This is a genomic window from Ferruginibacter sp. (genome assembly GCF_028288465.1).
In the GTDB taxonomy this organism is placed as follows: Bacteria; Bacteroidota; Bacteroidia; order Chitinophagales; family Chitinophagaceae; genus Ferruginibacter.
Genome location: NZ_JAQBNR010000050.1, coordinates 173,014 through 219,725, shown reverse-complemented (window position 1 = coordinate 219,725; position 46,712 = coordinate 173,014). Strand labels below are relative to the sequence as shown.

38 protein-coding genes and 2 tRNA genes (1 of these 40 running past the window's edge) are annotated in these 46,712 nt (G+C 40.5%); 18 read left to right on the top strand and 22 right to left on the bottom strand.

The window, feature by feature from the left end; all coding sequences use genetic code 11:
* Positions 1-26: 26 nt before the first annotated feature.
* The 4 genes from JWR61_RS19535 to JWR61_RS19520 all read right to left on the bottom strand — a co-directional run bounded on the left by JWR61_RS19535 (position 27) and on the right by JWR61_RS19520 (position 4,038).
* A complete protein-coding gene (locus JWR61_RS19535; RefSeq protein ID WP_301929404.1) occupies positions 27-824 on the bottom strand; it encodes a hypothetical protein in 798 nt (265 codons plus the stop codon).
* Between the two features lie 176 nt (positions 825-1,000).
* Positions 1,001-2,737 (bottom strand): response regulator, encoded by a 1,737-nt coding sequence (locus JWR61_RS19530; RefSeq protein ID WP_301929403.1) that lies wholly within the window; start codon positions 2,735-2,737, stop codon positions 1,001-1,003.
* Between the two features lie 160 nt (positions 2,738-2,897).
* On the bottom strand, positions 2,898-3,500 hold the full coding sequence (locus JWR61_RS19525) for a hypothetical protein (RefSeq protein WP_301929402.1): 603 nt from the start codon (positions 3,498-3,500) through the stop codon (positions 2,898-2,900).
* On the bottom strand, positions 3,451-4,038 hold the full coding sequence (locus JWR61_RS19520) for a hypothetical protein (protein ID WP_290340034.1): 588 nt from the start codon (positions 4,036-4,038) through the stop codon (positions 3,451-3,453). Before JWR61_RS19520 ends, JWR61_RS19525 begins: the two co-directional genes overlap by 50 nt.
* Positions 4,039-4,437: 399 nt before the next feature.
* Here JWR61_RS19520 and JWR61_RS19515 point away from each other — a divergent pair, with 399 nt between their 5' ends.
* Genes JWR61_RS19515 through JWR61_RS19500 form a run of 4 tightly spaced genes read left to right on the top strand, consistent with a single transcriptional unit; the run spans position 4,438 to position 11,935 of the window.
* On the top strand, positions 4,438-5,049 hold the full coding sequence (locus JWR61_RS19515; protein WP_301929401.1) for a redoxin domain-containing protein: 612 nt from the start codon (positions 4,438-4,440) through the stop codon (positions 5,047-5,049).
* A 19-nt stretch (positions 5,050-5,068) separates the two neighbouring features.
* Positions 5,069-7,336 (top strand): response regulator, encoded by a 2,268-nt coding sequence (locus JWR61_RS19510; RefSeq protein ID WP_301929400.1) that lies wholly within the window; start codon positions 5,069-5,071, stop codon positions 7,334-7,336.
* Positions 7,337-7,365: 29 nt separating this feature from the next.
* The gene (locus JWR61_RS19505; protein ID WP_301929399.1) at positions 7,366-7,752 is read left to right on the top strand and encodes an Hpt domain-containing protein; all 387 of its coding nucleotides are present in this window, start codon (positions 7,366-7,368) and stop codon (positions 7,750-7,752) included.
* A 49-nt stretch (positions 7,753-7,801) separates the two neighbouring features.
* Positions 7,802-11,935, top strand: coding sequence for a hybrid sensor histidine kinase/response regulator (locus JWR61_RS19500; RefSeq protein ID WP_301929398.1), 4,134 nt, complete (start codon positions 7,802-7,804; stop codon positions 11,933-11,935).
* An 85-nt stretch (positions 11,936-12,020) separates the two neighbouring features.
* On the opposite strand, the gene JWR61_RS19495 is transcribed toward JWR61_RS19500, so the two are convergent.
* From JWR61_RS19495 to JWR61_RS19475, 5 genes are all read right to left on the bottom strand, one after another.
* Entirely contained in the window at positions 12,021-12,314 is a 294-nt protein-coding gene (locus tag JWR61_RS19495) for a hypothetical protein (RefSeq protein ID WP_301929397.1), read from the bottom strand.
* Positions 12,315-12,508: 194 nt separating this feature from the next.
* The gene (locus JWR61_RS19490; RefSeq protein ID WP_301929396.1) at positions 12,509-13,291 is read right to left on the bottom strand and encodes a YoaK family protein; all 783 of its coding nucleotides are present in this window, start codon (positions 13,289-13,291) and stop codon (positions 12,509-12,511) included.
* Between the two features lie 136 nt (positions 13,292-13,427).
* Positions 13,428-13,616, bottom strand: a complete 189-nt coding sequence (locus tag JWR61_RS19485) for a hypothetical protein (protein ID WP_301929395.1) — start codon at positions 13,614-13,616, stop codon at positions 13,428-13,430.
* 116 nt (positions 13,617-13,732) lie between these two features.
* A complete protein-coding gene (locus JWR61_RS19480; RefSeq protein WP_301929394.1) occupies positions 13,733-14,269 on the bottom strand; it encodes a DinB family protein in 537 nt (178 codons plus the stop codon).
* A gap of 314 nt (positions 14,270-14,583) precedes the next feature.
* Complete coding sequence (locus JWR61_RS19475) at positions 14,584-15,183, bottom strand: methyltransferase domain-containing protein (RefSeq protein ID WP_290340042.1); 600 nt, start codon at positions 15,181-15,183, stop codon at positions 14,584-14,586.
* A 228-nt stretch (positions 15,184-15,411) separates the two neighbouring features.
* Here JWR61_RS19475 and JWR61_RS19470 point away from each other — a divergent pair, with 228 nt between their 5' ends.
* Positions 15,412-16,119, top strand: a complete 708-nt coding sequence (locus JWR61_RS19470; protein ID WP_301929393.1) for a Crp/Fnr family transcriptional regulator — start codon at positions 15,412-15,414, stop codon at positions 16,117-16,119.
* A gap of 333 nt (positions 16,120-16,452) precedes the next feature.
* On the opposite strand, the gene cysS is transcribed toward JWR61_RS19470, so the two are convergent.
* The 5 genes from cysS to rlmD all read right to left on the bottom strand — a co-directional run bounded on the left by cysS (position 16,453) and on the right by rlmD (position 22,649).
* Positions 16,453-17,940, bottom strand: coding sequence for a cysteine--tRNA ligase (gene cysS / locus JWR61_RS19465; RefSeq protein WP_301929392.1), 1,488 nt, complete (start codon positions 17,938-17,940; stop codon positions 16,453-16,455).
* 241 nt (positions 17,941-18,181) lie between these two features.
* Positions 18,182-19,342, bottom strand: a complete 1,161-nt coding sequence (locus JWR61_RS19460; RefSeq protein ID WP_301929391.1) for an endonuclease/exonuclease/phosphatase family protein — start codon at positions 19,340-19,342, stop codon at positions 18,182-18,184.
* Between the two features lie 139 nt (positions 19,343-19,481).
* Positions 19,482-20,420, bottom strand: coding sequence for a rhomboid family intramembrane serine protease (locus JWR61_RS19455; protein WP_301929390.1), 939 nt, complete (start codon positions 20,418-20,420; stop codon positions 19,482-19,484).
* A gap of 53 nt (positions 20,421-20,473) precedes the next feature.
* Positions 20,474-21,175 (bottom strand): rhomboid family intramembrane serine protease, encoded by a 702-nt coding sequence (locus JWR61_RS19450; RefSeq protein WP_290340048.1) that lies wholly within the window; start codon positions 21,173-21,175, stop codon positions 20,474-20,476.
* Positions 21,176-21,191: 16 nt separating this feature from the next.
* Positions 21,192-22,649 (bottom strand): 23S rRNA (uracil(1939)-C(5))-methyltransferase RlmD, encoded by a 1,458-nt coding sequence (gene rlmD / locus JWR61_RS19445; RefSeq protein ID WP_301929389.1) that lies wholly within the window; start codon positions 22,647-22,649, stop codon positions 21,192-21,194.
* 267 nt (positions 22,650-22,916) lie between these two features.
* Here rlmD and JWR61_RS19440 point away from each other — a divergent pair, with 267 nt between their 5' ends.
* From JWR61_RS19440 to JWR61_RS19430, 3 genes are all read left to right on the top strand, one after another.
* A complete protein-coding gene (locus tag JWR61_RS19440; RefSeq protein ID WP_301929388.1) occupies positions 22,917-24,356 on the top strand; it encodes a TlpA family protein disulfide reductase in 1,440 nt (479 codons plus the stop codon).
* A 19-nt stretch (positions 24,357-24,375) separates the two neighbouring features.
* Positions 24,376-26,307 carry a peptidylprolyl isomerase gene (locus JWR61_RS19435; RefSeq protein ID WP_301929387.1) on the top strand — a complete coding sequence of 644 codons (1,932 nt, stop codon included), beginning with the start codon at positions 24,376-24,378 and terminating at the stop codon, positions 26,305-26,307.
* A 125-nt stretch (positions 26,308-26,432) separates the two neighbouring features.
* On the top strand, positions 26,433-27,125 hold the full coding sequence (locus JWR61_RS19430; RefSeq protein ID WP_290340052.1) for a porin family protein: 693 nt from the start codon (positions 26,433-26,435) through the stop codon (positions 27,123-27,125).
* Positions 27,126-27,193: 68 nt separating this feature from the next.
* Here JWR61_RS19430 and JWR61_RS19425 read toward each other — a convergent pair whose 3' ends face one another.
* On the bottom strand, positions 27,194-30,190 hold the full coding sequence (locus tag JWR61_RS19425; protein WP_301929386.1) for a hypothetical protein: 2,997 nt from the start codon (positions 30,188-30,190) through the stop codon (positions 27,194-27,196).
* Positions 30,191-30,401: 211 nt separating this feature from the next.
* Here JWR61_RS19425 and JWR61_RS19420 point away from each other — a divergent pair, with 211 nt between their 5' ends.
* Entirely contained in the window at positions 30,402-31,670 is a 1,269-nt protein-coding gene (locus JWR61_RS19420) for a pyridoxal phosphate-dependent aminotransferase (RefSeq protein ID WP_301929385.1), read from the top strand.
* Positions 31,671-31,678: 8 nt separating this feature from the next.
* Here JWR61_RS19420 and JWR61_RS19415 read toward each other — a convergent pair whose 3' ends face one another.
* Positions 31,679-31,927, bottom strand: coding sequence for a hypothetical protein (locus JWR61_RS19415; RefSeq protein ID WP_301929384.1), 249 nt, complete (start codon positions 31,925-31,927; stop codon positions 31,679-31,681).
* A 237-nt stretch (positions 31,928-32,164) separates the two neighbouring features.
* Between JWR61_RS19415 and JWR61_RS19410 the strand changes: the two genes are divergently transcribed.
* Positions 32,165-33,244, top strand: a complete 1,080-nt coding sequence (locus JWR61_RS19410; protein WP_301929383.1) for a glycosyltransferase — start codon at positions 32,165-32,167, stop codon at positions 33,242-33,244.
* Between the two features lie 33 nt (positions 33,245-33,277).
* On the opposite strand, the gene JWR61_RS19405 is transcribed toward JWR61_RS19410, so the two are convergent.
* The 4 genes from JWR61_RS19405 to JWR61_RS19390 all read right to left on the bottom strand — a co-directional run bounded on the left by JWR61_RS19405 (position 33,278) and on the right by JWR61_RS19390 (position 36,794).
* On the bottom strand, positions 33,278-33,772 hold the full coding sequence (locus tag JWR61_RS19405) for a histidine phosphatase family protein (RefSeq protein ID WP_301929382.1): 495 nt from the start codon (positions 33,770-33,772) through the stop codon (positions 33,278-33,280).
* A gap of 174 nt (positions 33,773-33,946) precedes the next feature.
* Entirely contained in the window at positions 33,947-35,794 is a 1,848-nt protein-coding gene (locus tag JWR61_RS19400) for an amidophosphoribosyltransferase (RefSeq protein WP_301929381.1), read from the bottom strand.
* A 99-nt stretch (positions 35,795-35,893) separates the two neighbouring features.
* Positions 35,894-36,619: an outer membrane beta-barrel protein gene (locus JWR61_RS19395; RefSeq protein ID WP_290340059.1), complete on the bottom strand. Its 726-nt coding sequence runs from the start codon at positions 36,617-36,619 to the stop codon at positions 35,894-35,896.
* Positions 36,620-36,720: 101 nt separating this feature from the next.
* A tRNA-Ile gene (locus tag JWR61_RS19390) sits at positions 36,721-36,794 on the bottom strand.
* A gap of 69 nt (positions 36,795-36,863) precedes the next feature.
* Here JWR61_RS19390 and JWR61_RS19385 point away from each other — a divergent pair.
* Entirely contained in the window at positions 36,864-37,478 is a 615-nt protein-coding gene (locus JWR61_RS19385) for an HAD family phosphatase (protein ID WP_301929380.1), read from the top strand.
* Between the two features lie 32 nt (positions 37,479-37,510).
* Here JWR61_RS19385 and JWR61_RS19380 read toward each other — a convergent pair whose 3' ends face one another.
* Positions 37,511-37,759 (bottom strand): hypothetical protein, encoded by a 249-nt coding sequence (locus JWR61_RS19380; protein WP_301929379.1) that lies wholly within the window; start codon positions 37,757-37,759, stop codon positions 37,511-37,513.
* Between the two features lie 174 nt (positions 37,760-37,933).
* On the opposite strand from JWR61_RS19380, the gene rimP reads away from it, so the two are divergent.
* The 7 genes from rimP to JWR61_RS19345 all read left to right on the top strand — a co-directional run bounded on the left by rimP (position 37,934) and on the right by JWR61_RS19345 (position 46,313).
* Positions 37,934-38,407: a ribosome maturation factor RimP gene (gene rimP, locus JWR61_RS19375; RefSeq protein WP_301929378.1), complete on the top strand. Its 474-nt coding sequence runs from the start codon at positions 37,934-37,936 to the stop codon at positions 38,405-38,407.
* Between the two features lie 54 nt (positions 38,408-38,461).
* Positions 38,462-39,712 carry a transcription termination factor NusA gene (nusA, locus tag JWR61_RS19370; protein WP_290340063.1) on the top strand — a complete coding sequence of 417 codons (1,251 nt, stop codon included), beginning with the start codon at positions 38,462-38,464 and terminating at the stop codon, positions 39,710-39,712.
* Positions 39,713-39,786: 74 nt separating this feature from the next.
* A complete protein-coding gene (gene infB, locus JWR61_RS19365) occupies positions 39,787-42,837 on the top strand; it encodes a translation initiation factor IF-2 (RefSeq protein ID WP_301929377.1) in 3,051 nt (1,016 codons plus the stop codon).
* A 255-nt stretch (positions 42,838-43,092) separates the two neighbouring features.
* On the top strand, positions 43,093-44,478 hold the full coding sequence (locus JWR61_RS19360) for a peptidylprolyl isomerase (protein WP_301929376.1): 1,386 nt from the start codon (positions 43,093-43,095) through the stop codon (positions 44,476-44,478).
* A gap of 123 nt (positions 44,479-44,601) precedes the next feature.
* Complete coding sequence (hflX, locus tag JWR61_RS19355; RefSeq protein ID WP_301929375.1) at positions 44,602-45,795, top strand: GTPase HflX; 1,194 nt, start codon at positions 44,602-44,604, stop codon at positions 45,793-45,795.
* Between the two features lie 15 nt (positions 45,796-45,810).
* Positions 45,811-46,173 (top strand): Rieske 2Fe-2S domain-containing protein, encoded by a 363-nt coding sequence (locus JWR61_RS19350; protein ID WP_301929374.1) that lies wholly within the window; start codon positions 45,811-45,813, stop codon positions 46,171-46,173.
* A gap of 66 nt (positions 46,174-46,239) precedes the next feature.
* Positions 46,240-46,313 (top strand) — tRNA-Asn (locus JWR61_RS19345).
* A 371-nt stretch (positions 46,314-46,684) separates the two neighbouring features.
* Here the strand turns inward: JWR61_RS19345 and cysC are convergent.
* A protein-coding gene (cysC, locus tag JWR61_RS19340) for an adenylyl-sulfate kinase (RefSeq protein ID WP_301929373.1) crosses the window boundary here: on the bottom strand, positions 46,685-46,712 show its end. 497 nt of this gene lie beyond the right edge of the window; the window shows 28 of its 525 coding nt (coding positions 498-525); its start codon lies beyond the right edge, outside the window; its stop codon occupies positions 46,685-46,687.

Below are 46,712 nucleotides of genomic sequence, written 5' to 3'. Positions count from 1 at the left end.
CAGCTAACTGTTGTGTTTGTAAAAGTTCAGGTACACGTATTGGCAGGGTTACGGTCACCCCTTATGAATATAAAATACCCGGTATTGACGGCACTTCCGGTGTTACCGGCAGAAATAGGCACTTTGGTATTTAAGACATTTACTAAAGCCTGCGTACTGTAATTCCAGGTTTTCATTGAAACTGAATTTTGAGCACTTACATCCAACCCATTTCCAGAAGACCCGGTAGGATTTGGTCCTGTTACTAACAGCCCTATACCAGGAATATCGGCGCCACGATCCTGCCATGTATTGTATATCGTATTTGAACTGGTAACAGGAGCGGTCATCAGCCTCCAGGCTCTTTTTCCGGGAATATATCTTTCTACAGTTGCTTTACCTATAATTTGACTTGACGCCGCAACTGGTGCAACTCTTGCGGTAAGGTTGACATCCGATCTTAATGTTAGGTTACTATCGGCATATAGATTGCCCCCACCTACCGCCAGCACATTGCTGACTATGGCTGCAGATTTTAAGGCTGTACCGTAAGCAGATTTATTAATTGTAAGATTATTAAAAGTAGTACTGCTGGTTCCTGATAAATAACTGATAGTGGTATCTGCATCTCCCATAAAAGCAACAGTGCTGCCACCTGCCGAAAAAATGCCGTTGTTTTTAAAAGCGGTGTTATTTACTATTACGTTGATATTGCCATTCAGCACCATGTTGCATCCGGTATACAACTTAACTTCCTGTGCCCTTGCCACACATACACTAAAAATAAGCCAGCTGAACCGGCTAATTTTTTTTACTGTGTTGCTATAGCATAAAAGACGGTACATAAAAAATACCAGGCACTTTTTCTGCAGAAGAATGTGCATCACTTTTCTGCGGATGCCGGGTAATTTAAGAACGGAATAGGTATGATGGTATTGCTAGTAAAACTTCGGTATCATACCGAGTTTTAACTAATAAAAGAGTAGAAGATATTCTAAGGAATTAAGGCGAATTTGCGACGCTATTTTTTTGCCACAGCAGCGTTCTTTTTTTCGTTTATCAGTAGAGCCCACTTTTCAAGCATTCCCATCAACTCGTTTAACTCAACAGGTTTGCTTATATAATCATCCATTCCTGATTGCATACAATCCTGCCGGTCGCCCTGCATTACATTTGCGGTCATCGCAATTATAACCGGCTGCACCTCAAGACAGAGCCTGATCATGCGGGTTGCTTCTAAACCATCCATTTCCGGCATTTGTACATCCATCAAGATTAAGTCATACTGGCTCGTACTAACCAGTTCCAAAACTTCCTTTCCATTATTGGCTAATTCCGTGTTGTATCCAAGTTTTGAAAGTATCTTGGTGGTCCATTTTTGATTCACCGGGTTATCTTCCGCTATCAGGATGTTTAAGGGATACTGTTTGGAAAAATTGATGGACAATTTGTGTACTTTATTTTGCTTGTTTTCCTCCGTTTTATTTTTATTCCGCAACTGGTTGGTGATAGCGTCCAGCAGCAAGCGTGGCTTTACAGGTTTGCTGATTACAGCCCCTAAAATTTCGCCATGTTCCTTATACTGTTCATCGGTTACAGGGTTAAGTAATATCACCGGTAATTGCGGATATTTTGTACGGATGCATTGTGCCAGCTCAAGGCCATTCATTTCCGGCATAGTTAAATCCGTAACAATCAGATCAAAAGAAACTTGGGTTAAAATCTCCAGGGCTTCCTTCCCGCTGGCTGCTGAAGTGGTTTCCATTTGCAGGCTTTCCAGTTGCCCGCACACCAAATCCCTTAACGTAGCATTGTCATCTGCAACCAATATTTTTTTGCCTGCCAGCTCATTTAATTCTGCATGCAGGGCGGAACGGGAAGGCTGCATTCCTGCTTTGCTGTAAATAGAAAAAGTAACAGTCGTTCCTTTTCCTTCAGCGCTTTTAAGTTGCATCTCGCCGCCCATAAGTGCTACCAGTTTTTTGCAAATAATCAGTCCCACTCCCGAAGCCGGCGGTCTGTTATCTGATGTAGCCATTTCACTGAGATATTGCATCAAAAATGTTGTCTGTTCTGATGGCATGCCGGTGCCGGTATCCCGTACCTCAAACTCCAGTTTTATCCGGTTATCCTCTTCACAGGCCAGCAGCTGCACTCCAATAAAAACTTCACCTTTGGAAGTAACTCTCAGGGAATTCTCTATCAGGTTCATCAGGATCTGGCGCAGTCGTCTTACATCTACTATTACCTGTTTTGGTACATTGTTTTTTATTTCGTACAATAAGTCAATGCCTGCTGTTGCTGCCTTTACGGCAAAAACATCCAGTACTTCTTCTATGCAGTTGCTTAAATCAATATCGTTTGCTTCCAGGTCCCTTCCCGATTCTGTTTTAGAATATTCCAAAATATCATTCACCATTATTTCATTAATCACACTCATCAGTTTACCGCCGGACTGTACGATGGTATTTACATATTCCTGCTGTTCAACTGTAAGATCTGTCTCGTTAAGTAGTGTCGCCATTCCCATTACCCCGTTCATAGGCGTCCGCAACTCATGATTGATTCTTGAAAGCAAGGCTCCTTTGTTACGTTCTGCAAACAGTGCTTTTTCGGTAGCCTTTTGTTCATTTTTTGCAGAATATATCAGTAGCTCATTCTTTTCCAACACCTGCCTTTCAAGGTCCAGCCGAAGATTTTTTAATGAATGTATTTTTATGAAATGATATAGTATCGCAGAGACGAACAATATTGACAAGAGCAATAATTTAAACCACCAGCTAAGCCAGAATATTGCAGATAGAACAAGTAAAGTTGATATAAAAAGGTTGTACGGTATATTCATATAGTGACAGATTGATTGCCGGCGTGTTGTTTAAATATTGTTGGACATTCTATGCTGTATTATTATTGGGTCATCATTCCAGGGAGATGTTGAAGCCAAGTACCGCATACCTTTGATTGCCACAGGGATTAAAAATATACAGGGGCAACTCCCACTTGCCAAATGCGCCTTTCAAAAACAAGCCTGCTTCAGATTGTCCACTCACACGATGAAGGTGGGTTTTCTGCAGAGATATACCGGCTGATAGAATACCGGAAATTTCATAACTCAGATCGACCCAGCTATATACGAAATTACAGCGCTTGTTTTCACCGGAAAAAGCGTATTCAGTTTGTAATGAAAACATGCATTTTTTATAATCCGCCGATGCATTGCAACCAACAATGCCGCCATTAAATTCCCCCGCCACAACGCCCGCTATTGGCGTTATTGAGCACGAAAGATCAGATTCGTAATCAAATGTTTTACCTGTCACCACCGAAACTGTTTGTGCTGCCTCATAATTATAACGGCCTTCAATATACCAGCCTGCATCAGCCTGATACCAGGCTTTAGGATTAATAGCAATTGTTTTATTTTTCATAAAATAATATTGTTCAAAACCGGCTTTAAATTGTGCTGTTGCATCATGACACAACACGGAAACTGTCATCAACAGCCATATGATTTTTTTCATTTTCAATAAGTATGTATTCGGCAGTAGCTAATTTATTTAACAGCCCTATTTCTTTTAAAAACTTGTTCCAGCCAAAAACCAGTTCATCAATAGGGTGCCACAATAATACCCATGCGAAAATATCCAGGCTGTTGATGATGCCTACATTAAGGCCATGCTGGGCATCCAAAATAACAGGCAGCAAGCCCTGGAACAATATTACCACGATCGTACTAAGCGCCAGCAACACCCAGTTGCGCCGCTTAAATTTTGAAAACTCTCTTTCCCGGTCTTCTTTTTTAGCCAAAAAATGCCCCCGGATGGCATACATCAGTGGTTCGGCATATTGCTTATCGTTAGAAGTGGTACATTTTAATTTATAAAATATCACAGAATATCTTTTGGCTGCTTTAACAGATTCCATGATATAGGCTTCAAACTGGTGGTTCAACTGCCGCATATAAATAGGTGCAGGATCGTGCGCATTAAAATAATTGTTTGCAACGAGCCGGTCGGAGGTTAAAAAAATGCTGATACTTTTTGCAAGCGGCTTGCTCATAGTACGATTATTGATTTTTTAATTCCTGAATTTTTCCAGGAAAATGGTAGTGCCTTTATGTATGGTAAAAAAGCTGGAAAACCGATCAATGTTTTGAAGTTTGCGATAAAGCCGCGATCTGTTTATAACTTAACACCCATTACCATCCTGACATAACTCTTTACTACATGAAATATTGAGCCCGGCCGGAAATATAGAAATTATACTACACCGGATCAACCTTTTGAAAGACCACCCGAAAGATGCGATTTCCTTAATATGGTTAACTAAAATCAACGCCTGTAGAAAGGCTTCTAAAGAACTATGGCTATCTGACTAACAAGATAAAATCTTGTGTCAGCGTTATACCAGTGATTATCTGATTGCAGAAAGCAGATCAAAAAAACTCAAGAAAAGAAAATGAAAAAATGGTTGGCTTTAAGTGTGCTTGCTCTGGTGTTTACTTTTATTTCCATATTATTTTGGTACAGTGAATGGAGATACAGTTTACCTACGCCCGTACCTGCCTCATATCATATCGTTAACACAGGCGCTCATGTTGATTTGCCCGGTGCCGCATTTTCATTCCCATCAGACAAGCCACTATTCCTGCATTTTTTTAATCCCGATTGTCCCTGCTCTAAATTTAATGTCCCTCATTTTAAATCGCTGGTAAATGCCTACGCTAATAAAATAAACTTTGCTGTGGTTGTTATGACGAACGATAAGAATTATACAACAGCCATGATTCAAAAAAAATATGGGCTTTCAATACCCGTATTAATGGATACAGCTTTAGCAGCGGCTTGCGGTGTGTACTCTACCCCACAGGCCGTTGTATTGGATAACCAGCATAGGTTGTATTATCGCGGCAACTATAACAAAAGCCGCTACTGTACCGATGCTAAAAGTAATTATGCACAAATGGCAATTGATTCCTTACTGGCCTTCCAGGCGCATCCGGTATTCAACCGGCAGGCGCTAACGGCCTATGGCTGTTCTTTGCCAACCTGTAAAATAAATAATAAATAAACAGTCAAAAAGGGATTTAATGCAGTCAGAAGATAATATACATATACACAATCAGCAAACCGCTGCTGTTTATTTACAGGAACTCAATAACAGATCAAACAGGCTGATGAATTATTTTCTGTTATGCTTTTTTATTGCAGGTTTATTACTGGCTCCATTTTACGACACATGGTTTATTGCCATTGGATCGGGCGGAGCCTGCCTTATTGCTTACTACGTTACAAAAAAATTACTTCCAACATCCGACTTGTACCAGTATGTTTTAAGTGTTGTGTTAGGTGTTTTTATGGCCCAGTATATTTTCCAAATGCATGGGTTATTCGAAATGCATTTTTTTGCATTTATCGGGAGCGCCGTTCTAATCACCTATCAAAAGTGGAAACTGCAAATACCATTAATGGTATTTGTACTCCTTCATCATGCCGGGTTGGGCTACCTTCAAAACTCCGGTGTTGAGGGTATTTATTTTACCCAGTTAAACTCCCTGGAACTACAGACATTTATCATTCATATTATACTTGCTGCCGTGATTTTTTTTACTTGTGGGTTATGGGCCTATCAGCTAAAAAAATACAGTAAAATACAACTGGACCAGGTACAGCAATTGGGCGAAATGGAAAAGGAAGCATTGATTCATAAACAGCGGCTTCTAAATGAAGAGGTGTTGAAGAATGCCTATTTAAAAGAACAACAGGCACGTAAGGAAGCCGATGATGCCAATAGAGCAAAAAGTATTTTTCTGGCAACCATGAGCCATGAAATACGGACGCCTATGAATGGCGTTATTGGTATGGCGTCATTATTATCCGAAACGGAGTTAACGGATGAACAGCGGGACTATGCAAAAACAATCAGCAGTTGTGGTGAAGTATTGCTTGGGGTAATCAATAACATTCTTGATTTTTCCAAAATAGAATCAGGCAATATGGAGTTGGAAGCGCATGATTTTGATTTGCGCAATTGCATTGAAGAAGTGCTGGATGTATTTGCAGAAAAGGCTGGTAAAGCCGGTCTGGACCTGGTATATGAAATAGAACACGATGTGCCGGCGCAAATTATTGGGGACAGCCTGCGGCTGCGGCAGGTGTTAGTAAACCTGGTAAACAATGCAATAAAGTTTACGCAGGAAGGAGAAATATTTGTGGGTGTTCACCTTGTTAAGACCAATGACGACGGACAGATTGAATTACGGTTTGATATACGGGATACCGGTATCGGTATCCCCGCAGATAAAATGGGAAGCCTGTTTAAAGCTTTTTCACAGGTAGATTCCTCTACAACCCGCAAGTATGGTGGAACCGGTCTGGGACTTATTATTTGTGCCAAAATAATCAACCTGATGGGAGGGAATATTGCTGTGAAAAGTATAGAGCATCAGGGGTCTACTTTTACTTTTTCAATAAAAGCTGCTGCCAGTACGCAGTCGCTGCGGGCCTATGTTACCAATTATATCGCCGGTATGGAAGGTAAGCGAATATTGGTTGTTGACGACAATTTAACAAATCGCCGCATACTTAAAAAGCAATTGGAGTTGTGGAAAATGGTTCCCGTGCTGGCAGCCAGCGGTGCGGCAGCATTGGCAATACTGAAAGAAGAAGCAGGGTTTGATTTGCTGCTTACTGATATGCAGATGCCCGATATGGATGGTTGCGAACTGGCACAACAGGTTCAGCTGCTTAACACCAGGCTGCCGATTATTCTCCTGAGTTCAGTGGGTGATGACCGCAATAAAAGTTATCCCGGCCTTTTTAAATCAATACTCACCAAGCCCGTGAAACACGAAATGCTTTGCCAGGTTATGATCAATGAACTGAGGGATAAATCAAAAAACATGGCCATAGAGAAGGTGCCTGTTGTGCAAAAACTTTCCAGTGATTTTGCGAAGAAGCATCCACTTAAAATACTGGTTGCTGAAGACAACGCGGTTAACTTAAAATTAACGCTTAAAATTTTAGGTAAACTGGGTTACGAAGCAGTGTTTGCAGAAAACGGGGTGCAAACAATAGCAATAACCGCCAGGCAACAATTTGATATGATACTGATGGATGTACAAATGCCGGAGATGGACGGATTGGAAGCAACCCGGATCATCAGACAAAGTATGGAAGTACAACCTGTTATTATAGCAATGACAGCCAATGCAATGAAAGAAGATAAAGACGAATGCCTGCTTGCAGGAATGGATGACTTTTTAGGTAAGCCGGTAAGGTTGGAAGAGGTGGTGAATATGATTGCAAAATGGGCTGTTATTGCAAAAGACCATGTTACAAATAAAAAAATAGCCTGATAACAATTTACAAATAAAAAAGTACCACAATGCAAAATTTACGCAATACACCCTCTGCCGTTTTATCAACCGCTGCCTTATATGATCTGAGCCTGCTGCAAGAGCTGGATGGCGATGAATACTTACTGGAGATGCTGGAAGTTTTATTACAGGAGGTTCCTAAAGACATCAAAGAAATGAAAGATGCGGCCGTGGCAGGAAGAGGTGATATTATTTGCACAAAAGCGCATAAACTCAAGAGCACTGCTGCTATCATCCAGGCAGAACAATTGACGCAGTTGCTGGGAGATATTGAAGCTTTTGGTAAAACAGAGTCGCCTGGCAATGAGCTTACCCAAATGATTGATACGGCCGTTGATCTTTGTAGCCAAATTGAATCAGGGCTAAAAATGGATGCAGCCAGATTAATGCATTAACCGCCGCTGCCAGGGGGTGCAATCCCCATCGTTTTAAATACACAAGCTGATGAAAGCCATACGATTTTTACCTTTACTGTTTATACAACTTTGCTGTTGTTGCACCATGGGTCAACAGCATCACCTGAAATTTGAACACTTTGATATTAATGCGGGCCTGTCACAAAATCACGTTCTGTGCATACTGCAGGATAGCCGTGGATTTATGTGGTTTGGAACAAGAGACGGTCTGAATAAATATGACGGCTACAAATTCACCGTTTATAAGAATGATGCAAAGGACAGTAACAGCATCAGCAACAATTTCATTTCCGGCATTGTGGAAGATGCCAACGGATTTATATGGATAGCAACAAGAGGCGGCGGTTTAAATCGTTACGATAAAGAAAAAGACCAGTTTACCCGTTTTAAACATGATGCAAAAAATATCAACAGCATATCAGGCAACATAGTAAACAACATCAGCAAAGATGCTGCAGGCAACTTGTGGATCTGTACAGAAGATAATCTTAATTTTTTTGATCCGGTACGCAATGTTTTTGTGCAGTATAAAATAAATGCGAGATGCGTGTTTGAAGACAGCGGCCACCAGCTTTGGGCAGGTACCTACCAGGATGGGCTTGGCTTATTGAATAAACAAGAAAAAACGTTTACCTTTTTCAATCATCAGCAAAATGATACCGGTTCAATTAGCAACAACAATGTTTCTGTAATTTATGAGGATAATAAACAGCGGCTCTGGGCAGGAACGGTCGGTGGGGGATTAAATCTTTTTGACAGAAGCAGGAAAACTTTCCGTCATTTTCAGCATGTGGCAGCCGGTGTGGGCACCCAGTCTTCCAACACTATTTTTTCACTGGCAAACGATGCGGCCGGCAATCTCTGGATCGGCACAGAAAACGGTGGCCTCGGCGTTTATAATCCTTCCGGGAAAGAATTTTACTGGTATCTGCATGATGAGATAGATAACAACAGTATCAGCCATAATTCTGTGCATTCAATTTATAAAGATACCGACGACAATATGTGGGTAGGCACCTTTGCAGGAGGCGTGAATTTATCGACCAGGAACAGCAACCGCTTTGCCCATTTTAAACACACGTCAGACAACAGCAGCCTTAATAATAATAATGTGCTGTGCATGCAGGAAAGTGGAGATGGAAAAATCTGGGTTGGTACGGATGGCGGCGGGCTCAATCTTTTTGACCCGGTTAGCAAAAAATTTGTCCACTATATTCACCGCCAGGGAAACCGCAACAGTATTTGCGGTAACTATGTATTGAGTATTTGCAGGGATACAGAACGCAATCTATGGATTGGCACCTGGGGTGATGGTATTACGGTGTTTAACCCTCAAAAAAATACTTACCGGCATTTTAAAAATAATCCGTCAGACAGATCTAGTTTAAGCTGCAATAATGCCTGGACAATTTATGAAGACCGGGATAAAAATATTTGGGTAGGCACTTATAACGGGGGCCTTAATTTATATAATCCGCGTACCAGTTCTTTTACAAGGTTTGATACGGGGAGCAGCAATAACAGTACTAAGAAAATACAAACTATTACGGAAGATGCCAGCGGTAATTTGCTGATAGGTACTGATGGAGGTGGCCTGCAGTTATTCAACAAACAAACCAAAGTTTTTACCAGTTTCATACACGATGATACCAAAAACAGCATCACTGATAACCGGGTTACTTTTACCAAAGTTGATAAATCAGGCAACTGGTGGATTGGCACAATGGCTGGCTTGAATTACTATGATGTAAAAAGACATCTTTTTACCAGTTACACCTCGGCAGACGGGTTACCAAACAATGTGATCTTTGGCATGGCAGAAGATGATAAAGGCAACTTTTGGATTAGTACCAACAAGGGAATATGCTGTTTTAACGCTACCACAAAAAAATATAAAAACTTTGATGTTGACGATGGTTTGCAATCGTATGAATTTAAGCTGGGGTCATTTTGCAAAGCTAAATCCGGGGCCATATATTTTGGTGGCATTAATGGTTTCAATGAATTCTACCCCGATAAAATATTAAGCAATTCTTATGATCCGCCACTGGTGCTTACCAACTTTGAAATATTCAATAAACATGTTCCTATTGCACAAAATAACGACGACCCTTCACCATTAAAGAAAAATATCGCAGAAACAAATAGCCTTACCCTCCCCTACAATAATTCGGTTATTTCATTTGAATTTGCCTCGCTGAATTATGGGGTACCAGAAAAAAAGCAATATGCTTATATGCTGGAAGGTTTCGATAAAACATGGAATGAGATAGGCACCAAACGTACTGCCACCTATACCAATCTGAACCCCGGAAATTATATTTTAAAAGTAAAAGGATTGAATACTGAAGGCAAATGGTCAGTTAAAAGCATTTCGATAGCACTGAACATTACGCCGCCATTTTGGTTAACCTGGTGGTTTAAAACACTGATGTCATTAACCGTGGCCGGCGTAATTATTGGTATTTACCGACTTCGTATTAATAGTATAAGAGCACAAAAAAATAAACTGCAGCAAAAAGTAGAAGAGCAAACAAGCCAGTTGCTTTTATCTACCCGGGAAGAACAACGTGCACGAAAGGAAGCAGAGGAGGCAAACAAGGCGAAAAGCGTTTTTCTTGCTACAATGAGTCACGAAATACGCACACCGATGAACGGTGTGATAGGCATGGCATCACTTTTAAATGAAACCCAGCTTACTGCCGAGCAGCAGGAATATGCAAAAACTATTTCTACCTGCGGCGAAGCATTGCTAACGGTGATTAATGATATCCTGGACTTTTCTAAAATAGAATCAGGGAATATGGAGCTTGAACACCGTGACTTTGATCTGCGCACCTGCATTGAAGAAGTGCTGGATATATTCGCAGGCAAGGCAGGCAAACTTGGACTGGACCTGGTGTATGAAATTGACTGCAACGTGCCCTCGCTAATTATCGGTGACAACCTAAGACTTCGCCAAATATTAATAAATCTGGTAAGCAATGCCATCAAATTTACTGAACAGGGAGAAATATTCGTGGCGGTCCATTTAAAACAGGCAAAAAAAGACGGCACTGTTGAACTACAGTTTAAGGTACGTGATACGGGGATAGGTATACCCGAAGATAAGATGGAAAGATTGTTCAAAGCCTTTTCACAAGTGGATTCATCTACGAGCCGCAAGTATGGTGGTACAGGTCTTGGTTTGATTATTTGCGAAAAATTAATAGGGCTGATGGATGGCAAAATTGATGTGCAAAGCAAAGAGCATGAAGGCACCACCTTCACGTTTACCATTTGGACCACCACGAGCTCCCAATCGTTGCGTACCTATGTTACCAATAACCTAACCGGCGTTGAAGGTAAGCAAGTACTGGTAGTGGACGACAATTTAACAAATCGCAACATACTTAAAAAGCAGCTGGAAAACTGGAAAATGGCACCGACGCTTGCCGCCTGCGCAGCAGAAGCATTGGCCATTATGGCAACAGGCGTACATTTTGATTTACTGCTTTCCGATATGCAAATGCCCGATATGGATGGTTGCGAACTGGCACAAAAGCTTCAGCAACTTTATCCCCGCCTTCCCATTATTTTGTTAAGTTCTGTAGGCGATGAACGCAATAAAATATACGCCGGCTTATTTAAAGCGATCTTAACAAAGCCGGTTAAACAGGAGATGTTACGCCAAGCTATCATTAACGAATTGAGAGGAAAATCAACATCTTCAGCCAGTGCGGAGCCGGTAAAACAAACGCTGCCGCCAGACTTCGTCAAGGATCATCCGTTGCGTATACTGATCGCGGAAGATAACGCCGTCAACCAAAAATTAGCGCTTAGAATTTTAAGCAAACTCGGTTATGACGCTGCCCTGGCAGAGAACGGCCTGGAGGCTTTAGGAATGGTGGAAAAGCAACAATACGACGTTATTCTAATGGATGTACAAATGCCGGGCATGGATGGACTGGAAGCTACACGGCTTATAAGGGAGCGGTTGCAATTACAACCTGTAATTATTGCAATGACTGCCAATGCCATGAAGGAAGACAAAGATGAATGCCTGGATGCGGGGATGGATGATTTCTTAAGCAAGCCGGTAAAACCCGGGGATGTAGTGAACACGCTAATTAAATGGTCAAATATCATTAACGAAAATACGCCCGGTAAAAAAAGAGCATGATAAAATTATGACAGTTCAAAAGCACTTATATCGGCTTTCCGCTACTCCTGTATTATTGCAGTGGGCAAATTGTCTTATAACAAATCTACGGTACTACCGTTGTTAACCGTGTACACCTTTTGTTCAAAATCAATTTCCACTGCTGTGCTATTGATGCGAAAATGGGTTGTGCCGCCCGGTACCCCCTAACCATATTAGCCGGAATAAATGAGAGGATACCTATTACCAGTGTGCCTTGTACCCTATCGGTTGCTGCAGTGAACGGCGCAAAAAATGTGGGGCTTGGTTTACCGTTGATGTTAAAAGCAAAGCCTTCTTCCGGTAGTTCTGCTTCTGCGTAAGTTGCCTGTTGTATTGGACCTGCCCGAAAAAGTATCACAGCTTTTACAAGCTCTTAAACCGGGGAATCAAAAAAATCAAGAGGGTATGCGGCGTACAACCGACGACAACTTGGCAATAAAAGACAAAGTGCAGGGACTCTGAAACCGACAACCTGGTATTGTCATCTTTGATCCATGTTAGGTAATGAACTTCCCTGAAGCATATTACTAATTGCCAGCTCCGGCTTATTTATCAAGCAACTTCTTTAGTGCAGGCGTTGGTACCTGGCCTAACCGTTGTGCCGATTTTAATTTTCTTTTCCATTTTACGGTAATAGCGCTTTGCATTTACACGAAACACATCATACAATATGGCGTAAACCAAAATTGCAGCGGGCAGAAAAAAGGAATAATAATCCAAATTCCCGAAGGCATATGCGCCCAACAAAGCACCGAAAATAAAAGAAGTGATAATAGATAACTTAAGCCCAATCCGCGATTTCAATTCAGGTTTGTTTTCAGTTCGGCTAAATATTAGCTGAGCCAGCTCAATGCCCAGATCTGTAAAAGTGCCCGTTAAGTGGGTTGTACGCACCACCGACTTAGATATCATAGTTACCAACGCATTTTGCATGCCCATCGCAAACAGCAAACTGCCAGCAAAAAATTGCCGGACTGCCAGATTATTTGTAAAATGATTTCCTAAAAAACCTGTTGTAATTAGAATCAGGAATTCACATGTAAGCGGTATCAGGTTAGAGTATCGTTGATTTTTACCAATCACATCAATGATAAGACCTGAGATAAATGCACCGCCCAAAAAAAGCAACATCCAGGTGGCAATTACCCACGAAGTGGCCCATGATTTTATGGATATATTCTCTGCAAACAGAGCTGCATGACCCGTTACATTGGTAGTTAAAACTGAAAATCCCAGCAATCCTTCTCCATTTACCAAACCGGCCGTGAGACTTAATACAACGGCTAACCTTACATTATGGATATGTGTACGCCGTACCCCGTGATGTTTTAGCATAGGCTGTTTTTTATTTATTATGTGCCGGATATTTCTTGCCTGAAGCCCCGGTTCAGTTATGTTTTTTGAAATTTTGATTGTGCTTAATCAGTATAATTCAAAAATTCAATTTGATGCTGAAGATTGTATATGTTTGCTATGCTGTATTATTTAACAGGCTCAGCTTTAGCTTTACACGGTTAAAAATAATTGTTGCAAGCAAGATGTTACTCCACAGCTGTGCATCTATGTTCACCGGGTTAAATTTTGCTAATTCCCCCAGCATCTTATCAATAAAGCAGCCAGTAAAACTTTCAGTCACCTTATCCTTTTCCAGGAATTTCATGGCATCTTGGATACCCCCGGTATACTTCTTCCGGACCGTAAGTCCGCAACATTTTACTGATCAGTTTTGCAGTGCATCCATTTACTGTTAATGATATATATTCCCTTTTAGTTTACTTATAACAATGGATAATACTTATCCCTGATATTGTTTAAATGATGAACCTGGTGTCCAAGAATACTAAAGCCCATGGCAGCAATAGAAATGCGCCGCTTTCTGATAATTCCGGTTTTTAAGAAATCATCGCAGCAGAAAGTGCTGTAAAGCCCATAGGTAGCCTTTCTAACTGTAATCAGCTCTTCAATTATCCGTTCTACTGATTTATTACACGCATTGGCGTTGGCCGCAATTTCGTCTCCGTTAAAACATATTACATGTTCCTTTTCTTCCCTGACAAATCTTAAAATACCGGCACACACAATACGCTCTGTATCTGAGAGATGCTGCAGTATATCATTTACTGTCCATTTACCGGGCGCATAATTTTTGGAATGCAGCCGGGTAAGTTTGTCTATATCCAGCCTCCATAAATCTTTAATGCTATCCTTAAAGGCTTTATTAAGATTGTCTTCTGCTACAAGACTGATATACGTTTCATACAAATCAGGTACAACATCAATATGGATTTTTGTTATTTCCTTTAACATCATCATTTTCACATTTCGCTTTTAATAATTGTACGGTAAAGAGCCGCATTTATGCATCCATAAGCCTTTATTTTTTTACCGGGATGAACCAGGGCTGAATAAGCAGTCTGCAACATGGTTTGAGGAAGGGCTGTCGTTGCTGGTTTACGCAGACAGCCCAACCAAACCATCATCATAACAATTAGTATCAGAGGCGCTGATACCGAAATTTTAAACGCCGCTGGTATGATGCACCAGTTTTTCAATGGAAAAATTTTATTCAGCAGGGGCAAAAAAGCCAATTCATGATTTTAATCTGGCAGCCAGGATCGTATTTCCATTTAATCTTTTATCCAATACTTCAACAGGTTATCTGCTTCGGAATTTGCAAGACGATATCCCTCCGGCACTTCGTCTTCCAGGCTATGATAGGTTACCAGTTTTGTGCCTGCAGGCTTTTGTTCCAATTGAGTAAATAAATAGCGGTTATAATAATTGTACAATTCCCGGGAGTATTCGATAGTATCATCGATTTTATTTGTACCAATGAGGTTTTCGTAGAATGAGTTGAAGAAATAAAAATGATCGTAGTTTCTGAAATCCAGCTGGGTAAAATTACCGTGAATAAAAGATGTATTGTTAAGCTTCAAGGTCTTCTTTACAATTTCGGCTTCTGCAATCAGGCTTTTTCTTTGCTCTACCCCATAAAAAAAGGCATTGGGTTTGGTATAAGCTGCGGCCAGGCAAAATTTTCCCACTCCACTACCGATATCCAATATTCTTGCATTGTTTTCTGCGGCTAAAAAATTGGCAGCTTTCCTTGCCACGGGCAGCGGTGTCCAATGTTTGCGGGCCAGTATTTGGATGGAAAATGGATACAGCCGGTTAAATCTGTCATCTGCTGTTTCCCATTTCTCCTTCATTTTTTCGAGTAATTGCATGATTATTTTTCTTTGTTGATCTCAGTGGTGTTTATTAATTTGTATTTGATGGATGGAAATAAAAGCGCCGAAGCTGCCAGATAATTCAATCAATAACATCAGTCTTATGTGTATCCTATTACCTTTTTGATATACAAAGTTATTTTACATAATAATGCCGGGAGGTAAACTTTATCATTGCAAAATGTGCGATATATCAATTTTTAAAAACATAATTTTGAAATTCGTATGAGCATCAAAGGCCTTTTTCCGATAGACAAATGGGATTTTAAAAGTGAATCGGTTTTGGCGGATTTACCGGCAGAAGATTTTGACCTGCTCACCGCACATCAGACGGAGCAGGTATATAAAAAGGGAGAAATTATTTTCAGGGAAGGCGCTTATCCCGCTGGCATTTTTTATATCAAAGCCGGTAAAGTAAAAAAATACAAGCTGGATAAGGAAGGAAAGGAACACATTATCTATGTCGCAAATAAGGAGGAGTTGTTGGGTTATCATGCCATCCTTTCAGAAGACCGCTACCCCGACTCAGCTGCATCTATTGAGGAAAGCAGAATTGCTTTCATTCCAAAAGAAGACTTCTTAGCAGTGCTGAATCAGTCACCTGTATTGAACAGGCGCTTGTTAAAAACATTGAGCCATGAGTTTGCTGTGTTGGCAAATAGCCTTTCTATGTTTGCACAAAAAAACGTAAGGGAGCGTTTAGCACTCCAGCTGATCGTGCTGAGAGAAAAATATAAAGTGAATTTTAAACCGGGAATGCCGGTGGAAATAAATATGAGCCGGGACGATTTAGCTAACCTCGTGGGAACCGGAAGAGAAAATGTAGTCAGGGTACTAACCGAGTTTAAAGAGTCCGGAATTTTGAAAACCCAGGGCAGAAAAATTATTATCAATGACGTAAATCAATTGATAATAATTGCAGATTACAAGTAGCCGCAGTATGAAAATGAGGTTATAAAAATCCTTCAGGCAAGTCGAGCCGATAACCTGTTTCGAACTTAACTTTTTAACCTTAAGCTGGTATTGCCCGGGCAATAGCGAAATCTTTTTTTGTGTGGCAGCAATGGTGCAGTCAGACCTACCTTACATCAGGTTTCAGCACATTTCATTAAAAAATATTTGGATTGTCTGAAAGTAATTTTCAGCAGCTTTTCAAAATTTATAAATAGCTGCATCATTCTGTAAGCCTGGTTTTTGTTTGAGTTCTCAAATCGGTATATCTATCTCATATAGCAATAAGGCTAAGTCTAGTTTTATTAACAATCATTATTTATTCCAGCTCATGCTACCATCCTTTTCATCTTTTAATTCAATGCCAATCGTAGCGAGTTGCTTTCTTATTTTATCAGAGGTAGAATAATCTTTTCTGATTTTCGCTTCCTTGCGGATATCAATGAGCAATTGCATAACACCCTGCAAAGTATTGTCATCTGCACCGGTAGTATGTGTTAACCCGAATATATCTTCCAGGTAGGTTTTAAATTGTTGTTGCAATAATACCAGCGTTGTTGCGGCCAGAGCTCCCGGTGCAATATGGCCATCTTTAATCCCATTGATTACGGGAGCCAGCTCAAACATATTGGCCAATATTTTAGCCGTGCTGAAATCGTCGTCCATAAATTCGTCAAACTCATTTAGCCACTGCACTACTTTCGAATTTAGCGCAGCATCTGCAGCTTCTTCATTTAAACCAACAGGTAATTTTTTCAATACTTCATAGGCTTCCCACAATCTTTTAAGCGCCTTCTCACTTGCCAATAAAGCCTCGCTGCTAAAATCTACCGGGCTGCGGTAATGACTTTGTAAAATAAAAAATCGTACCGTCATGGGTGAAAAGGCCTGTGTCAACAAAGGGTGATTGCCGCTGAACATTTCTGTAAGTTTTATTACATTGTTATAGCTCTTACCCATTTTTTTACCATTGATGGTAATCATGTTATTGTGTATCCAATATTTTGCCGGCGTATGATGATTGCATATGGTGCTTTGTGCAATTTCACTTTCATGGTGCGGAAACTGAAGGTCCATACCGCCACCATGTATATCAAACTCAGCACCCAGGTATTTGGTAGCCATTGCCGAGCACTCAATATGCCACCCGGGGAAACCCTCTCCCCACGGGCTTTTCCAGCGCATGATGTGTTCCAGCGCTGCTGATTTCCACAAGGCGAAATCAGCCTTGTCCCTTTTTTCCTGTTGGCCATCCAGCTCCCTGGTTGTTTCCAGTAAATCATCCATTACGCGGCCGCTTAGTTTTCCATAGTCATGTGTGGCAGCGTATTTTTTTAAATCAAAATATACGGAGCCATTTACTTCATAGGCATACCCTTCAGCAATAATTTTTTCAATCATGCTGATCTGCTCTACAATATGACCGGTTGCGGTAGGTTCTATACTGGGTTCCACACAATTAAACTGCAGCATGGCCCAGTGAAAAAGGTTGGTGTATTTCTGCACCAGTTCCATCGGCTCCAGCTTTTCGAGAATGGCTTTTTTACTTACCTTATCTTCTGCTTCTTTGCCTTCTTCTTCAAAATGCCCGGCGTCTGTAATGTTGCGCACGTAACGCACTTTGTAACCCTTATAAGTAAGATAGCGGTATATAAAATCGAAGGTGATATAGGGCCTTGCATGTCCCAGGTGACTCTCTCCGCTCACGGTGGGTCCGCATACGTACATGCCAGCGTGGCCTGGGGTAATGGGGGTAAATACTTCCTTGGTGCGGGTGTAGGAGTTGTAAACTTTTAATGGCATTCTATTTATTTGATTGGTAGCTATTCATGAAAAATGAGTAGCTGTTTTATGTTTTAATTTCTGCCTGCTTTAGTTTGATGTAAAACCTTGCGGCCCTTATCGCGGCAGCGGATAATTTAAAAAATTATTACACAAAGATATTATGCTATGCCGCAACGGCAACAGGGAATGAATAAATATTTATGAAAAACAGGTTTCATGCAAATCAAATATAATGAAATTTAGGAAAACAGTGATTGAACTAATGGCCTTGTAAACGGCTGATGTCGGCAATTATTGGAAAATGGTCGCTTAATTTTTTTTTGATCCTGACATACTGCTTTACCTCGTAACGGTCATCTACAAAAATATTATCAATGCGCAGTGTGGGTGCAATGCCACTAAACGTTCTGCCTAAACCGGCACCTTTTTTTTCAAATGCATTTTGCAAACCTTTGCCAATCGTTTCATAGGCGTATGAGTTGGGTACATCATTAAAATCGCCGCAAACAATTACAGGATAAGGGCTTTTGTCAATCTCCTGCCGTATCCTGTCTGCCTGAACCTGCCGTCTTAGAAACCCTCTCTTCAACTTTACCATAATATTTTTTGATTTTTGAAGATCACTGTCGGATTCTATGGAAGGATTGTCGATGTACTGCAAATTAACTTGTGTAAATTTTAACGATTGCAAATGAATATTGAAAACGCGGATAGTATCGGCACCTTTTACAATATCTACAAATTGAAAAATAGAATTGTAATCATTAGGATAAATAGCAATGGTATGCCTGTTGATAATGGGATATTTCGAAAAAATGATGATGCCAAAATGCTGGCTGCTAAGATAATTTTCCTTCCAGTTATAACTATAATATTCATCTGCAAAATGAAGGGCAAGCTCAAAATCCTGGATAGCATAAAACGCAAATTTGTGGTAATATTTGTTGTTAAGATCAATGATGCTGTCGCCGGCCACCATTTCCTGGAAGCAGGCAACGTCGGGCTGGTATTGATTGATGAGCGCAATCATGCTATCGTGTGTAAGCGGATCTTTTTTGTATTGCAAAATATCGAACTGCGCTACATTCCAACTCATTATCCTGAGTGCATCTGTCGGTTTCGGACTGGTAAAATCGCCGCTGGTTCTAAATGGAATTATTTTGGTGATATGTGTCCACCCCGCCAACAACACCGGCACAAAAAGCAATGCCCATTTGGATTTGACAAAAAGCCAGAAAACTACAAATAGCAGCAGTATGATCAATAAATAAAATGCAGCTAATGACAACAGACCAACAAACCAAAGGGATGCTGTAAACAGATATTGGGCGTAACAACCCAATAAAAAAAGCGTAGCTGCAATAATATTACTTATTATAAAAACCTTTTTGGTCAGCAGGCGAAAAAGCGGTTTAGGCATTTTATAAAGATACTGTTTGCCAGTTAAAATAAATTGCAGTAAGACAGAGGTCGTGCAAGGGGATAAACTTTATTATAACTTATTAGCTAAAGACTGGGATTGCCTGAATTAAAAACCAATTGCCAATAAAAGTTGCTAATTAAAGGTCCTCTTCCGCAGCTCTTTTGAGGATATTTTTTTCTTCTTCGGTTAGCAGGTGATATCCTTTCAGATTAATTTTATCAAGGATTTCATCTACCCGCTGGGGTGTGATATTGGGTGTTTTTTTATATGGCTTTTTACCCTCTGTATTATAAAAAACACGTTCCTTAATATTTACAGGAGTCCGTTTTTTATCGGGATTAAAAAGATTAATAAACCAGTTGTAAAAACTGTTCATCCAAAGACTTCCATCAATATCTTTTCTCAAAAGGAAAATAAAAAGAAATCCTGCAGCGGCTCCTGCCAGGTGAGAGAGACTATACGCTGCACTTATAGTGGCGATACCTGCAAAATCAACCAGGATATAAACCATGGTTAATACCCAGATAGGAATACCTCCATTTAGATTTCTGAAGAACCGGAAATCGGGCGCCAGGGTTGTAGTAGCAACGGCAACAGCCATGGTCGCCGCATTGGCGCCGAGTAAAGCCGAACTGCTGATAGCGGGACGTAATGAAGGTACCATGTAATTAACACCAATAAAAACTATTGCGCCGGCAAGACCACCATAAATATAAACCGGAATCAATTTTTTGTTGCCGGTAAGTTCTTGTAAAATAAACCCAAATGCCCACAGCCACAGCATATTGCTTAAAATGTTCATAGCGCTTATATGGCTAAACATATAAGTTAGCAAGGTCCAGGGGCGCTGAGCCAGGCGGCCAAGCTGCGCAGGCATTTCAAAGTACTGTAATGCTTCGCTAAAAAAAATGTTATCTCCTTTTTGAAAAAAGTAATAAGTTACCTTAATGGTAAGGAGTAATATGAAGAAAATAATATTTAAGGTGAGTAATGCCATCAGGGCGTTTCCGTCCTGGCCTGGCGTAATCCTTCTCCGGGGCTGTCTAAATTCTGAAAATCTATCTGACTCTCCCATATAATTGATTGTTGTACAAATTTACAAAGCCGCGCTGAAAAAAGCTGTTAACTTTAATAAAACGTTTTTCTGTTGGTTTTGTTCCAGAAATAGATAAGCAAAAAGCCCACCAAAGCACCGCCAAGGTGAGCGAAATGGCCCACATTATCGCCGGCAATCTGGCGTACGCCCATAAAAAGATCCAGTAAAATAAAAAATGGAATTACATATTTCGCTTTCAGCGGAATGGGAATAAACATGATGTATAATTCAGTATTGGGAAAAAGATAGGCATAGGCGGCCATTACTCCCATGATAGCGCCTGATGCACCGATAGCACTATACTGATCTTCATATGCGGTTATTAAGTCCGCCGTTGACATTCCATTAGCCAACGCTTCAGGAGATTTGGCAAACTGGGCAGCACTAAATGGAATACTTAACTGTATACAAACTGCAGCCCCAACGCCGCAGATGAGATAAAAAATCAAAAAACGTTTTGAACCCAGGTAGCGCTCCATAATGCTTCCAAACATCCAAAGGGTAAACATATTAAATAAAATGTGCGAGAGCCCTTTGGGATCGTGCAAAAACATGTTTGTTATAAACTGGTGTGGGTAAAACAGGGAAGATTTAATGTAGTGCAATGCGCCCCATTCTGTAACATCAAAGGGCTGAATTAACACCTGGGCCAAGTAGGCCAGGATATTTAATATGATAAGATTGAAAACAATCGGAGTGTCCCGTTGAAGAGAATTATTAAATTTGAATGCCATAAATCAAAGTTAGCAGTTAATTTTTCAACTTCAGCAAGGCCACACATTCAATGTGGTGCGTATGCGGAAACATGTCAACCGGCTGTATTTTTTCTACTGCATATTTCTCCGCCAGCAAAGCGATGTCCCTTGCCTGCGTAGCGGTGTTACAGCTAACGTATACAATAGTAGGAGCCGCTATTTCGAGTAATTTAATCACCAGCTTTTCGTGCATCCCTGCCCTGGGCGGATCTGTGATGATCACATCCGGGCGGCCATGTTGCGCAAAAAACTCATCGTTACAAATTTTTATTACGTCGCCGGCAAAAAATTCAGCATGGGTAATATGATTCAACGCTGCATTTTCTTTGGCATCTTCAATAGCTTCCGGAATAGCTTCCACCCCGATGATTTTTTTGGCCAGCTTGCTTAAAAAAATGCCAATGCTGCCGGTACCGCAATACAGGTCGTACACAATTTCCTCGCCGGTTAATTGCGCAAAATCCCGGGTAATGGAATATAGTTTTTCTGCTTGTTTTGTATTGGTTTGGAAGAAGGATTTTGGACCAATTTTGAACGTAAAGTCTTCGAGCTGCTCATTTACAAAGCCTTTTCCGTAGTATGTTTGTGGCGAAAGATCATAAATGGTATCGTTCCATTTGGTATTGATTGTATAAAGCAAAGTAGTAATTGCGGGAACTATTTGCAATAAATGATCCAGTAACCTTTTTGTTTCTGTTTCGTCCTCATACCCCAGACAAATATTTACCATCAGTTCACCGGTGGAACAATAGCGGATAATAATATTGCGCAACCAGCCTGTGTGTTGTTTAATATCGTAGTAGGTATAATTATTTTCAATGGCAAAATCCCGGATGGTGTTGCGGATGGTGTTATTCACTTCATCCATCAGATAACAGGTTTTGATCTCAATTATTTTATCAAAAATGCGGGGCACGTGAAAACCCAAAGCCCCTCCACTCCCCAGGGGGAGAATTTGAGGCTCTTCCGATTCAGAAGATCTCTCTAAAACTGCTGGCTCAGAAAATCCACCCCCGGGGGGTGGGGGGACTGCTTTTATTTCCTCGCTGGTTAAATACCGCTTGTTGCTAAAAGTAAATTCCAGCTTATTTCTGTAATGAATGGTATCTGCTGCACCTGCAATGGGCATAATCTCCGGTAATGCAATTTTGCCGATTCGTTTTAAGTTTTGTGCAACTTCCTGCTGCTTGTATTCCAACTGTTTTTCGTAGGGCAACATTTGCCATTTACAACCGCCGCACAAGCCAAAATGCTGACAGAAAGGAGTTGTTCTCTCCGGAGAATATTCGTGTATATGGGTAACCTTTCCTTCACCCCAATCTTTTTTATTGGTGCTTATAAAAACATCCACCACATCGCCCGGCACAGCGCCCTCAATAAAATATACTTTGCCATCCTGCCTTGCAACAGATTTGCCTTCAGCTGCATAGCCGGTTACAGCTATCTTTTCCAATAAAAATTTTTTTCTTTTCACGGTTGCAAAAGTAACTCCATTTTTGTTTCGTCACCAGTTGGTGCGACTGTTTCTTTAAACAGCCTGCGTGCTTTGCAACCTGTTTCAGTTTAATTGACTGTATTGCTTTGCGGGCATGTATTTCAGGTAATAAAATGATTATTTAATTTTTTGTTAATGATATGTAATTTATAAATTGCTGCAACGTTGTATCCTGATGATTAACCATTCATTTTGGATACTTTTGTAACCTTATCAAACTATTCAATGAAACAATATCTTTTAGGCTTGTCTGCTATCTTTTGCTTTACCAGCGCCCGTTCACAACATTTTACCGTAACCATGCAGGCAAGCCAGTATCAATCGGGCATTGCCTATCTAACTTACCACATGGGAAAAAATCTTTCTGTGGAAGATTCTGCGGCTGTGAGCAATAAGGGTATTGCAGTATTTACCGGTAAAAGAAAATTACCAGCGGGCATTTACGCTCTTGTGTTGCCCGGTAAATCAAAAAGCGTTGATTTCTTAATTGATAAAGAACAAATAATTACTGTAAAAATTGACACGACAGACTTGTTGCAAAAAACAGTAGTAACAGGTTCGCCGGCAAACGTATTATTGCAGCAATACCAAAAAACGGTTGCTGCAAAGGCGCAGTCGCTGGAAGCTGAGCGCAAAGCGTATACTTCTTCTAAAACTAAAGCAGATTCAACATTACACGAGGGCAATTATAACCGGTTGAATAAAGAGCTGAACGATTACCGGGATAACCTGGTTAAGGCTCAGCCATCTTCTATGATGGCCGTGTTACTGAATGCAATGAAAGACCCGCCAGTACTGAATAATAGGCCACAAACCCACAATGATTCACTTCAAAATTATTATTACTATAAAACGCATTATTGGGACGGTGTAACGTTTATGGATGACCGGATCATTCGCACCCCATTTTTTTTACCCAAACTGGAAAGATATTACCGGGAACTGATTGTTCCGGAAGCAGACAGCATTATTAAAGAGGCCGATTACCAGTTGCTGCTGGCACGCAGCAGCCCCGAGATGTATAAATTTTTATTGAACTGGCTCACAGATGAATACATAAGTCCCAGATACATGGGCCAGGACGCGGTGTTTGTGCATCTTTTTGAAAAATACCACAGTAAAGGTTTAAGTAGCTGGTTAAACGAAAAACAAATGGAAACAATAAGCCGCCGGGCTTATATGTTAATGGCGAATTTGATTGGTGCAAAAGCCGCCGATCTGGAAATGACCGACTCAACAGGCAAGGCGCTACCGTTGTACAGTGTTACGGCTGATTATACGGTGGTTGTTTTTTGGGATCCCACCTGCGGGCATTGCAAGGAAGAATTGCCGAGACTGGATTCTGTTTACAGGGCCAACTGGAAAGCGCATAATGTAAAAATGTATGGCGTGTTATCTGCCGACAGTAAACAAGAGATGAAACCGGAATGGTTAAAGTACATCAGGGAGCACAATTTGCAGGATTGGGTGAACGTTTATGAAACCAAAGAAATGGAAGCAGCCAATGTTGCGGCCCAAAAGCCCGGCTACCGCCAGTTATACGACGTGACACTAACACCAACTATTTATCTCCTTGACAAAGAAAAAAGAATCATCGCCAAAAAATTAACCTGGCAGCAACTGGATGACCTGTTGCAGGTGAAGTGGAAAATGAAATCCAATTAAAAGATAAAACCTGTTTACTATGAAGTATTTTTTTCTGCTGCTTGTCCTGTCCTTTTTTAGTGTACATCTTTTGTCTCAACCCCTGTTTACCTATGGCAATGAAAAAGTAAGTAAGGAAGAATTTTTAAGGGCTTATAATAAAAATAAAACTCCTGTTGACGACAAGGAAAAATCATTGCGGGAATATCTTGAGCTCTATTCAAAATTTAAATTAAAAGTAAAGGCAGCAAAACAATTGCGGCTGGATACCCTGCAGCAACTAAAGTACGATCTACAAAACTTCAGCAGCCAGGTAGAAGAAGGATATATGAATGATGAAAAAATTTCTAACGCATTGCTGGACGAAGTAATTGAACGCAGCCAGAAAGATATTCATATAATTCATTTTTATACACCACTTGCGGCTGGCGCCAATGCAGCTGATTCTGCCAAAACTTCAAAAGCAATGGAAGAGCTGGTTGCCGAATTACAAAAGGGTGGTACGGACTATGCGGCTATTGCCAATGCAATAAGTCAAAAGTATGTAGCCGTTACTGCAAAAGACATCGGGTATATCACCGCATTATCCTTACCCTATGGAATGGAGAACCTTGTATACGGTCTTCAGCCAGGCACCATCAGCAAGCCCTACCGTACCAAAAATGGTTTGCATGTTTTTAAAAATGCCGGTGAAAGAAAGAGTGCCGGTAAATGGAAAATTGCGCAGATATTATTTACGCTTCCGCCCGATGCTTCTGCGGCGCAGATCAAAGAAACAGAAAAGAAAGCCGACTCTGTTTATGCACTTCTAAAAGCAGGTGCAGACTTTGGGGAAATGGCAAAAAAAATTAGCGAAGACAGGCTGACAGCATTGAACGGCGGGGAGATGGCAGAATTCGGTACCGGCAAGTTTGATATGCCTTTTGAATCAAAGGTTTTTGAACTTGAAAAGGATGGTGATATTTCCAAACCATTTAGCACAACACATGGTTTTCATATTGTAAAACGGTTGCAACAGCATGCCATCCCTGCCGACAAAACAGACGAAACATTTGTTGCAGCGTTAAAACAACAAATGAATAAAGATGCACGAATGAATATTGCGAAGGATAAGTTCTTGAAAGACATTACAGCACTGACAAACTACAAAAGAAATGTGTTGGTAAAAGATGCCGAATTATTCAGGTATGCGGACAGCGTTGTCGCAAACAAAACAGTAAAAAATTATCCTGTCAGTAACAAAATAATTATCTCCTTTACAAAAGAAAATATAAAGGGAAATGCCTGGCTGAACTTTGTGAAAGACTATAAGTTAAACACAGATGTATATAAACAGGAGACCAATAAAGAGCTGCTGGATAAATTTATAGCCACTACCATTACAGAATATTACCGCAAACACCTTGATGAATATAACAGCGGCTTTAAGTACCAGATGCAGGAATTTAAAGAGGGCAATATGCTGTTTGAGATAATGGAAAGAAAAGTGTGGGCCCGTGCATCTGAAGATAGCATTGAATTAAAGAAATATTATGATGCACACAAAGCATCCTACAAATGGGATTCCAGCGCAGCGATTTTGTTATTTAACTGCAGTGACAGCAGTGTTGCCCGGAAAGCGATCGCCGAGGTAAAAAATGGTAAAGACTGGAAAAAAATTGCAGAAGAAAGTGATGGAAAAATTCAGTCAGACTCCGGCCGGTATGAATTAAGCCAGTTGCAATTGCAAAATACAAAAGATATTGTTCCCGGTTTTATTTCTTCTCCGGTTACAAACAGTGGAGATAACACCGCTAGTTTTGTAAAAGTGCTACAATTGTTCCCCGCAAATCAGCAACGAAGTTTCAATGACGCAAGAGGGTTGGTAATCAATGAATATCAAATTTACCTGGAAGATAAATGGGTTGCCGAACTGAAAAAGCAATATCCTGTAAAGGTTGACGAGGGAGTTTTTAAGTCGTTATTGAAATAGCAACATTCACTTTATTCGTAAATATAGCCGGCCATCAAATTTGATGGCCGGCTTTTTGTTTTTATATGGCCAAACCACAAAAAATAGCAAAAAGCTATTTTATTTTTAAAATTAAATTACAGATTATGAAGAAAATGACAACAGTGCTATTGGTAACAGTGATAGCGATGAGCGCAAAAGCTCAATTTTACGTACAGGGTGGTGTTAACCTCGCCAACATTACCACCACAAACAGCGGGCAAACAGAAAAAAATAAGTGGCTCACCAGCTTTAATGCAGGTGTTTTAGGCCGGTTTGGTATTTCAAACAGTTTCGATCTTGAATCGGGTGTGTTGTTTACCGGAAAAGGATCTAAAGCAGAAACTTATTTTAATGGCGGTGCTGATTATGTGAAAACAAAATTCAATCCGCTCTACCTTGAAGTTCCATTAAATGCAGTGGTAAAAATACCATTGGATACAAGAACCAAGTCAAATGTTTTTTTTCATGCAGGTCCATATATAGCGGTGGGTGTGGCAGGAAAATCGACTGTTGATGGAAAACTTGGGCCGGTACAATCTACCTCCAGCAGTAACATCAAGTTCAGTAATGATGATCCTTTTACCTCTGCACAAGACGATGCTGCCTACAACAAATTGAAACGTTTTGATTACGGATTAAATATCGGTGGCGGAGTAGATTTCGGTAAACTGCTGGTGAAGGCGAACTATGGTTACGGTTTGGCAAAAATCAATTCAACCCAAAGCAACAATACTGCAGATGACAAAAATAAATTCAGGACCTGGAGTGTTTCTTTAGGTATTCCTCTGGGCAGATAATAAAAACATAAAACACAATTAAAAAGCCGTTCATTTTCTTTGAACGGCTTTTTAATTTACTGCTCAACTTATTTTATTTTCAGCGCCTCCCACTTTTTTTCTGCATCCTGTAGTTGTTTTTGTGATACTTCCACAGCTAATATAGTTTGAGTGGTAGCTTGCATGTCGGCATCTTCTAAAATATCATGCAGTCCGGCAAATGTCCCATTTAATTTTTCAACAGTGGCAAGCCGGGCATCCAAAGTCCGCATATTTGTTGCCTCAGCGTTAGCATCAGCCGGTTGTTTAGCTATCTTATCCTTTGCAGCAAGAATGGCTTCTTTCATCTTCATTGTTTTTATTCTGCCCTGGTAACAAATCAATGCAAGATCGTGTTGTTGCTGCAATGCTTTGGATGTAATGTGCACTCTTGGATCCATTACAACAGCGAACTGTTTAGTGAAGGTCTTACCATCAGCAATTAGTGTAACGTTATATGTCCCCGGCATTATCCAGGGCGACGTTTTTGCAGGCGCTGTATTTTGATAAATTGCACCCATTGGATAAGTTGCAGGCAAATCAAGCGGTGCATAGCGCATATCCCAGATAAACCGGTGTGCACCTTGTTTAGCGGATAAAACCTGTTGTGGCCTTATCCAGTATATCGGAATATTCACTGGTGGAATAATATATGGTTTATCACTGCTGCTGAATCTGCGAACCAGATTACCTTTTGCATCTTTAATCTCCAGCTCAACTTCACTGCTTGCATTGTCTTTCAGGTAATAATCAATGATAGCGCCATCGGGTGGATTTTCTCCTGCTGGCTCTTCCTGTGGTAATGGCGTGTCAGCATTCATATTCCAGCGTACACGAACGGCTGTTTGTGGCTTGTATAACACTACAGGTGTTTTTAGACCTCCTGTCGATAGTTGTCTTAACGGCGAAATATTATCCAATATCCAAAAGCTTCTTCCATGTGTGCCGACCACAATGTCGTCATCTTTTATTACCAGGTCCCGAATGGAAGTTGAAGGCATATTTAACCGCAATGATTGCCAGTGTTCACCATCATCCAAAGAAAAATATACAGCCCGCTCGCTGCCTGCAAACAACAGCCCTTTACGAATATGATCTTCACGGACGGTATTGATGGGATCGTCTGGTAGACCCGTCGTGATTTCTTTCCAGCTTTTACCACCGTTGGTTGTTTTATAGATGTGGGCATGCATATCGTCGCAACGTATCCTGTTCACTGCTGCATAGGCAGTATTGATATCGGTGTGACTGGCTTCTATCATGGAAACCTTGCTCCACGAAGTAACAAGGGAGGGAGTTACATTGGCCCACGTTTTACCACCATTGTGCGTAACCTGGATGTACCCATCATCTGTACCCGCCCAAATGGTGTTGATATCTTTAAACGATGGCGCAACGGTATAAACGACTCCCCGACGGGGCATTTTTTTCATCGCGTCATTGGTGTAGATACCTACACTTGCCGGAATATCCCATGCCTCCCGGGTTAAATCGGGGCTGATTGTTTGCCAGGTATTACCGCCATTTTTTGTTTTAAAAATCACGTTCCCCGCAAAGTATAAGGTTGCGGAATCAACAGGCGAAAAAAGAACAGGGGCAGTTCTGATAAAGCGGTATTTGCCACTGCGAACAGCTTCGGGCGAAATGTTTTGTACCTGTCCTGTACGTTTATCGTATTTGGATATTTTACCGGCATAAATGATGTCGGGGTTTTTGGGATCAGCCGCAACATAACCGTATTCTTCACCGCCAACAGGATGCCATTCCCTGAAAGTAATTTGGCCGTCATTGCCACGGCTTGCGATGCCAACAGAACCACTTTCCTGCTGGCCTCCATATACGTTATACGGAAAAGCATTGTCGGTGCTTACATGATAAAATTGCGCCGTCGGCTGATTGTACCAGGAGGAAAAAGTTTGTCCGCCATTTACAGTGATGATAGCGCCCTGGTCAGCAGCAATTAACATGATATCTGAATTGGTGGGGTTAATCCAGATGCGATGGTAATCATCCCCGCCTGGTGCCCCGCGAAAGTCTTTCCAGGTTTTTGCACCATCAACAGATTTCCACACAACCACATCTGCAGTATAAACAATATCAGCGTTTTCAGGGTCCACTTTCACTTCTGCAAAATCATCACCTCTTCCCCAAAACCGTTCATCCTTATTCATCTGGCTCCAGGTTTCCCCGGCATCATCGCTGCGGTAAATGCCTCCATATTCCCCTGCATCCACTGTTGCATATAAACGGCTGCTATTGGTTGGTGCAATGCAAAAACCAATGCGCCCCAGTCCCATTTTTGTCGTCGGCAATCCTTTAGTAAGTTGTTTCCAGGTGTTTCCTCCATTGGTCGATTTATACAAACCACTTTCGTCTCCGTTCCATTCTCCGTTTTCCCATGGTCCCTGCCGGCCTGCCCATAAATCGGCATATATAATATTCGGGTCTTTTGGGTCAATTGCCACTTGTATGGCACCGGTATTTTCATCTTTGTATAACACACGTTCCCAGGTTTTGCCTCCATCGGTTGTGCGATACACGCCACGTTCGGTATTGGGCCCGTACGGATGACCAAGTACGGCTGCAAATACCCGGTTTTCATTGGCAGCGTCAATTGCAAGTCCGCCAATTTGCTGACCATCTTTTAAGCCTGTATTGATCCATGTTTTACCAGCATCCGCCGATTTATAAATGCCATCTCCAACTGAAAGATCGGGTCGCTGAATCCCTTCACCACTCGCCACATATACGATATTGGGGTTGGATGGCGCTACAGCCACATCACCAACTGAACCCGTAGGCTGGCTGTCAAAAATGGGAAACCAGGTGCGGCCGTAGTCGGTCGTTTTCCAAACGCCGCCGTTGTTTACGCCGATGTAAAATACATTGGGTTGTTGCGGTACACCCACAGCTCCAACGGTTCTTCCTCCACGGTGTGGGCCAATCATTCGCCAGCGCATGCTGTTAAACATACTGGTGTCTACAGTTTGTGCATAGCTGCTGTACGCCAGCGCAGTACATGCTAATGCAATCAGTTTTAACTTCATAAAAAACAAAATTTTTCTTAAATGAAAGTTACGTGTATGTTGGCTACACGGGATGAATTTGTTCGGAATAATTATAAAGAATGCAGGGTGGATGCTCACGCACTTACCTTTTAATTGCAAAAACAGCACAAGTTGTATGATTTGTTTTTGCTATGCCCTGTTTAAAAATTACTTTTGCTCCGTAAAAAATTGCAAACAATAACCCGCAGATATGCCTTCACAAAAACTGAGTCAACTTGCTGAAACCCTTATTGGATCTGAAATAGTAAAATTGGGAGCAGACATAAAAGCAAAAATGTTGCAGGGTGAAAAAATTTACAATTTTACTATCGGTGATTTTGACAGTGCTATATTTCCCATTCCTAAAGAGCTGGAAAACGAAATTGTAAATGCATACCGCAAGCTGAATACTACCTATCCTCCGGCAGATGGCATTGTGGAATTACGGACTGCGGTGGCAGCGTTTATACAAACCAGAGAAGGACTTCAGTATAACAATAATGAAATTTTAATAGCAGCAGGAGGAAGGCCGTTGATTTATGCTGCCTATCGTGCTATTGTAGATAAAGGAGAAAAAGTAATATATGCAGTACCAAGCTGGAACAACAATCATTATGTTCATTTTACCGAAGGGCAACATATTGTAATTGAAAGTAAAAAGGAAAACAATTTTATGCCTGCGGCAGAAGAAATAAAGCCTCATTTGAAAGGGGCATCCTTGTTGGCATTATGCTCTCCTCTAAATCCCACCGGAACAACCTTTTCAAAAGATGAGTTGGAAGCCATCTGCGATATGGTAATTGAAGAAAATGCTCAACGCGGTGCGGACGAAAAGAAACTATACTTGCTGTACGACCAGATTTACTGGACATTGACTTATGGAGACACAATACACTATAATCCTGTCTCATTAAGACCTGCAATGAAAGAATACACCATTTTTATCGATGGTATCAGCAAGGCTTTTGCAGCAACCGGTGTACGAGTTGGATGGGCTTTGGGACCGGAAGTGTTAATTAATAAAATGAAGGCCATTAACAGTCACCTTGGCGCATGGGCACCTATGGCAGAGCAGAAGGCTACAGCTATTTACCTGTTGCAGGCAAATGAAGTAGATGCCTATTTCAATCACTTTAAAAGTGAAATAGCGGAGCGGTTACAAAGAATTTATGAAGGCTTTCAACAATTGAAAAAAGAAGGCTTTACTGTAGATGCCATTGCACCGCAGGCAGCCATTTACTTAACAATACAGATTGATCTTGTTGATAAAACAACTGCTGCTGGAAAAGTTTTAACTGATCAGGCAGAAGTAACAGCGTATTTATTGGATGAGGCAAAACTGGCCATTGTTCCTTTTACGGCCTTTGGGGCATCGGCAAAAAGCAACTGGTACAGGTTAAGCGTTGGCACCTGTAAAAAAGATGAGATAGATGAAATGCTGAAAAAATTAAAGGCGGCGTTGCAAAAGTTATCGAAATAAAATGCAAACTAGTTTTTGCAATTTAAAAATATAAAGGGTTGCAACTCCTGCATACGAATAACTTTACGAACCATTGTATCCTTTTGTATAACCTTGTATTTATCAAGATCAATTACTTCGTGAACTGTTACAAGATTGTCCAGCCGTTCTACGGTGAATAATAATTCATGTAATAATTCAACTTCGTTTTCAATGGCTTGGGGGCTCATTAATTCCTGGTTAAACAAGACAAGCAAATCGCGGTTTATTCTGTTCATTGATATATAGACTTTTCGGTCTTAAATCCCGTAATCTAGTAACCAACCATTCCCCTTTTGTTTGGACAACCACAGTTTTTCTTTGAAGCACTGCAGCCACTTACGGCAATAGAGATTACTAAAATCGATAAAAAACCTATTTTTAAAAATCGTTGCATAAATAAAGGATTATAAAAGTAAACTAATTTTAAACATTATTATTGCTTTTTTTTGATAAATTATTTTGAAATTAATAAATTGCCTAAATTAAAAAACGTTTTAATAGTGCCGTTGGATTGGGGTCTTGGCCACGCAACAAGAAGCATTCCATTGATAACGAATTTATTGGAAAACAATTGTGGAGTTTATATTGCTGGCGAAACGGCGATAGCTGTTCTGCTGCAAAAAGAATTTCCCAGGTTAAAAATTTTGCCGCTGAATGGCTACCGTATACAATATTCCCGGCAAAAGCGGTGGCTGACAATTAAAATACTATCCCAGGTACCTCAAATTTTGTTTTCCATTTACAGGGAACATCGTTGGTTAAAAAAGATCGTGAAAGAATATTCAATCGACGCTGTTATTTCAGATAACAGGTTCGGGTTATATCATTCAGAAATTCCCTGTGTATACCTTACTCACCAGTTGCTGATTAAAACAGGAAACAGGCTTATTGAAAATATCCTGCAAAGTTGCCATTACTGGTTTATAAAAAAATATACACATTGCTGGGTGCCTGATTTCAAAGAGGCAGATAATTTAGCCGGTCAGTTATCGCACCCAAAAAAAAGCTTACCTAACGTCCGGTATATCGGAGGCCTTTCAAGACTGCAAAAAATACAGACAATAATAATTTACGACTTAATGATATTGCTGTCTGGTCCGGAACCCCAACGAACAATTTTTGAAAATCAATTAATACCACAATTACAGCATTTCGCCGGAGAGATTTTGTTTGTGCGGGGATTACCGCAATCGACTAACCCCGTAGTTCTACCAAAATCGAGTCAACATATCACCGTAAAAAATCACCTTAATGCGAGTGAACTTTCACCTGCCATAATGCAGTCTGCGATGATCATTTGCAGATCTGGTTATACCACAATAATGGACTTGATAAAACTTCAAAAAAAAGCCATACTGGTGCCAACACCAGGCCAGACAGAACAGGAATATCTTGGCAAAAAACTGATGGAACAACAGCTGTTTTTCTGCGTTCAGCAAAAAAATTTTTTACTGAATGATGCTCTGGAAGCCACTCAAACTTTTAATTTTTTAAAAAAGGACTATAATATGGAACTGTACAAAAAGGTAATCAGTGAGTTTGTCGGCAATTGATTGTTGTACCGATATAAAATTTACTGTAGATGTCTAAACTACTTTTGGAAAATCAAACATCAGGAATTCCTTTTTAGCTTTCTTGAATTCTTTCCATTTGGAAATATTGACCTGCACTGCAAATATGCTGCAGGTGGGCATATCATCGATGGAAGTATTTTCCACCAGTTGGTTTACGAACTCAGTTATACCAGGGTTATGTGAAAAGATGGCTACACAATTTAAGTCATCATTTAATTGTTCAACTACCTGAAAAAATACTTCCGGCGAAGCCTGGTACAGAGCCGACACATAAATGATGTCGTTGAGATTTTTATGGTAAACAGTACTAAATAATTCAGCAGTTTTTTTAGCCCGTTTCGCAGGGCTGGAAACAAAAGCATCAATCATAATTTTTCTATCGAGTAAACGCTGCGCCATTACCGGGGCATCTTTTTTCCCACGCTCATTAAGCGACCGGTCAAAATCGTTCAGCGACGCAACGCTCCAGCTACTTTTTGCATGTCGGATAACGAGCAGTGTTTTCATGATGAATGCTTTTAAAGCCGGTATTTACCGGATATAAAAATAGCAATTTTTGTATGCCGAACAATGTAAAGTAAAACAAGGCTATATGAAGAATGCCCATATCAGTACTTTCATACAAGTATGATACCACTAATGAAACGACGGAAGCGGAAATGACTTTATTACATGCAGAATTTAGTATCCCCTTACATTCTTTCCTTCCATATAATTCATGAAAGCTTTGTTGCAAACGCGGTTACCTCCCGGCGTAGGATAATTGCCTGTAAAATACCAGTCGCCTGTGTTGGTAGGACAAGCCTGGTGCAGGGTTTCTATTTTTTGATAGATTACGTCTACCGGAATATTGATTTCTTTTGGCGTAATCAACTGGGCAATCTTTGCGGAGATCTCTTCCAAAGTAAATTGCTTGTATACCTGCCGTACTATATTTTCTGTATGCAGTTTATTATTGCGTTGCAGTTCTTTGCCTTTTAACAAAATTTCATCCAGCAAACTTTCCTGCTTTCTTTCGTACAGCAATTCAATAGCAGCTTTAAAGGCTATGAAGTCGCCCATCTTGCTCATATCTATTCCATAACAGTCAGGGTACCGGATTTGCGGTGCAGAAGATACAACGATAATTTTTTTTGGTTCCAGCCGTGCAAGCATCCTGATAATACTTTCTCTTAAAGTAGTTCCTCTCACTATTGAATCATCAATCACTACTAAAGTGTCGATGCCTTTTCGTACAGTTCCATAAGTAATATCGTATACATGCTGTACCATTTCGTTGCGGCTGCTGTCTTCTGTAATAAAGGTGCGCAGCTTTACATCTTTGATGGCTATCTTTTCAAAACGAATTTTACGGCTGATCATTTCTGATAACTTCTCTTCATCAAAATCATTACCCCAGCTTAAAATTCTTTCAATCTTAATTTTTTTCAGGTATTCATCTGCCCCTTTCAATAGACCATAAAAAGCGGTCTCTGCAGTATTAGGGATAAAAGAAAAAATAGTATTTTTTAAATCGTAATCAACGGCCTTTAAAACGGGTTCACTCAGATAACGACCCAGCGCTTTTCTTTCCTTATAAATTTTTTCATCACTTCCCCGGGAGAAGTAAATGCGTTCAAAGCTGCAGGCCTTTCTTTCTTTAGGTTCAACAATTTGTTCAATCGTATAATTGCCATGTTCGTCTACCAGCAAAGCACATCCCGGCATCAATTCCTTTACTTCATTTTCCCCCACATTAAATGCGGTTCTGATGGCAGCCCTTTCACTGGCGCCAACAATAACGTCGTCATTGGCGTAATAATAAGAAGGCCTTATTCCATGTGCATCTCGCATAATAAAAGCTTTTCCGTTGCCGGTTAAGCCACAAAAATTAAATCCTCCGTCAAAAAGAGGAACTGCTTTTTTAAGCACCTTAGCCACATCAAGCTGACCGGGAAAAGCTTCATCCGCCTTTACCAAAAAATGATGCAATACTTCCATCATGGCAGCAAGATCACTTTGTTTTTGAAAAACGCCGGGCTCTAAATTAATAAGACTAAATAACTCTTCTGTGTTTACCAGATTGAAATTTCCTGCCAGTGCTAAATTTCTTGCAGGAATGGTATCGCGTTTTATAAAAGGATGGCAAAATTCAGCATTGTTTTTTCCCTGGGTTCCATAGCGCAAATGCCCCAGTAATAATTCTCCCAAATGATTTACATGGCCTTTCATCAGCCCCGGATGGTTTTTAATATCCGGCTGATATTTTTCAATTTCTTCAATTTCTTTTCCAATCTGGGAAAACAACTCTGCGATGGGTTGGTTAGCACTGCTGCGTATCCGGTGCAAAAAAGGATAACCTGGCTCAACATTCAACTTTACAGTTGCGATTCCCGCGCCGTCCTGTCCACGGTTGTGCTGTTTTTCCATCAGCAGATACAACTTATTAAGGCCATACAATACGGATCCGTATTGTTGCTGATAATAACTAAAAGGTTTGCGAAGGCGAATAAAGGCGAGGCCACATTCGTGTTTGATTTCGTCGCTCATGAATTTTTATAAGTTGCAAAGTTACGCCATTGCTAAATAAAAATCCCGGCAGAATAGCCGGGATGAAAATTTATTTTGTTAAGCTTTTGATTTATAAAATTATAGACCACTTATTGTCAGGCCGATTTGATAAGGTCTGATCGATGGTCCTGCGCCATCTTTTAAAAACGAAGTGATTGAATAAGCACCAAAAAGAGAAAAATGACCAATACCAACCCTTGCTGTTGCCGCTAAACGGGTAGTATTAAAATATGCTTTACGGCTTTCTTTTTCTGTATACGACATGATAGTTGTACCACTTTTATTTACCAAAGTTTTACCCTTCGTATGCGTATTCAGCATAGTACCCACTTTTACACCCAGCGCAAATTTCCAGCTTTTTGCTTCGTGTGACGGATCAGCCGTATACCTCAGTTCAATAGGCACTTCTAAAAATGAAGTGGCCAATTTATATTTCTTAAAATAATTAGATGAATCCAGATTTGAAAAAGGAAGTAAGGTACTGGTTGAAAGAATGCCAATAGCTGTTTTATTAAAAAGAATACTGCTTGTGCTGATGCCTAGTCCGAAAGCAACACTCCATCTTGGATCGGTTTTAAAAGGCTTATTCATCATGATGTAAAAATTCAGTCCACGGGATAGTCCTTTAATGCGGCCACCAATACTGTCCGGTGCTCCGCTCCAGTGATCGCTGCTCAATTGCAGCATAATATGATCTCCTGAACGGTCTATATCTACTTTACTCCAATCTTTTTTTGGTTTTAGTTGTGCAGTTGCCTGGGAAAGGGAGAAAATAGCAATTAGTACAAATGCAAATTTTGTCATAATGAAGTCTTGAGTGGCAAAAATAATAGCCAGCAGGGTTAATGAAAGGTTAAATGAAATTAAAAAAATGTGCCCGAAATTAATCGGGCAAGTTTTATATGTGGGCCCACCTGGGCTCGAACCAGGGACCACCTGATTATGAGTCAGGTGCTCTAACCAACTGAGCTATAGGCCCTGTTATTTTTACATAACGGAGGGCAAAAGTAAGTAAAATAAGATAATTTTGAAGGCAATTAATAAAATTATGGCAAAAATAAAAAATCTGCTCTTCGATCTTGGAGGTGTGCTGCTCAATATAGATTATCATAAAACGGCCGATGCTTTTAAAAGGCTGGGGGTTACAAAATTTGATGATTTGTATTCGCAGGCAGGTGCCAACGAATTGTTTGAAGCATTGGAAACGGGCAAGATTACGGAGGCTGATTTTTATACTACTTTACAGGAATATTGTGATCCCAAAACCAGCAGGGAACAAATTGAAGCCGCATGGAATTTGATGTTGCTGGATTTCAGAGTTGAGAGTCTTAATTGGTTGAAAAGTTTGAAAAATCAGTACAATATTTATTTGCTAAGCAACACCAACAGCATCCATTTAAAGGCGTTCAAAAAAATTTTTAATGAAGAAGTCGACCAATCCAGCCTGGATGATTATTTTATTAAAGCCTACTATTCACATGAAATTCAGATGCGCAAACCATATACAGAAACCTATCATTTTGTTTTGAGTGATGCAGGGCTAAATGCAGAGGAAACACTTTTTATTGACGACTCCGTTAACAATATCGAAGGAGCAAAATTGGCAGGTTTGCAGATACACCATTTGGTACCCGGTAGTAAAATTGAAGACATACAGTTATAAAAAGCAGCTAATTCCCGTTATACAGTTTACTTCTATTTAACTTCTTCAAAGTCAATATAGTCATCACTTTTATTCACCGGTGGGGCAGGATTTTTTGTGGCTTTATAACCTGTATTGGCCTGTTGTTGCGCATTCATTTTTTCCTGCATTTGCGCACTCATATCACCAAATTGTTTTTTTACTTGTTTGGTAGTTTTGGCAACAGGAATAATTAACTCGAATACCAGCTTGTAAAGCAGGTATAAAACAAAAAGTTCAAAAGCCAGTCTGAAGATGTTCATAATGTAAAGGTATTAATCAATTAAAAACAAACCTGTTAAATTTGGCCAATTAATTTTAAAAATATAATACATGCATAATGTTAGTTTTTTGCTGTTATTAATTTGTTTACTATATTTGCAGTGGAAAAAGATACAAAATGAAGGGAACGAGGACCGTTCCCTTCTTCTTTTATTATGACTCAGGACACAACAAGTTTACAGGCAATAGAAGCTTTGATAGCAAAACTGCTTTCAGAAATGGAAGATGTTTTTTTAGTATCTGTAAAAGTGAAACCTGTCAATAATATTAAAGTGTTCCTGGATGCAGATGGCGGTTTAAACATTGACCGATGTGTTAAAATCAACAGGGCCATGTACCGCACGATAGAAGAAGAAGGATGGTATCCTGACGGAAATTTTTCACTGGAAGTATCAAGTCCGGGAATAGACGAACCGTTGAAATTGTTGCGCCAGTATAAAAAGAATATCGGCAGAACATTGGAAATAACATTTACCAATGATATTAAACAGGAAGGAAAGCTGGTTGCAGTTGACGACGAAGGAGTAACAATTGAATACATAGAAGGGAAAAATAAGAAGGCAATTACAGTAACAAAAGAAATTCCGTTTGATGCAATTAAACAAACAGTAGTACAGATAGCATTTTAATTAATTAACAAAACACCCCTGCCGGCGGGATGTAAAAGCGAGGCTGGTAAGTTTATGGCACGTATTAATTTGATTGATTCCTTCCAGGAATTTAAAGAAGCTGAAAACATTGATCGTCCTACATTGATGAAGGTGATGGAAGACGTTTTTAAAACGCTGATTCGTAAAAAATACGGTAGTGACGATCAGTTTGACGTTATTGTAAACGATCAGAAGGGCGATCTTGAGATATTCCGCCGTCGTACTATTGTTGATGATGGTGATATATATAATACCTTAACTGAAATAGAATACAGTGATGCTATTAAAATAGAACCTGATTACGCTGTTGGTGAAGAGTTGTACGAAGAGGTGGATATACAAAAGGAATTTGGCCGCAGGGCGATTCTGGCGGGCAAACAAACTTTGGCAAGCCGTATCAATGACCTGAAGAAAAATCTGTTGATAAAAAAATACGAAGATCGTGTTGGCGACATCGTTAGCGGCGAAGTGTACCAGGTTTGGAAAAAAGAAGTATTGCTGTTGGATGAAGAGGGAAATGAAATGATTTTACCCAAATCAGAGCAGATACCGTCTGATTATTTTAAGAAAGGTGAAAACGTAAGAGGTGTTGTAAAAAAAGTGGAATTAAAAAACAGCCAGGCTGTTATTGTAGTATCCAGAACAAGTGCATCTTTTTTGGAAAAATTGTTGGAAATTGAAGTGCCGGAAATATTTGATGGTTTAATTGTTGTGAAGAAAATTGTAAGGGATCCGGGTGAAAGAGCGAAAATAGCAGTTGAAAGTTTTGACGACAGAATTGATCCGGTAGGGGCCTGCGTTGGTATGAAGGGAAGCCGTATACACGGTATTGTAAGAGAATTAAAGAATGAAAATATTGATGTAATCAACTGGACAAGCAATATACAGTTGCTGATACAGCGCTCTTTAACACCTGCGAAAATTACCAGTATAGATATCAATGAGGAAAAGAAACATGCCACCGTATTTTTAAAACCCGACCAGGTGTCACTGGCAATCGGAAGACGTGGCGTGAATATAAAACTGGCTTGCGAATTGACCGGTTATGAGATTGATGTATTCCGTGATAATGAAGGTGAAGTGGATGAATTTGATATTGATCTGGAAGAATTCAGTGATGAGATAGAATCATGGGTAATTGAAGCGCTGAAAAAAGTTGGTTGTGATACAGCCCGTTCAGTACTTGATTTAACAGCCGAGGAGTTAGAACGCAGAACAGATCTGGAAAAAGAAACTATAGAAGATGTAAGAAGGATTTTGAAAGAAGAATTTGAGAAAGAATAGCGGTGAAAAATAATAATCATTTAAAAAGAAAACGATCGCCTATGTCCCATTAGTTATAGGCAAACAAAACACGAATGTCAGAAGTAGTAACAAATACACCAAGATTGATGGCCGCGGCCAAAGAGTTCAACATAGGTACTAATACCCTTATTGAATTTCTGGAATCAAAAGGCTTTGGCAACGAAGAGCTTAAACCAGGCTCCAAGCTCACGGAACAAATGTACCGTGTGCTGCAGTCAGAGTTTCAGCAGGATAAGGTAGCTAAAGAAAAGGCCCAAAAGATAGAATTATCAAAAGGCGCCGGCGTTACTGAACCTAAGAAAAAAAGAGATGAGGAAGATCTTTCTTTTAAAAAGAAAGAGGTGCCGGTAACAGCAGCTCCGGTTGTTGAAAAACCTGCGGAAGTAAAAACTGTCGAAGTCGCGGCACCCATACCATCAGTTAAGGAACTGCCGAAAGAAGAAAAGGCTCCGGAAGTAAAACCCGTTGAGGTTTCGAAACCTGCGGCTGAAACAGCTCCTGCGGAAAAACCGGTGGCAGAAACGCCTGTTGAAAAAAAGACGGTAGTTGAAGACCAGCCCAGGGCTGAGCTTACAAAAATCGAGGCGCCGGAATTAGAGGCTCCAAGGGTAGTTACAAAAATTGACCTTGACGCCATTGATTCATCTACAAGACCAAAAAAGGCTACCAAAAAACCAGAGGAGAAAGCGGATGCACCTGCTCTAAAAACAGAGACGGCGCCAACTGCGGAAAAACCCGCGGATATCGTGCTACCCCCCAAAGCAGTTGAACCTGTTAAGGATGAACCGATCATAAATGCACCAGCTATCATTGAAAATATAAAGGCTGACAAACTGGAAGGTCCTAAAATTCTGGGAAAAATTGAGTTACCGGTTGACAACGACACGAGACCTAAAAGGGATGACGATAAGCGCAAGCGTAAACGCATTCCAATGGAAAGAAAACCTGGAGCCCCTCCGCATCAGCAAGGCCCAGGCAGTACAGGTAACGCACCGCGGCCAGCCATCAATGATCAAAACCGCAACCGTCCGGCTGGTAGCGCACCAGCAGGAAGCAGACCCGGTGGTTCTTCAGGAGTTAACAGACCCGGAGGCAACTTCGGTGCTAACAGGCCAGGTGGACCAGGTGGCGCACAGGGTGGTAACAGATTTAATACCAACCGGAATGCAGCCGCTCCTGCAGCACGTGCACAGGACAGGGAAATTGACGCTAAGGAAATACAGGATAAAATAAAAGAAACACAGGCTAAATTATCTGGCGGCGGCGGCCGGGGTAAAAGCCTCAAAGCCAAATACCGCAAAGCTAAAAGAGATGAATTGGCGATACAGCGCGGAGCAGAAGGCGGCGAAAGCAATAAATTACAGGTTACCGAATTTATTTCGGTTAGCGAGCTGGCTGGTTTGATGGATGTAAGTTTTGCAGATATTATCAGCAAGTGTATGAACCTGGGTATAATGGTTTCCATTAACCAGCGTTTGGAGGCCGATGTAATTGAACTGGTTGTAAGTGAGTTTAACTACGAAGTGGAATTTATTGGTGTGGAAGATGCAGCTGAAATGGAGGATGAGGAGGAGGATGACGATGCTGCTGAATTAAAACCAAGAGCTCCTATTGTTACCATCATGGGTCACGTAGATCATGGTAAAACATCTTTACTGGATCATATCCGCAACACCAATGTAATTGCAGGTGAGGCGGGTGGTATAACACAGCACATTGGTGCATACGAAGTGAAATTGAAAGATGGCAGAGCGATTACCTTCCTCGATACTCCGGGCCACGAAGCCTTTACGGCAATGAGGGCACGTGGTGCAAAAGTTACAGATATTGCTGTTATTGTAATTGCTGCTGATGATGCGGTAATGCCTCAAACAAAAGAAGCAATCTCGCATGCGCAGGCAGCCGGGGTGCCGATGATATTTGCGATCAATAAAATAGACAGGGACGGCGCTAATCCTGAAAAAATTAAGGAGCAACTGGCCAGCATGAATATTTTGGTTGAAAGCTGGGGTGGTAAATACCAGAGCCAGGAAATAAGCGCCAAACAAGGACTGAACATAGACCTTTTGATGGAAAAGATATTACTGGAAGCCGATGTGCTTGAACTAAAAGCCAATCCGGCTAAAGTAGCTACCGGTACAGTGATTGAAGCATCGCTCGATAAAGGCCGCGGTTATGTAGCCACCATACTCGTGCAAAATGGTACACTAAGGCAAGGCGACATGATTGTTTCCGGGCAAAACTTTGGTAAAGTAAAAGCCATGTACAATGAGCGTAACCAGCGCAGCGAAATAGCACCTCCTTCAACACCAGTATTAATACTTGGCTTGAATGGTGCGCCGCAGGCGGGTGAAACTTTTAAAGTATATGCAGATGAAAGTGAAGCAAGAGAAAAAGCATACCAGCGTGGACAGATATTGAGAGAACAGGGTATGCGTGCTAAGAAACATATTACACTGGATGAAATCGGACGTCGTTTGGCATTGGGAAGCTTTAAAGAACTGAATGTTATTATTAAGGGCGACGTGGATGGATCTGTGGAAGCATTAAGTGACTCATTACAGAAACTCAGCACGGAAGAAATTGTGGTGAAAGTGATTCATAAAGCAGTGGGTGCCATTACAGAAAGTGATGTTACCCTCGCAAATGCATCGGATGCGATTATCATTGGTTTCAATGTTCGTCCTTCCATGCAGGCTGCACGTTTGGGTGAGCAGGAAGGTATCCAGATCAAGTTGTATTCTATCATCTACAACGCCATTGAAGAAATCAGGAGTGCGATGGAAGGTATGCTTGAACCTGGAGTGGAAGATAAGGTGCTGGCCAATGTGGAAATTAAAGAAATGTATAAATTTGATAAGGCTACTGTTGCAGGTTGTATTGTGTTGGATGGTAAAATTTCGAGAAACAACCGCATTCGTTTGGTAAGAGATGGTATTGTAATATTCACTGGTGAGTTGGGTAGTTTGAAACGTTACAGGGATGATGTGAAGGAAGTTACAACCAATATGGAGTGTGGTTTAACAATTAAAAACTATGCTAATATTGAAGTAGGAGATATCGTGGAAGCATTTGAAGAAGTAGAAGTAAAACGTACTTTATAAAATGTTGAAGTGTGATTTATCAGAATCATGGCAACCATTGTTTCCGGACGAATAGATTAATCAGTGGAAAGTGTGCCAAATGGGTATGAGGTAAAAGGGAGTGATACAACGATGATGCCCATAGTTACTCCTGTTGGCCCGCACACAAACATTTGTTAAACATAATTATAAAAGGGCTATTGAAACAATAGCTCTTTATTTTTGACCTATATTCTGCGTTTGCGGAAGAGGTTTATCATTATTGATTGGAATAAAATGAGTACAAAAAAAAGTTTTCTTTTAGCCGGGTTCTTTAGTTTGTCATGCGTGGCTGGTATGGCACAATCTGCCAAAGTAGTAGCAGATAAAATCATTGCTGTTGTCGGCGACAAGGTGATTTTAAAAAGCGATATTGACAATACAATAACGGATATGCAACGGCAGTCTCCGGGTGTGGATATCCCTGCAAATGCACGCTGTATGACGCTTGAACAATCGATGGGTGTAAAGGCATTGGTTTTACAGGCAGAAAGAGATTCTTTGCCGGTATCAGAAGAAGATGTTGCCGCTGATATTGATAATCAGATACGCTATTTTATTGGCGCGTATGGCAGTAAGGAAAAGCTGGAAGAAATTTCCGGTAAATCCATGTATCAGCTGAAAGAAGATTTTAAGGATGGCTTTAAAGAAAGAAAACTGGCTGCTGCTATGCGTGATAAAATTGTGGGCGGCATTCGCATTACACCAAATGAAGTAAAAGCATACTTTGATAAATTGCCAAAAGACAGTTTGACTTTTTACGAAAGTGAACTGGAGATTGGACAAATTGTAGTTTTTCCAAAAGCAAGCAGGGAGTCTGAGGAATATTGTATAGAACAGCTGAATCAATTTAAGCAGCAGGCGGAGAGCGGAAAAAAAGATTTTAAAAAGCTGGCGGATATTTATTCAGATGACGAAGCGACGCAAAAGCAAAATGACGGGCAACTGGATTTAAACAGAACGCAGAAGGGATTTGACGCCACTTTCATGGGGAAGGCATTCGCCCTGAAAGAAGGACAAATCAGCAGCCCTTTTAAAAGCGCATTTGGTTACCATATCATACAAATGGTAAGTCGTGCAGGTGACGATGCAACAGTGCGACACATTTTAAAAATTCCGCAGATTACTCCTGCAGAAACCGAGTTAGCAATAAAAAAATTAGATTCTGTAAGGGCGAAATTAATTGCAGGTACCATGCAATTTGGTGAAGCCGTAGCAAAATACAGTGAAGATGAAACCAGCAAATTTACCGGCGGAAGAAGAACCAATAATGAAGGAAGCACCTACATTACCATCGACCAGCTGGATAAGGACCTGGTAGTAATGCTGAAAGATTTAAAAGTGGGTGAGTTTTCTCAGCCAAAAGAATTTGAAAATGAAAGAAGAAAGAAAGGTGTTCGGATTGTGTATCTTTTAAGCAAAAGCGAACCACACAGGGAAAATATAAAAGACGATTACAATAAAATAGCTCAGCGGGCGCTGGAAGAAAAGAAAAACCTGGCGCTTGAAAAATGGTTCAACGAAAAAGTGGGAACGTACTATATCAAGATAGATGATGAATACAAGGATTGTGAAGAAATGAAAAAATGGACAAATCATGCAACTGTAGCAACAGGAAAATAAAAAGTATAAAATAAAAAGTAAAGCGTTCTGATAACCTGTCAGAACGCTTTACTTTTGTAGGGCTGTGGGCAATTTTATTACACAGTGCTATTTATGTTGGAAAAAATTTGAAAAAAGAACATTTTGATAGATAAAAAAAAGCAACTTAAACAGGAACAAAAAACGGTGTTGGTGGGGATTGTAACAGGTGGCCAGACAGAGCAACAGCTGAATGAATATTTAGATGAACTGTCTTTTTTAGCAGAAACGGCGGGTGTTATTGCGGTTAAAAAATTTACTCAAAAATTACCGCATCCGGATAGCAGAACATTTGTTGGAAAGGGAAAACTGGAAGAGATAAAAAGATATGTAAGTCAGCATGGGGATGTAGAACTGGTAATTTTTGATGACGAATTAACTGGCTCGCAAATTCAGAATATAGAAAAAGAACTCGGCGTAAAAACAATTGACCGCAGCGATCTGATCCTGGACATTTTTGCCAGCAGGGCTAAAACAGCCCAGGCCCGCACGCAGGTAGAACTGGCCCAGTACCAGTACATTTTGCCGCGTTTAAAAGGTATGTGGAAACACCTGGAAAGACAAGGCGGTGGCGTTGGTACCAGGGGTCCGGGCGAAACAGAAATTGAAACAGACAGGCGTATTGTAAAAGATAAAATTACGTTACTGCGTAAGCGCCTCGCAGAAATAGACCAGCAATCTTTCACACAGCGAAAAGAACGCGGAGAGTTTATCCGGGTGTCGCTGGTAGGCTATACCAACGTTGGTAAATCAACATTAATGAACTTGCTCAGCAAAAGCGAAGTGTTTGCTGAAAACAAATTATTTGCAACACTAGATACCACTACCCGTAAAGTTGTATTTGAACAAACACCATTTTTGTTAAGCGATACAGTCGGCTTTATTCGTAAGCTCCCCCATCACCTGGTGGAGAGTTTTAAAAGTACGCTGGATGAAGTAAGAGAAGCAGACATATTATTGCATGTTGTAGATATGTCACACCCGCAATACGAAGAGCAATTTACGGTTGTAAATAAAACGCTGGCAGAGTTGGGCGCCAGTGATAAACCGACCGTTACCATTTTTAATAAAATGGACAAATACAAGGCGGAAGCATTTGATGAATGGCTGGAAGAGGATGTAAAGAAAGAAATACTGACCGATTTGAAGCAGCGCTGGCAAAATGAAACTAACGATAATTGCGTATTTGTATCTGCAACCGAAAAGACCAACGTGGATGAATTACGGCAAACTATTTTGAATAAGGTAAGAGAGATGTACCGAATCCGTTATCCCTATAAAGCTGAATTTTTCTATTAGGCAATAAACACCTGCATGCAAAGTGATAAGAAATACAAATGGCATAAGGTGGCGGATAACGTGGCTGAGTTAAATTTTTCTGCAAATGGAATTATAGAAATAACTATAAGCAACAAAACCATTTGTGTAGCGCTTGTAAATAATTTGTTATCCGCATGCGCACAAAAATGCCCGCACGCAGGGGGAAAATTAAGTGACGGATTCATTGATGCAACCGGAAACATTGTTTGTCCGTTGCACCGGTATAAATTTAGCCTGCAAAACGGCCGGAACACAAGCGGCGAAGGCTATTATTTAAAAATTTTTCCTGTAGAAATACGTAATAACGGGGTATTTATAGGCCTGGAAGAAAATAACCTGCGGAATTGGCTTAAATAATTGATTTAATTTTTTGCTGAAAACTAAAAAGCCTTATTTTTGCCCTCCCAATTAAAAGGGTAATACTCCTCCTTAGCTCAGTTGGTTAGAGCATCTGACTGTTAATCAGAGGGTCTCCCGTTCAAGTCGGGAAGGGGGAGCTGGAAATCAAGCAGTTATGATTATATCATAGCTGCTTTTTTTGTTATTCTCATAAAAGAAATTTTTGGACTGTGTTGGGGATTTGAAAATAATTGAATCGATTAAACAGCATAACATAATTCAAAGATTTGTTACCTCTCAACCGACTTCGTAACAATTATTAACTGTAGGTTCAGCCCTTAATTGAGTCTGAAGAAAGTCATTTCCATTAGTTTGCATGGCCAAGCATCCTGCCATAATCCAGCTAAAATAAACAACTAAACTTTCACTTACTATTCTGTACCATCGCCTGTTCAGATAACATTTGCAAGGGATAAAGGCGATTTGTTGCTAAATTATGGGAAAGGGCGGCTGGTATATCGCGAAAAAATCAAATTTGCGAGAGTATATAATCCAGC

Coding starts and splice junctions, on each gene's coding strand:
- JWR61_RS19535 (WP_301929404.1), bottom strand. CDS start 824: ATGTACCGTCTTTTATGCTATAGCAACACAGTAAAAAAAATTAGCCGG.
- JWR61_RS19525 (WP_301929402.1), bottom strand. CDS start 3,500: ATGAAAAAAATCATATGGCTGTTGATGACAGTTTCCGTGTTGTGTCAT.
- JWR61_RS19520 (WP_290340034.1), bottom strand. CDS start 4,038: ATGAGCAAGCCGCTTGCAAAAAGTATCAGCATTTTTTTAACCTCCGAC.
- JWR61_RS19515 (WP_301929401.1), top strand. CDS start 4,438: ATGAAAAAATGGTTGGCTTTAAGTGTGCTTGCTCTGGTGTTTACTTTT.
- JWR61_RS19510 (WP_301929400.1), top strand. CDS start 5,069: ATGCAGTCAGAAGATAATATACATATACACAATCAGCAAACCGCTGCT.
- JWR61_RS19505 (WP_301929399.1), top strand. CDS start 7,366: ATGCAAAATTTACGCAATACACCCTCTGCCGTTTTATCAACCGCTGCC.
- JWR61_RS19500 (WP_301929398.1), top strand. CDS start 7,802: ATGAAAGCCATACGATTTTTACCTTTACTGTTTATACAACTTTGCTGT.
- JWR61_RS19490 (WP_301929396.1), bottom strand. CDS start 13,291: ATGCTAAAACATCACGGGGTACGGCGTACACATATCCATAATGTAAGG.
- JWR61_RS19485 (WP_301929395.1), bottom strand. CDS start 13,616: ATGAAATTCCTGGAAAAGGATAAGGTGACTGAAAGTTTTACTGGCTGC.
- JWR61_RS19480 (WP_301929394.1), bottom strand. CDS start 14,269: ATGATGATGTTAAAGGAAATAACAAAAATCCATATTGATGTTGTACCT.
- JWR61_RS19475 (WP_290340042.1), bottom strand. CDS start 15,183: ATGCAATTACTCGAAAAAATGAAGGAGAAATGGGAAACAGCAGATGAC.
- JWR61_RS19470 (WP_301929393.1), top strand. CDS start 15,412: ATGAGCATCAAAGGCCTTTTTCCGATAGACAAATGGGATTTTAAAAGT.
- cysS (WP_301929392.1), bottom strand. CDS start 17,940: ATGCCATTAAAAGTTTACAACTCCTACACCCGCACCAAGGAAGTATTT.
- JWR61_RS19460 (WP_301929391.1), bottom strand. CDS start 19,342: ATGCCTAAACCGCTTTTTCGCCTGCTGACCAAAAAGGTTTTTATAATA.
- JWR61_RS19455 (WP_301929390.1), bottom strand. CDS start 20,420: ATGGGAGAGTCAGATAGATTTTCAGAATTTAGACAGCCCCGGAGAAGG.
- JWR61_RS19450 (WP_290340048.1), bottom strand. CDS start 21,175: ATGGCATTCAAATTTAATAATTCTCTTCAACGGGACACTCCGATTGTT.
- JWR61_RS19440 (WP_301929388.1), top strand. CDS start 22,917: ATGAAACAATATCTTTTAGGCTTGTCTGCTATCTTTTGCTTTACCAGC.
- JWR61_RS19435 (WP_301929387.1), top strand. CDS start 24,376: ATGAAGTATTTTTTTCTGCTGCTTGTCCTGTCCTTTTTTAGTGTACAT.
- JWR61_RS19430 (WP_290340052.1), top strand. CDS start 26,433: ATGAAGAAAATGACAACAGTGCTATTGGTAACAGTGATAGCGATGAGC.
- JWR61_RS19425 (WP_301929386.1), bottom strand. CDS start 30,190: ATGAAGTTAAAACTGATTGCATTAGCATGTACTGCGCTGGCGTACAGC.
- JWR61_RS19420 (WP_301929385.1), top strand. CDS start 30,402: ATGCCTTCACAAAAACTGAGTCAACTTGCTGAAACCCTTATTGGATCT.
- JWR61_RS19415 (WP_301929384.1), bottom strand. CDS start 31,927: ATGAACAGAATAAACCGCGATTTGCTTGTCTTGTTTAACCAGGAATTA.
- JWR61_RS19405 (WP_301929382.1), bottom strand. CDS start 33,772: ATGAAAACACTGCTCGTTATCCGACATGCAAAAAGTAGCTGGAGCGTT.
- JWR61_RS19400 (WP_301929381.1), bottom strand. CDS start 35,794: ATGAGCGACGAAATCAAACACGAATGTGGCCTCGCCTTTATTCGCCTT.
- JWR61_RS19395 (WP_290340059.1), bottom strand. CDS start 36,619: ATGACAAAATTTGCATTTGTACTAATTGCTATTTTCTCCCTTTCCCAG.
- JWR61_RS19385 (WP_301929380.1), top strand. CDS start 36,864: ATGGCAAAAATAAAAAATCTGCTCTTCGATCTTGGAGGTGTGCTGCTC.
- JWR61_RS19380 (WP_301929379.1), bottom strand. CDS start 37,759: ATGAACATCTTCAGACTGGCTTTTGAACTTTTTGTTTTATACCTGCTT.
- rimP (WP_301929378.1), top strand. CDS start 37,934: ATGACTCAGGACACAACAAGTTTACAGGCAATAGAAGCTTTGATAGCA.
- nusA (WP_290340063.1), top strand. CDS start 38,462: ATGGCACGTATTAATTTGATTGATTCCTTCCAGGAATTTAAAGAAGCT.
- infB (WP_301929377.1), top strand. CDS start 39,787: ATGTCAGAAGTAGTAACAAATACACCAAGATTGATGGCCGCGGCCAAA.
- JWR61_RS19360 (WP_301929376.1), top strand. CDS start 43,093: ATGAGTACAAAAAAAAGTTTTCTTTTAGCCGGGTTCTTTAGTTTGTCA.
- JWR61_RS19350 (WP_301929374.1), top strand. CDS start 45,811: ATGCAAAGTGATAAGAAATACAAATGGCATAAGGTGGCGGATAACGTG.